This window comes from Vibrio sp. Y176, assembly GCF_033438945.1.
In genome coordinates this window covers 1-57,671 of record NZ_JAWOQS010000009.1, presented here as the reverse complement: position 1 = coordinate 57,671, position 57,671 = coordinate 1, and the positions used below count along the sequence as shown (strand labels likewise).

Sequence of the window (57,671 nt, the reverse complement as noted above, 5' to 3'; positions counted from 1 at the left end):
AGGTTTACGATATCCATCGTACCCATTGCTAGGCCTGCACCGTTAACCATACAGCCAACGTTACCGTCTAGTGCTACGTAGTTCAGCTCCCACTGAGCTGCGTGTGCTTCACGCTCATCTTCTTGTGAAGGATCATGCATTTCACGAAGCTTAGGCTGACGATACAGTGCGTTTGAGTCGATGTTGATCTTACCGTCAAGACATAGCAAGTTGCCTTCGCCAGTAATCACAAGTGGGTTGATCTCTAGCAGAGCAAGATCGTACTGAGAGAACATAGTGCCAAGACCCATAAAGATCTTAACGAATTGTTTGATTTGGTCGCCTTCAAGACCAAGTTTGAACGCTAGCTCACGACCTTGGTAAGCTTGTGGACCTACTAGTGGGTCAATTGCTGCTTTGTGGATGAGTTCCGGCGTTTCTTCCGCAACTTTTTCAATTTCCACACCACCTTCGGTAGAAGCCATGAAAACGATCTTACGGCTAGCACGGTCAACTACCGCACCTAGGTATAGTTCGTTCGCAATATTTGAAGCTTCTTCAACAAGGATTTTTGTTACTGGCTGACCATTTGCGTCTGTTTGGTAAGTTACTAGGTTTTTACCTAACCACTTCTGTGCAAACTCTTTAACGCCTTCTTTTGTATCGTGTAGCTCTACGCCACCCGCTTTACCACGGCCACCAGCGTGAACCTGACATTTAACTACTTTCTTGGCTGTACTGATACGGCCTGCGGCTTCAAAAGCTTCTTGTGGTGTATCACACGCGTAGCCTTCTGGCACAGGCAAACCGAATTCTGCAAACAGCTGTTTGGCTTGGTATTCATGCAAATTCATTTCGATATTCCGTTTGTTTTTCCCTTAAGGGATTTATTATTTCCATAACGCTGCAGTCTTGGCTGCTTGTACGTCTGTAGGGTCTTCTCAAATCAATCCTTCATAACGAGTACTCTTACTGAAGGATTAAAATGAAGGCCAAACGTTGAGCTAGTCTAGCCATTGAAATTTTTAACGTCTAGCTACCTACGATAACTAGACGTTTTAGCGATATTAAACGTCTAATAGGAGACGTGCTGGGTCCTCTAGTAACTCTTTAATCGTTACTAGGAAGCCAACTGATTCACGACCATCAATTAGGCGGTGATCGTAAGATAACGCTAGGTACATCATCGGCAAGATTTCAACTTTGCCATCCACTGCCATCGGACGCTCTTGGATCTTATGCATACCAAGAATCGCTGATTGAGGTGGGTTGATGATTGGTGTAGACATTAGTGAACCGAACACACCACCGTTTGTGATAGTGAAGTTACCGCCCATTAGCTCGTCTACCGTTAGCTTGCCATCACGACCTTTAATAGCCAGCTCTTTGATGCCTTTTTCAACATCAGCGAAACCAAGCTTGTCACAGTCTTTTAGGACAGGTGTAACTAGACCACGTGGCGTTGATACCGCCATGCTAATGTCGAAGTAGTTGTGGTAAACAATGTCATCGCCATCAATCGAAGCATTTACTTCTGGGTAACGCTTAAGCGCTTCTGTTACTGCTTTCACGTAGAAAGACATGAAGCCCAAACGAATACCGTGACGCTCTTCGAACTGATCTTTGTACTGCTTACGAAGGTCCATGATTGGTTTCATGTTCACTTCGTTAAACGTCGTTAGCATTGCCGTGTTGTTCTTCGCTTCTAGCAGACGGTTAGCGACTGTCTTACGAAGGCGAGTCATTGGAACACGCTTCTGACTGCGAGCCGCTGCCGGCACGTCAACCACTGCTGGCGAGTCTTCTTTTGACGCAGATTTAGCGTTCGCAAGATGCGCTTCAATATCTTCACGCGTAATACGACCACCAACACCAGTGCCTTTCACTTGGCTTGCTTCTAAGCCATGTTCAGCCAACAAACGGCGCACTGCTGGGCTTAATGCGTCATTACTTTCTTCGCTAAGCGCAGCTTTGTGACGCTTATCAGGAGATGCTTCAGTACCTTCTGTTTTGTCTGCAGTTGGTTCACCTGCAACTGCGCCTGGCTTCAATTTAGCAATGATTTGTTTAGAAAGTACTGTCGCACCTTCTGCTTCAACAATAGCTTCTAAAACGCCAGCTTCCGGAGCTGGAACTTCTAGCACAACTTTGTCTGTTTCGATGTCAACCAAAACCTCGTCACGCTCTACTGCGTCGCCTGGTTGTTTGTGCCATGTCGCTACGGTTGCATCAGCAACTGATTCAGGTAAATCTGGAACCAGAATTTCAATTGTCATATCTGTTTCTTCCTTTAACTTCTAATTCTTAATTCGAAGTTTTTGAGTTCACGTTCAGAGCGTCTTCAACCAACGCTTTTTGTTGTTTCAAGTGCACCGACATGTAGCCAACTGCTGGCGAAGCAGAAGCTGGGCGACCTGCGTATTTAAGATTTGCACCTGCAGGAATAGCGGCACGGAAGTTATGTTGGCTACAGTACCAAGCACCTTGGTTCTGAGGTTCTTCCTGACACCACACGAAGTCTTCAACGTTAGTGTATTGAGCAATTGCTGCTTGTACTTCTTCCATTGGGAATGGGTAAAGCTGTTCAATACGCACGATAGCAACATCGTCTTGCTCGTTGTTACGGCGCTGCTCTAGTAGGTCAAAGTAAACCTTACCAGCACAGAACACGACACGTTTCACTTTGCTTGGTTCTAAATCATCTACTTCTGGAATTGCAGATTGGAATGTACCATCCGCCAAGTCTTCAATCGTTGAAGTACATAGAGGGTGGCGCAGCAAAGATTTCGGCGACATAACAATGAGAGGTCGACGCATTGGGCGTACAACCTGACGACGAATCATGTGGTACACCTGAGCCGGTGTTGAAGGAACCACAACCTGCATATTTTGCTCAGCACAAAGCTGAAGGTAACGCTCTAAACGTGCAGATGAGTGCTCAGGACCTTGACCTTCATAACCATGAGGTAGAAGCATAGTAAGACCGCACAAACGCGCCCACTTTTGCTCGCCTGACGAGATAAACTGGTCGATAACAACTTGTGCACCGTTGGCAAAATCACCAAACTGTGCTTCCCAGATAGTTAAACCACCTGGTTCGGCTGTTGCGTAACCGTATTCAAACGCCAACACTGCTTCTTCTGACAATACTGAGTCAAAGACTTGGAATGGCCCTTGGTTGTCATGAATATTCGCTAATGGAATGTAAGTGCTTGCATCGGTTTGGTTATGAAGAACCGAGTGACGGTGGAAGAAAGTACCACGACCCGAGTCCTGACCAGAAAGACGAATACGCTTGCCATCGTCAACCAATGTAGCATACGCCAATGTTTCAGCCATACCCCAGTCAATGGCTTTTTCACCGGTCATCATTGCTAGACGATCGTTGTATAGCTTATTAACACGGCTTTGCAGTTTATGGCTTTCTGGGTACTGACACAGACGATTGCCTAGCTCAATAAGGCGTGTCTTGTCGTATTTTGAATCCCACTCCATATCCCATTCGTGCCCTAAGTAAGGGGACCAGTCTACAGAGTGCAACGCCATTGGACGCCATTCTTTAACAACCACTTCACCGCGATCTAATGCATCGCGATACTCATTGACTAACTGAGTCGCTGTCTCGATATCTGATTCATTTTTATCGATCAGAACATCTGCATACAATTTGCGTGGTGTAGGATGCTTTTTGATTTTCTGGTACATCAAAGGCTGAGTCGCATTTGGCTCATCCGCCTCATTGTGGCCGTGGCGACGGTAACATACAAGATCAATCACGACATCGCGCTTGAACTCGTTACGGTAATCCAATGCAATGCGAGTAACAAAAGCAACTGCTTCTGGGTCATCTGCATTTACATGGAAAATTGGCGCCTGCACCATCTTCGCGATATCGGTACAGTACATCGTAGAACGCGTGTCACGAGGATTAGACGTCGTAAAGCCTACTTGGTTGTTGATGACGATACGTACCGTACCACCAACTTGGAACCCACGAGCAAGAGACATGTTGAACGTTTCGGCAACCACACCCTGACCAGCGATTGCAGAATCACCGTGGATGGTGATAGGAAGCACTTTGCTACCTTGATTATCACCCAAGCGATCTTGACGTGCTCGAACTGAGCCCATGACTACTGGGTTTACGATTTCTAGGTGCGACGGGTTAAATGCAAGTGCTAAGTGAACATCACCGCCAGGAGTCGCAAAATCAGCAGAGAAACCTTGGTGATATTTCACATCACCCGTACCCCAAGTTTCGTCGTGTTTACCGGCGAACTCATCAAACAGGTCTTGAGGTTTCTTACCAAGTACGTTCACCAGCATGTTCAAACGACCGCGGTGAGCCATACCGATAACCACTTCACGCATTCCACTTGTACCCGCATGACGGATCAACTCTTTCGTCATCGGAATCAGCGCATCACCACCTTCTAAAGAGAAACGTTTTGCACCTGGGAATTTCGCCCCGAGGTAACGCTCCAAACCTTCAGCGGCTGTTAGCTCTTCTAGGAATGTGCGCTTCTCATCTTTGTTGAATGATGGCTGGCCTACGACAGACTCAAGGCGTTGCTGAATCCAACGCTTTTGCTCTGTGTCAGTCATGTGCATGTATTCAGCACCGATGGAACCGCAATAAGTTTTGTTGAGGGCTTCATAGATATCTTTCAACTTCATGGTTTCTTGCCCAACAGCAAAAGAACCTACGTTGAAAGTTTCTTCGAAGTCATCTTCGGTAAGATTATGAAAAGCAGGGTCTAACTCCGCCACTGTTGGGCGTTGCCATAGACCTAGTGGGTCTAATTCTGCAGCTTCATGCCCGCGGAAACGGTATGCGTTGATTAGCTGTAGAACTTTTACTTGTTTTGCATCGACATCTGGGTCACTAACTTGGACATTGTAATGCTTTGTTTCTCTAGCGAGTCGTCGGAAGTAGTCACGGACACGTGAATGTGGTTGTTCTGCCACTTCTTCTGATGGCTTAGGCAAGCCTTCAAAAACACGTTTCCACTCCTCACTTACCAGATCGGGATCACTTAGATACAGTTCGTAGAGGTCCTCTACATACGTTGCATTGGCGCCAGCCAAGTGTGAAGACTCGAGCCATGCCTTCATCACGCCGTTGTGCATATTTTCCCTTAACCAGTAGTTTTCACGTTTGCTTCGGTCTTTGCCGAGCTATAAGAGCCGACTAAAAATACGGTCGGCAATTTTTGTATTCTTTACTCGAATATTACTGAAGCAGTGAAGCGGTCATATCGGGTGATCCGCAACACTGCGACATTCCTAAGAGCGAGTAAATTAAACCGAACGATTAACCAACATCGACTTAATGTGACCGATGGCTTTCGTCGGATTTAATCCCTTAGGACAAACACTTACACAATTCATGATGCCATGGCAACGAAAAACGCTAAATGCATCATCAAGATCAGACAAACGTTCATCTGTTGCCGTATCGCGGCTATCAATTAGCCAACGGTACGCTGCGAGAAGACCAGCTGGGCCGATGAATTTATCAGGGTTCCACCAGAATGATGGGCAAGACGTTGTACAACATGCACACATGATACATTCGTACAATCCATCTAAATGCGCACGATCATCAGGCGATTGTAGGTTCTCACGTGATGGTGGTAATGCACCATCATCAATCAAGAATGGTTTAACTTTCGCATAGTTATCATAGAACTGCGTCATGTCAACGATAAGATCGCGCACGACAGGTAACCCTGGTAGTGGACGAATAACTATTTTATCGCCTTGTAGAGCAGATAACGGTGTGATACACGCTAGGCCGTTTTTACCATTCATATTCAAACCATCAGAACCACATACCCCTTCACGGCATGAGCGACGGAACGCGATGCTTGGATCTTGCTCTTTTAGCAGAATCAATGCATCAAGCACCATCATGTCTGAGCCTTCGTCTACCTCAAGGGTATACTCTTTCATGTAAGGCTTGGTATCCACATCCGGATTGTAACGGTATAAAGAGAAGTTTAATTTCATAGTCGTATCCTCCCTTTAGTATGTACGTACTTTCGGCGGGAAAGCTTCACGATGCGTTGGCGTCATGTTCACATCACGCTTAGTCATCGCTTCTGTTTCCGGATTGTAGATAGAGTGGCATAGCCAGTTCTCATCATCACGCTCAGGGAAATCGAAACGAGCATGTGCGCCACGACTCTCTGTACGGTAGTTTGCTGCAACGGCAGTTGAAAACGCGGTTTCCATCAGGTTATCAAGTTCTAGACACTCAATACGCTGCGTGTTGAACTCTGAAGACTTGTCCGCTAGATGCGCATCTTTCAAACGTTCGCGAATCACTTTCAACTCTTCTAGACCGGTTGCCATCGCATCGCCTTCACGGAATACCGAGAAGCTGTTTTGCATGCATGCTTGTAGGTCTTTACGAATCTGAACTGGATCTTCACCACCAGTGCTGTTTTCCCAACGCATAGTACGCGCTAGAGACGCTTCAATATCAGATTCTGTTGCAGGACGAGCTTCTGCTTGCGCTGCTAGCGTTTCGCCAAGGTGCAAGCCAGTAGCACGACCAAATACGACCAAGTCTAGTAATGAGTTGCCGCCCAGACGGTTAGCACCGTGTACCGATACAGAAGCAATCTCACCACATGCGTAAAGGCCTTGTACTTCCATCTCGCTACCGTCGGCCTTCTGCTTAATTGCTTGGCCAGAGACTTGAGTAGGTACACCACCCATCATGTAGTGACAAGTTGGAATTACTGGAATTGGCTCTTTCACTGGGTCAACGTGTGCAAATGTACGAGACAGTTCACAGATACCTGGTAGACGTGATTCAAGTACTTCTTTACCAAGGTGATCAAGTTTCAACTTGATATGTGGACCCCAAGGACCATCACAGCCGCGGCCTTCACGAATTTCAATCATCATTGAACGAGCAACCACGTCACGACCAGCAAGGTCTTTCGCGTTTGGTGCGTAGCGCTCCATGAAGCGTTCACCATCTTTATTTAGAAGGTAACCACCTTCACCACGACAACCTTCCGTCACTAGAACACCCGCGCCAGCAATACCTGTTGGGTGGAACTGCCACATTTCCATGTCTTGCATTGGAACGCCTGCGCGAAGTGCCATACCAACGCCATCACCCGTGTTGATGTGCGCGTTAGTGGTCGATGCGTAAATACGACCTGCACCACCTGTAGCTAGAATGGTTGCTTTCGATTTGAAGTAACAGATTTCACCCGTTTCCATACAAATCGCAGTACAACCCATGATTGCGCCGTCTTGGTTTTTCACAAGATCCAAAGCGTACCACTCCGAGAAGATGGTTGTTTTGTGTTTTACGTTTTGCTGGTAAAGCGTGTGAAGAAGTGCGTGACCAGTACGGTCTGCAGCAGCGGCTGTACGAGCAGCCTGCTCACCACCAAACTCTTTAGATTGGCCACCGAATGGACGTTGGTATATGGTACCGTTATCAAAACGAGAGAATGGAAGACCCATTTTTTCAAGCTCGATAACTGACTCAGGACCATTTTTACACATGTATTCAATCGCGTTCTGGTCACCGATGTAGTCGGAACCTTTAACGGTATCGTACATGTGCCATTGCCAATCGTCTTTGTGCGAGTTACCCAGAGCAACGGTAATGCCGCCCTGTGCAGACACAGTATGAGAACGTGTTGGAAATACTTTTGACAACAAAGCACATGATAGGCCTTGCTCTGAAATTTGTAGTGCAGCGCGCATACCTGCACCACCAGCGCCGATTACTACGGCATCAAACTCACGAACTGGAATAGACACTTACGCACCCCACAGAATAAATAGACCAGAGAAGACATAGCCGAATAGCACGGCAATAACACCAAGTTGTAGTGCGCCACGTAGTTTCGCGCACTTAATGTAATCAGTTAATACTTGCCACAAACCAACCCAAGCGTGAATCAGGATCGAGACAAGTGCCAACATGGTGAATACTTTAGTGAAGGTACCACCAAAGAATTGGGTCCAAGATGCGTAAGAGATATCTGAAAATGCACAGAAGCTAATCAGATAAATCGTGTATAGCGTCATAATGATTGCAGTTGCACGAATTAGTAGGAAATCGTGTACACCATTACGACCAAATGAAGATACGTGTTTTACCATACCAAGATCCCCGCCAATAATGATAATACTGCTGTTGCACCAAACGCGACTTTAGCGCTCATCGTGCCTGAATCTAGTTCTTCAAAGTGACCTAGATCCATCAATAAGTGACGGATACCACCTGCGATGTGGTAGGCAAGTGCAGTAAGAATTCCCCACAGGATGAATTTTACGAAGAAGCTATCGACGATGTCAGCGGCTTCCATAAAACCCATTGGGGATGACAGAGAAATGGATAGTAACCACAGTAATATACCCACCGCAACAAACGTAATTACCCCAGACACACGGTGTAGGATGGATGCGATTGCTGTGATAGGAAAGTGGATGGTCTGTAAATCTAAATTAACAGGTCTTGACTTTCTTTCTTTCACGGGCTTGCTCACTCAGCTCCATTGAGCATTTATTGTTATAACCAATTTCAGCTTCCAAACGTACAAAAGTTAACATCTATTTAACAAATATCGCGAGTAACCACTCAGATAATTGTAAACAAGTTGTTAACAAACGGAATCCAGCAACAAACCTCACTCTTTGTTTCTAGCCCCGAATTTATAAGGATTTAACTAAAATTTTCTTTGCCAATATACGGCGAGCAACATTCTAATACAATTGGTGTAACAAATTATGCTACATAGAACAGATTTTTAACGATTTTCATGAGAAAAATCATAACAAGTGCACACAAAGATGGAGAAAAATTGACTTTAAGCTTTAACAACAGTACAAAAATGGCACATAAACATCCTGGACGGATTAAATAATAAACAAAGGAGATTGTTATGGCGGATAAGAAAGCGACCCTTCATGTTGAAGGTCAAGCGCCAATCGAACTGCCAATTATGGACGGTACGCTAGGTACACCTGTAATTGACGTTCGTAAGCTGGGAGCCAATGGTTACTTTACTTTTGACCCAGGTTTTCTTGCCACTGCATCTTGTGAATCATCAATCACGTACATCGATGGCGGCAAAGGTATTCTTTTGCACCGCGGTTTCCCGATTGATCAATTAGCCAATAACGCAGATTACTTAGAAGTATGTTACATCCTTCTTTATGGTGAAGCCCCTACCCGAGAACAATACGAGCAATTCAAAACGACCGTTACTCGTCACACAATGGTACACGAGCAAATCGCAAGCTTTTTCCATGGCTTCAGACGCGATGCTCACCCAATGGCGGTAATGTGTGGTGTAGTTGGAGCACTTGCAGCCTTCTATCACGACTCTCTTGACATTAACAACGACGAACACCGCGAAATTGCAGCGTACCGTCTGCTGTCAAAAATGCCAACACTGGCGGCGATGTGTTACAAATACTCTATCGGTCAGCCATTTATTTACCCTCGTAACGACCTTAGCTACGCTGAGAACTTCTTGCATATGATGTTCGCAAACCCTTGCGAAGAGTATGAAGTAAATCCTGTGGTTGCCCGTGCGATGGATAAGATTTTCACTCTACACGCGGATCACGAACAGAATGCGTCGACATCAACTGTACGCCTAGCTGGCTCTTCTGGTGCGAACCCATTTGCATGTATTGCCGCTGGTATTGCATCCCTTTGGGGACCTGCTCACGGTGGTGCAAACGAAGCCTGCTTGAGAATGCTAGAAGAGATTGGCAGCGTCGATAACATCCCTGAATATGTAGACCGCGCGAAAGACAAAGATGACCCATTCCGCTTAATGGGCTTTGGTCACCGCGTTTACAAGAACTACGACCCACGTGCGACAGTAATGCGCGAAACGTGTCATGAAGTTCTCAAAGAGCTAAACATTCAAGACCCTCTGCTAGACGTTGCAATGGAACTTGAGCGCATTGCGCTTTCTGATGAGTACTTCGTGTCTAAGAAGCTGTACCCGAACGTAGACTTCTACTCAGGTATCATTCTTAAAGCGATTGGTATTCCAGTTTCTATGTTTACGGTTATCTTCGCGATTTCTCGTACCATCGGCTGGATTGCTCACTGGAACGAAATGCACAGCGATCCACTGAACCGCATCGGTCGTCCTCGTCAGCTATACACTGGCGAAACACAACGTGAGTTTTCTCCACTTCACGAACGTGAATGATCTTTTAGTACGAAGATAGACAAACAAAAGGGTTGAGATTTTCGTCTCAACCCTTTTTTCTTTTTTGCGTTTAACGTTATTAATGGAGAACGCTAAACCGGATTATCAATATCGATAAACTCCACATGTAGGCCATATTCATCCGCTAGCCATTTGCCTAAGGCCTGAACACCATAACGCTCAGTAGCATGATGACCTGCAGCAAAGTAATGAATGTCCATTTCACGAGCGGTATAAGTGGTGCGCTCTGAAATTTCTCCAGAGATAAATGCATCCAGCCCGTGCTGTACAGCAAGTTCAATGAAATCCTGCCCTCCACCAGTGCACCAGCCGACTGTCTCAATCATCTTATCGGTATTCTCTGGAGCGATATGCAGAGGCTCTCTATCAAGAACTTGGTTGATCTTACTCGCAAATTCAACACCAGACATCGGCTTTTTCAAGCGCCCAAACATAACAACTGACTGAGGGTGCCCTTCAAGCCCACCTTCTACTTCGATTTCAAGTAAGCGAGCTAATTCAGCGTTGTTGCCTAGCTCTGGATGAATATCTAGAGGAAGGTGATAACCATATAAGTTGATATCGTTTTTGATCAGACTACGAATTCGTTTACCTTTCATGCCACGAATTGGCTCAGGCTCACCTTTCCAAAAATAGCCATGATGAACAAGCAATGCGTCTGCATTAAGCTCAATCGCTTTATCGATTAAGGCTTGAGAGGCGGTTACGCCAGTGATAACACGCTTTACCGCTGATTTCCCTTCTACCTGTAACCCATTTGGTGCGTAATCTTTAATTAACTGCGGTGACAGTTTGTCATTAAGAATCTGTTCTAGCTTTAAGTTATTCATTATTACTTCCAATTTCTAGCGCATGTAAACCTAAATAACCTCTTGATGGAATCAGACGAAAGAATGCAACCTAGTTGATACAACAACGTTTTGACATCTGGCACCTTGATATCATTTAGGTCTTTAAAGTGTATCTCGAACCCTAATATCGATGCTAGCCACCCTACCCTCAAAAGCAAATTTAGTTACAATAACAAAGCTTGTCGCCTCACCATAAATTTAGGGATACGGATGAACCAACTGCAACGCTTTTACCAATGGATCGCCACTTCACCTCCGCTTTTCAAGTTAACCCCTCCGTTTGCAACCTTAGAAGATATCTCGGTCAAACCTTTGAATAGCTCAGAACAATACAATGGTAATCCGAGACTGGGTTTTTTATATCAGCACCTATGCACTGCGGCTCTTTCTAATTCAGAACGATATCAGATTATTGCCGAAGAAATTCAGTTAAACGACGCGGAAGGTAAGACCATTGGTGCTGTCGATTTAGTGTTGAGGAATACAGAATCAAATCAGATAGAACATTGGGAAGTGGCGATTAAGTTTTATCTTCTTTACAACGGCATTTGGTATGGCCCGAATGCTCACGACCAGTTACATGTAAAATTGGATAGAATGCTCACGCATCAGCTGAAAATGAGCGATCGCCCGGAATTTCAAAAAATAATTCCTTTAAACGACTCTCCAGAAGAGCGCCTAATGATGCAAGGACGACTCTATATTAATCCGTTTACTCCAGAGCCAACTCCTAAGGAGTGCTTGGGTTATGAATTAAATCCAAGTCAGATTAGTGGTTACTGGTGCTATCAACGTCAATGGGATTTAATTGGTAAACCCCTTTATCATTTACATAAACCATGCTGGGCGACCGGTACAGACGATTTCTCTCAACCTATTGAAAAGCCTTTAGATCGATTCATACACGCACAAACGGAAGACGGTCAATTCTGGTTTGTGGTACCAGATTCATGGCCCGGAGATAAAGCGGTTCGGGGCACTTAAACATGAAAGGGTTGATGTTTTCACATCAACCCTTTGCTAGATACATTGACCATTGGATGTTTTACAAACCAGCGGCTGCAAACACTTGATTAACGATCTCTTGTGCTTCAGCTTCGATTTGTTTCAGATGTTCTTCACCTTTGAAGCTTTCACAGTAAATCTTGTAGATGTCCTCTGTGCCTGATGGACGAGCAGCGAACCAACCGTTAGCCGTCGTTACTTTAAGGCCACCAATCGCAGCACCATTGCCTGGTGCATGCGTTAGACGAGCAGTGATCGCATCACCTGCTAGAGTTTCAGCCGCAACCATTTCTGGTGACAACTTCTTCAATACGTCTTTTTGTGGGCCATTTGCTACAGCTTGAATACGGTTGTACTTCGACTCACCGTGCTTCGCCGCTAGCTCTTCATAGTAATCTTGAGGGTTCTTACCCGTTACCGCAGTGATCTCTGCTGCTAGAAGGCATAGCAAGATGCCATCTTTGTCTGTTGACCAAGGTGTGCCATCTTTACGAAGGAAAGACGCACCAGCACTTTCTTCGCCGCCGAAACCAAACTTACCAGTGTACAGACCGTCTACAAACCATTTGAAACCAACAGGCACTTCACATAGCTCACGACCTAGATCCGCAACAACACGGTCAATCAGCGCACTTGAAACTAGTGTTTTACCAACAGCGACGTCTTTACCCCACGCGTCACGATGACGGTACAAGTAGTCAATACAAACGGCTAAGAAGTGGTTCGGGTTCATCAAACCTTTTGGCGTAACGATACCGTGACGGTCGTAGTCAGGATCGTTACCAAATGCTAAATCGTATTCGTCTTTCAGTGCCAATAGACCCGCCATTGCGTAAGGAGAAGAACAGTCCATACGCACAACGCCGTCTTTATCTAGCGACATGAATTGGAAAGAAGGATCGATCGATTCACTTACTAGCGTTAGGTCTAGGTTGTATGCCTGACCAATTTGACGCCAGTAATCGATACCGCTGCCACCCAATGGATCTACACCAATCTTCAGGTTCGCCTTTTGGATTGCTTCCATATCGATAACGTTCACCAGGTCATCGATGTATGGCTTCACCAAGTCCATCTCTACAAACAGATCCGATGCTTTTGCTTCTGCTAGTGGTAGGCGTTTCACACCTTGTAAACCTTCAGCAATCAGTTCGTTCGCACGATCTTCGATAGCTTGAGTCAACTCAGCTTCTGCAGGACCACCATGTGTCGGATTGTATTTGATACCGCCGTCTTGTGGTGGGTTATGTGATGGAGTAATAACGATACCGTCTGCTTTTTCATCGTGTTTGATGTTGTAAGTCAGAATCGCGTGTGAAATACCCGGTGTTGGCGTGTAACCGTTGTCTTGTTGGACAATCACTTTCACACCATTTGCAATCAGTACTTCAATCACACTTGAGAAAGCAGGCTCAGATAGCGCATGCGTGTCTTTACCCACAAACAACGGGCCAATTGTGCCTTGCTCAGAACGAACTTCTGCTACCGCTTGAGCGATCGCTAAAATGTGGTTTTCGTTAAAAGTGTGCTTGTCTGCAGTACCGCGGTGGCCAGAAGTACCAAATTGAACTTTGTGTTCTGCGTTTGCCGCGTCTGGTTGAAGTAAGAAGTAGTTAGCAACGAGTGCTGGGATATTGTGAAGATCTTCCTGCTGCGCTTTTTGCCCAGCACGAGGGTGCATAGCCATGTTTGACATCCTTTCTTTCAATACAAATAAAATTAAAAAAGCCTCATAATATCCGCTCACTGCGACGCATTATGAGGCTTCTATCAGGTTTCTTAGATTGAACCTGTTACTTTTTCTATTAAGTCAGGTTGGAACCCCATGTGTGCCATCACTTGTTCAACCATCTGTCTTTTACGACTTGTATTGTTATTCGTGATAACCCAAAACGGTGTGCCAGGAATGGCTTTTGGCTTGGTCGTATTACCGTTTGCTAGCAAGGTTTCTTCATTATCTGCAAAGTACACGCGTTTGCGTCCTTTTACATTCGTAGCCTGGGCGAAACCTTCTGGATTCAATTTATGTAAGGTCGATAATACCAACATAAAGCGATCAATCGCTTTTTTTAGACCGGCAAACTCATCAGAAATAAGCAGCGAACGCATTTCTTTCACTACATCAACAGATTCCGTTTTACCCGCATCTTTACTTACTACAATCCCTTGTGGCTTCTCTACTACAGGCGCGGCTTTAGCTTCCTGCAACTGACCATCAAGGTTTAAAAGGCGTCGCAAAATATCCGAGGCGCTTTCACCGATATGCTTAGTTTGACTAGCTATATAACGGTATAGATCCTCATCAACCTCAATTGTTTTCATTCGCTTTTCACATTCTCAATGTTTAAACTCTGGGGGATTATAACGAGATCCACGCGGATACTCCACGTTAAACCCATCACGAATAAGATAAAATGTCAGCATTACTCAACTATAAGCAGGAAGGCCAAGGCCAAACAGTTGTTTTGATTCACGGATTGTTTGGTAGTTTAAGTAATCTGGGTCTACTCGCCCGCGATCTTATTAAAGATCACACGGTGATCAGTATTGATCTGAGAAATCACGGCCTCTCTTTCCACTCCGAAGTCCATAACTATACCGATATGGCAAAAGATGTGGCTCAGCTCCTTCAGCACTTAAACGTTGAGCCATCTATTGTTATTGGTCACTCCATGGGCGGAAAAGTCGCGATGGCTCTTGTGGACATTGCGCCAAATGTAGTCAAGCAGTTAGTCGTTCTCGACATGGCGCCTGTTGCCTACACTACGAACCGTCACGATAATGTTTTTAACGGCTTACATGCTGTTATTAATGAAAAACCAGCAAATCGACAGCAAGCCATGGATATCCTAGCTCAACATATTGAACTCGATGGTGTAAGACAATTTCTCTCTAAATCACTGTACAAAAATGGCGATAAGATGGATTGGCGGTTTAACGTACCGAGCCTTTTTGAGAATTATGACCAAATTATTGGCTGGCAAGAAATCACACCAACAGATATCCCAACTTTGTTTATCAAAGGCGGCGACTCTGACTACTTAATGCCAGAACATCAGCCGGCAGTGAAGCGACAATTTAACCATGCTAAAGCACACATTATCGCTGGCACTGGTCACTGGTTACACGCCGAGAAACCGACAGAAGTAATGAGAGTCATTCGAAAATACATTTCGAGTTAACAAATTCGAAAAGCAACACTAGATTATTGAAATAACCCTTCTTGTAGTGCATTAACTTTACCGTTTAACAGTGGTATAGTGCGCCCAAGATTTTTCGGCATGAAGGGCTAAAATGCTTTACGACTATATGGATATGCTCGAGTCTATTGGACTCGATCTTCTTTTTGCTGCTATCTTTTTTTTCATCGGGATGGCGATAAAAGATGTGCTAAAGCAAGGCAATGTACCTGTTTTTGGTCGTCGTATTGTGTGGTTAGTCCTTTTCCTAGGCTGTGCTGGCTTTATTGCAAAAGGTGTAATTCAGCTAACTTGGGAAGGCTCAGGGTTAGGTTAAACCCTTAGTAGCATCGCCAATAACAAACAATGTAAAGGTATAGACTCTATGGCAAGTGTAGGTATCTTCTTCGGTAGCGACACAGGTAATACTGAAGCCGTTGCAAAGATGATTCAAAAGCAACTAGGTAAACATCTAGTTCACGTTCAAGACATCGCGAAAAGCAGCAAAGAAGACATTGATAACTTCGATCTTCTTCTTCTAGGTATCCCAACTTGGTACTACGGCGAAGCACAATGTGATTGGGATGACTTCTTCCCTGAGCTTGAGCAAATCGACTTCTCTACTAAGCTAGTGGCTATCTTTGGCTGTGGCGACCAAGAAGACTACGCAGAATACTTCTGTGACGCGATGGGCACAGTCCGTGATATCGTTGAATCTAAAGGCGGCACAATTCTTGGCCATACCTCGACAGAAGGCTACGAATTTGAAGCGTCTAAAGCACTTGTTGAAGGTGACGAAAGCCAATTCGTAGGTCTATGTATTGATGAAGACCGCCAACCAGAATTGACTGACGAGCGTGTTGAAAGCTGGGTTAAACAGATCTATGAAGAGATGTGTTTAGCTGAGCTAGAAGGCTAATCAAATTGAATGATGCAAAGACCTCCACTTGGAGGTCTTTTTGTATGTATTGTCACACAGCGTCGGTAAGTACTTCCTCTTCGCGATACTGAGGTTTCTTTCTTACATAAAGCTTGCGTTGAACCTCTGAAACCACATTCCCCTGTTTATCTTTTACATGAGTAATAAACTCAGGAAAACACTTTTCTCCATTCCGTGTCATTTGATAAATGTTTTCCAGCATCCCTTCAGTGACCTCAAATTCTGCAAACAAATCACTTTGCCCCGGCTTAATAAAGTTAATGCTTGCCTCTTTATCCCACACATAATATTCCTCTCGTAGAATCCCCATCAGCATCAACGAGTAAATAGGATCAGTTAAAGAGAAAATACTGCCGCCATATTGGGTGCGATTGGCATTTTTATTCCACCAGCGAAGCTTTAAACGTACCTTTACAGTACGGAAGTCTTGAGAAATATGTAAGATTTTAATACCCGCCCCCCAAAAAGGAGGCCAAATATTGAGTGCGAACTTTACAATTCCTGGTTTGTATATCTTCGCTAGTCGCCTATTCATCGCTATCCCTGCCCTCTCCAAGCTTAATGTTACACAATTGTAACTGGTCAGAGCTGTAATATAATGGACCTGTTTCTAATTTACAAAAAGATTCTATTAACCCTTTGAAGTTCGTGGTTTAATGTTCCGAACGCTTATCCTATAATGGTAGGAAGATTGAATTCTGTTAAATCGCTGCAGATGATCCAACGGGAAAGTATATGTCAGATAATAATCAGGCGCTGAAGGATGCGGGTTTAAAAGTAACCCTTCCGAGGCTAAAAATTCTAGAAGTACTTCAGCAGCCAGACTGCCAGCACATCAGTGCTGAAGATTTGTACAAAAAGTTGATTGATCTAGGTGAAGAAATTGGCCTAGCAACTGTTTACCGAGTTCTAAACCAGTTCGACGATGCTGGTATTGTAACTCGTCACCACTTTGAAGGTGGAAAGTCAGTCTTCGAATTATCGACTCAACATCACCACGACCACCTAGTGTGCCTAGACTGTGGTGAGGTAATTGAATTTTCTGACGATCTTATTGAAGAACGTCAAAAAGAGATTGCAGCTAAGTACAATGTCACACTAACAAACCACAGCTTATACTTGTACGGCAAGTGTAGCGATGGTGGTTGTAAAGACAATCCAGATGCACACAAACCGAAAAAATAAGGGTTTGTTAATTTAAAAAGTAAACGCCAGCACATGCTGGCGTTTTTTGTTTCTAGAAGTAAGTACCTTAGACGTCAGCACTTTGGTTACAGAACAAAAGCTACTAAACGCCCATCTTTTTCTCCACAGTCTTGCACATCTATATAGCGCTCTGTGGGAGTAGGTATAAAAAATGCCAGCGTTTGCTGGCATTTTTTCATCATTCTCAGCATTAATCGAGATTATTGATTCTCAATTTTTGCCCAGGTATCACGTAGACCGACCGTGCGGTTGAATACTAGATTATCTGCTGAAGAGTCTTTCGAGTCTGCACAGAAGTAACCCATACGTTCAAACTGGTAACCTTTTTCTGCTTCTGCAGAAGCTAGGCTAGGCTCGACAAAGCCATTGATCACAACTAATGATTCAGGGTTGATAGTAGAAGCAAAATCTTCCGCTGCGCCTGGGTTTGGCACCGTAAATAAACGATCGTACAGACGAATTTCCGCTGGAAGAGCTTTATCAGCTGACACCCAATGAATAACGCCTTTCACTTTACGACCATCTGCTGGGTTTTTACCTAGCGTATCTGCATCGTAAGAACAGAAGATCGTTGTGATGTTGCCTTCGGCATCTTTTTCAACGCGCTCAGCTTTGATCACGTAAGCACCACGTAAACGAACTTCTTTACCTAGCACTAAACGCTTGTACTTTTTGTTCGCTTCTTCACGGAAGTCTTCACGCTCAATCCACAATTCACGCGTGAATGGCACTTCACGCACGCCCATTTCAGGTTTATTTGGGTGGTTGGCAACTGTCAAGTTTTCTACTGCGCCTGCTTCAAAGTTTTCGATAACAACTTTAACAGGATCCAGTACAGCCATTGCACGCGGAGCGTTCTCGTTTAGGTCATCACGAATACAAGATTCTAATGAACTAAACTCGATCATATTTTCTTGCTTCGTTACACCAATACGCTTACAAAACTCACGAATAGATGCAGGTGTGAAGCCACGACGACGCAGACCTGAGACAGTCGGCATACGTGGATCATCCCAACCATTAACCAGTTTTTCAGTAACTAGCTGGTTAAGCTTACGCTTAGACATCACTGTGTATTCAAGGTTTAAACGACTGAACTCGTATTGATGTGGACGGCTTTCGATCGTGATGTTGTCTAGAACCCAATCGTACAGACGACGGTTATCCATGAATTCAAGCGTACAAATAGAGTGCGTAATGCCTTCTAATGCATCAGAAATACAGTGCGTAAAGTCGTACATTGGGTAAATGCACCACTTATCACCAGTTTGGTGGTGCGTAGCAAAACGCACACGGTATAAAACTGGATCGCGCATGACCATGAATGAAGAACCCATGTCGATTTTAGCACGAAGACACGCTTTACCTTCTTCAAATTCACCAGCGCGCATTTTTTCAAACAACGCCAAGTTCTCTTCAACAGAACGGTCACGGTATGGACTTGGTTTACCTGGCGCCTTTAGTGTGCCGCGGTATTCACGAATTTGCTCTGGACTTAGCTCATCTACATACGCTAAGCCTTTGTTAATCAATTCAATTGCATATTCGTAAAGCTTATCGAAGTAGTTTGATGAGTAACATACTTCACCACTCCACTCAAAGCCCAACCAGTTTACATCTTTCTTGATAGACTCAACGTATTCGATGTCTTCTTTTTCAGGGTTTGTATCGTCGAAACGCAGATTACATTGACCCTGGTAGTCCTGAGCAATACCGAAGTTCAAACAGATAGACTTAGCATGACCGATATGCAGGTAGCCATTTGGCTCCGGCGGGAATCGAGTATGCACGCTAGTGTGTTTACCATCCGCTAGATCTTTATCAATGATCTGGCGAATAAAGTTTGATGGACGAGCATCAGCTTCACTCATCTATAGCACCTCAAAAATATTAGTATTGTCAGAGAAAACGGAACCCTGTATCCAAGTGTGGTTTCACAGAGTACATTGTTCCTAATGATCCACAATTCTAAGCAATTAGACAACAAGAACTCGCTCTAAAACGACAATATTTATCGAGTTGGCGTGAAAGCAAAGCAGATTCAAAGGGCCTAAACGAAAAAAGGCCTCCTGCGGAGGCCTTTTGCGATGTTGTAGTATCAATTGTTTGCAATACCAATAACAAACAATCGCACCACTATTAAACAGTTAAGCTGGTAACTGAACACCACTTAAGTCTTCATCTTTAGATACATTCTTCATCTCACCAGCAACAATCTCTGCTAGTGGACCAAGGATAACTTGTAGGTTGTTTGTACCTAGCTTCACAACTCCCATAGCTCCAAGATCTTTCAGAGTTTTCTCATTGATAACGCTCATATCTTTCACAGAAAGGCGCAAACGAGTAATACAGGCATCGATAGAACTTAGGTTGTCATGACCGCCAAGTGCTTTCAAGTACTGACGAGCAAGCTCTGAAGAATTGCTTGATCCAGCCACGTTAGATGAAGCTTCTTCATCATCTTCACGTCCCGGTGTTTTAAGGCCAAACTTAACAATCACGGTACGGAACACGAAGTAGTAAACCGCAAAGAAACCAAGACCTTGTACAATGAGCATGTACCAGTTTACCGCTAGCGGGTTACGAGTCGACAATACTAAGTCGACTAAACCAGCAGAGAAACCGAAACCTGCAATCCACTGCATTGATGCCGCGATATAAACTGATAGACCAGTCAGCGCTGCGTGAAGAACGTACAGTCCTGGAGCAAGGAACATGAATGCAAATTCAAGTGGTTCTGTTACACCTGTAAAGAATGAAGCAAACGCAGCTGCAATCATGATAGATGCCACTTTCTCTTTATTCTTTGATTTCGCAGTATGGTACATCGCTAGAGCAGCGCCTGGTAAACCAAACATCATGATTGGGAAGAAGCCCGCTTGGTACATCCCCGTAACACCTACCGTTGCCGTGCCTTCAGCTAATGATTTCGCACCGCCAAGGAAGTTTGGAATGTCATTAATACCAGCAACATCAAACCAGAACACTGAGTTTAGTGCATGGTGCAGACCAACAGGAATTAGAAGACGGTTGAAGAATGCGTAAACACCTGCACCTGCTTCACCCATACCTTGAATGCTTTCACCAAAACTGACCAGACCGCCGTAAACTGATGGCCAAACGTACATCAGGATGAACGCAATAACGATACCAGCAAAAGACGTTAGGATCGGTACAAGACGCTTGCCAGAGAAAAACGCCAGTGCTTTGTGCAGCTCTACGTGAGAAAAACGGTTGTACAACTCAGCAGAAACAATACCAACCAAGATACCGACGAACTGGTTATTGATTTTACCAAATGCAGCAGGTACTTCACTTGGGTCAATGCCTTGAATTTGTGATACTGCACCAGGGGCCAAAAGCGTTGTGACAACTAAGAAGCCCACGAAGCCTGAAAGTGCAGCGGCGCCATCTTTGTCTTTAGACATTCCGTAAGCAACACCAACAGCGAACAATACTGACATGTTGTCAATGATCGCTGCACCAGCTTTAATAAGAAATGCAGCAAGTGCACTGTTTGCGCCCCAGCCATTTGGGTCGATCCAGTAGCCAATACCCATGAGTATTGCTGCTGCAGGAAGTGTGGCAACCGGCACCATAAGCGCCTTACCCACCTTCTGGAAGTATCCGAGAATGTTCACCTTAAGTTCCCCCTATAGGATTAGATGTTATGTTGAATGACTTATTTCAGCCGTCCAATTTAGTCATCCTAAGTTTATGATATTAATTTTGCTCCGCAAATTAAAAGCTCACCGTTTGTGATCATAATCACCACAATTTGCCCTTTCGGAAGGTTTTTGCTAGCGAGATCATAAAACTTATTTTATTATACGAAAAAATGGCGTTTTAAAGATAATATTCTCGCACTTTATGCAAGGCAGAATCAGTGTTATTTTGGTATCTAGGCGGGTAAATCACTGTAACTTTGCTCTGAAAAAGAATCATAAAAAACCATACAATTATTACTTTTCAGTTAGTTACTATGACAATAACATCGATAAAACGCGACTTGCTGTATGTGACTCGTTATCTAATTCAGTGATACAAACTAAGTACCCATATGACTGAAGCAGTCTCTACTTAGATAACGATATAGAAATTGAATTCTCATCTATAAGGACTAGCTGACTATGTACGCGCTAAGTAACTGTAAAATTTATACCGGTAGTGATGTTCTTACCGATCATGCGGTCATCATCGAAAACGATCTTATTCAATCTATTGTGCCGGTTTCTGAGCTACCTCAAAGCATCGAAGTAAAAGACCTTGCAGGCGCTAATCTAAGTCCAGGCTTTATCGATCTGCAGTTGAACGGTTGTGGCGGTGTAATGCTAAACGATGCAATTACCCCTAAAACCATGCAAATCATGCACCAGGCAAACCTCAAATCTGGCTGTACTAGCTTCCTGCCAACACTCATTACGTCATCTGATGAAGATATGCGAACTGCAATTGCCGCAGCTCGTGAGTACCACAACAAGTATCAAAATCAATCGCTTGGTTTACACCTCGAAGGTCCTTACCTTAACGTCGCGAAAAAAGGCATCCATAACGTCGATTTTATTCGCCCATCAGACGAAAGCATGATCGACCTTATCTGCGCAAACGCCGATATCGTAGCGAAAGTAACACTAGCACCTGAGCATAACGACCCAGAGCATATTGCGCGATTAAAGGCTGCTGGCATCGTGGTTTCAATTGGCCATACAAATGCAACCTACGCCGAAGCACGTAAAAGCTTTGAAGCAGGCATTACTTTTGCTACACACCTCTTTAATGCAATGACACCAATGGTTGGTCGTGAACCAGGAGTTGTTGGTGCAATTTACGATACTCCTGACGTATACGCTGGCATTATTGCTGATGGTTTTCACGTCGACTACGCAAACATCCGAATTGCTCATAAAATCAAAGGTGACAAGCTTGTTTTGGTGACGGATGCCACAGCTCCAGCAGGTGCTAACATTGATCACTTTATTTTTGTCGGTAAGAAAGTATATTACCGAGATGGTAAGTGTGTTGATGAAAATGGCACGCTAGGCGGCTCAGCTTTGACAATGATTGAAGCAGTTCAGAATTCAGTTGAGCACGCGGGGATCGCTTTAGACGAAGCTCTACGAATGGCCACGTTATACCCAGCAACAGCAATTGGTGTTGAGGATCGCCTTGGCCGAGTTCGAAAAGGGATGGTTGCAAACCTGACTATTTTCGATCGTGACTTTAAAGTAAAAGCGACGGTTGTTAACGGACAATACGAGCAAAATTAAGCATGAATGGCGGACAGATTGGTAATGTAGATTTAGTAAAACAGCTTAACAGCGCTGCGGTATATAGGCTGATTGATCAGCAAGGTCCTATCTCCCGTATTCAAGTCGCGGACGTGAGTCAGCTCGCGCCTGCTAGTGTTACCAAAATAACCCGCCAACTTTTAGAGCGCGGCCTTATTAAGGAGGTCGCCCAACAAGCTTCAACTGGTGGTCGTCGTGCGATCTCTTTGACTACTGAAGTCAAACCTTTTCATTCGATTGCCGTTCGCTTAGGTCGAGATTATGTACAGTTCAGTTTATACGATTTAGGTGGCACCGCGCTGGCAGAAGATCAGCATGAACTGCACTACACTAACCAAGCAGACTTAATCGCAGGACTTATCGATTTATTAAAAGATTTCGTAAGCCGTTGCGAAGACAAAATTGATCAACTCATCGCTATCGGCATCACTTTACCGGGCCTTGTTAACCCAACAACTGGCGTGGTCGAATACATGCCTAATACCGATATCGATAATCTTGCTCTCGGTGAAATTGTTGGAGAGAAGTTTAATACAGCATGCTTTGTTGGCAACGACGTACGTGGCATGGCGTTGGCTGAGCACTACTTTGGAGCAAGCCAAGACTGCCAGGATTCTATTTTGGTTAGCGTCCACCGCGGTACTGGCGCAGGTATTATCGTTAACGGCCAGGTTTTTCTTGGTTTTAACCGCAACGTCGGTGAAATTGGTCATATCCAAATTGACCCGCTTGGTGAGCAATGCCAATGTGGAAACTTTGGCTGTTTAGAAACCGTAGCTGCAAACCCAGCGATTATTCAACGAGTGAAGCAACTGATTACTCAAGGATACGAATCAAGCTTAACCGACCTTGAAAACATCACAATTGAAGCGGTATGTCAGCACGCAATGAATGGTGATGAACTTGCGAAACAGAGTTTAGTGCGAGTGGGCAACCAGCTAGGTAAAGCGATTGCGATTACGGTTAACTTATTTAATCCACAGAAAATTGTAATTGCTGGCGATATTACTGCAGCACAAGATATTGTTTTCCCTGCAATTCAACGCAATGTAGAGAATCAATCTCTTAAAACTTTCCATAACGACCTCCCTATCGTGGCTTCTCACATTGATAAGCAGCCAACGATGGGCGCATTTGCGATGATTAAACGCGCTATGCTGAACGGAGTTTTGTTACAAAAGTTACTGGAAGACTAAGTTTATACAACCAATTGAGTTACAATCTCGGGCTGTGTTTTCACAGCCCGTTTTTGTATATCAGGAATACAGCTTAACAGTATGGAAATTATTCTAATTACAGCCGCTTTTTTAGCTGGTTTTATTGCGCTTAAATGCAGCCTCCCTCCCCTCGTTGGTTTTCTACTAGCTGGATTTGGCTTGCATGCATTTGGTTACCAAAGCAATGACGTTATCGTCACTCTCGCAGATCTTGGTGTTACTCTTCTTCTGTTTACTATTGGACTCAAACTCGATGTAAAAACCCTGCTGTCCAAAGAAATATGGGGAGGGGCAACCGCCCACAACATACTCTCTACCGCTTTTTTTGCCCTAGCGTTATCCGGCTTAAAACTACTGGGCTTGACTTCGCTAGCCAGTATGGACGGCAGCCAAATCCTGCTTTTAGCTTTTGCACTATCGTTCTCTAGTACCGTTTTTGCCGTAAAAGCATTGCAAGAAAAAGGCGAAATGAACGCGACCTACGGCACACTCGCGATCGGTATCTTGGTTATGCAAGATATTTTTGCCGTAGTATTCCTGACTGCTTCAACCGGAAAAGTCCCAGAATGGTATGCCATCGGTTTGTTCGCACTGCCTTTCCTTCGTCCTCTATTCTATAAGCTGCTCGATAAAGTTGGCCACGGCGAAATGCTAGTGCTATTCGGTATTTTCTTCGCGCTTGTTATCGGTGCTGGGCTATTCGAGTTGGTCGGGATGAAACCAGACTTGGGCGCGCTAATTTTAGGCATGCTACTCGCAGGTCACCCAAAAGCCTCAGAACTATCCAAGTCATTATTCAATATGAAGGAGCTCTTTTTAGTCTGCTTCTTTTTAAACATTGGTTTATCCGCCTCATTGAGCGTGAATGGCGTCGTTCTCGCCCTGCTATTTATCTTACTGCTACCAATCAAAGGACTCTTGTACTTCGTTACTATTAATCATTTTAAGTTTCGAGTACGTACCTCTTTGCTCGCCTCTTTATCACTATTTAACTACAGTGAGTTTGGTCTTATTGTTGCAGGGTTGGCCTATAAAATGGGCTGGATGCCAAGTGATATGCTTGCTGCGATTGCGGTTGCGGTGTCGGTATCCTTTGTAATTTCCGCGCCACTTAACCGCCTTAGCCATAAAATTTATCAACATTCAGGTAAGTGGCTGCAAGAGACAGCGGTAGAAAAGCTCAATCAACGCGACCAACTCATCAACCCAGGTCATGCCCAAGTATTGATCTTAGGTATGGGGCGTATTGGGACGGGCGCTTATGATGAGCTACGCTCACGCTATGGCAAAATTTCATTGGGTATAGAAATTCGTGAAGACGCTGCACATCATCATCGTTCAGAAGGAAGAAATGTTATTTCTGGTGATGCCACCGACCCGGATTTCTGGGAGCGAATTTTAGATACAGGTCATGTAAAACTGGTTCTGCTTGCAATGCCACATCATCAAGGTAACCAAACAGCACTTGAGCAGCTTAAACGCAGAAAATATAAGGGGCAAATTGCCGCTATCGCCGAATACCCAGATCAATTGGAAGGCTTACTTGAAAATGGAGTTGACGCAGCATTCAATATTTATAGTGAAGCTGGTAGCGGTTTTGCTCGACACGTCTGTAAACAACTTCAACCTAAATTCACACCAATTAAATAAGCAACAGCACTGATATTTTTCGGAAGGCTTTCTATTGATAGAAAGCCTTTTTTGTATAGTTTTTATACCAAACCTTGATCTCATTCACCAAAACAACGGTTGAGTTAAATGTTTTCCATACAACAAGGCCTTTTATCATTTTTTTAATCACAAAACGTTGCTTTTTTTATTAGTAATGGCAAATTTAAACCATACCGATTAGAAATTGTTTAGTTTAGTAAGGATGTAGTATGTGTTCAGTATTTGGCATTTTAGACATTAAAAGCGATGCAGCCGCATTGCGCCCTATCGCATTAGAGATGTCGAAAAAACTTCGTCACCGTGGCCCAGACTGGTCTGGGATTTACTCTTCAGAGCGTGCTATTTTAGCGCACGAGCGCTTGGCGATTGTTGGTCTAAATAGTGGTGCACAGCCGCTATACAGCCCTGATAAGAAGCTCATCCTTGCCGTCAATGGTGAAATCTACAACCATAAAGAAATTCGTGCTCGTTACGAAGGAAAGTACGAATTTCAAACCGATTCAGACTGTGAAGTCATTCTTGCACTTTACCAAGATATGGGTGCAGATCTCCTTGAAGAACTAAACGGTATTTTCGCTTTTGTGCTCTACGACGAAGAAAAAGATGAGTATTTAGTCGGCCGTGACCATATTGGTATTATCCCTCTTTATCAAGGTCACGATGAGCATGGTAACTACTATGTGGCATCAGAGATGAAGGCTCTTGTTCCAGTATGTAAAACAGTAAGTGAATTCCCTCCTGGTAGCTACTACAGCTCTAAAGATACTGAGCCAACACGTTACTATGTTCGTGACTGGAACGAGTACGCAGCAGTACAAGGTAACAGCACTAGCAAAGAAGAATTGACTGAAGCGCTAGAAGCGGCTGTTAAACGCCAACTAATGACTGACGTGCCTTACGGTGTACTTCTTTCAGGCGGTCTAGATTCTTCTATTACATCTGCGGTAGCAAAACGCTTTGCAGCGATGCGTATTGAAGATGATGAAAAGTCTGAAGCTTGGTGGCCTCAACTGCACTCTTTTGCTGTTGGCCTAGAAGGCGCGCCTGACCTGAAAGCAGCTCGCGAAGTTGCCGACCAAATTGGTACCGTTCACCACGAAATGACGTACACGATTCAAGAAGGTTTGGACGCGATTCGTGACGTGATTTACCACATTGAAACGTATGACGTGACGACTATCCGCGCATCAACACCTATGTTCTTAATGGGTCGTAAGATCAAAGCGATGGGTATCAAGATGGTATTGTCTGGTGAGGGCGCTGACGAAATCTTTGGTGGCTACCTTTACTTCCACAAAGCGCCAAACGCGAAAGAGTTCCACGAGGAGACTGTGCGTAAACTGCTTGCTCTGAACATGTTCGACTGTGCTCGTGCTAACAAGTCGCTGGCAGCATGGGGAGTTGAAGGACGCGTACCTTTCCTAGATAAAGAGTTCATTGATGTAGCAATGCGCTTGAACCCAGCAGACAAGATGTGTGGCAACGGTAAAATGGAGAAACACATCCTTCGTGAGTGCTTCGAGCACTACCTGCCAGAATCGATCGCATGGCGTCAAAAAGAGCAATTCTCTGATGGCGTTGGCTACAGCTGGATCGATACGCTGAAAGAAGTCGCGGAACAGAAAGTGACAGACCAGCAGATGGAAACAGCTCAATATCGATTCCCATACAACACGCCAACGACAAAAGAAGGCTACGTGTACCGTGAAATCTTTGAAGAGTTATTCCCACTTCCATCAGCAGCAGAGTGTGTACCAGGAGGCCCTTCAGTAGCGTGTTCTTCAGCGAAGGCGATTGAATGGGATGAATCGTTCCAAAACTGTGTTGACCCATCAGGTCGTGCAGTACAGACCGTTCACAACGACTCATACTAATTCTCTACGATAAAGATAAGGGTCGGTTCGTCCAACCCTTTTAAAACAGACAGAAAATTAGATACGATCAAAAAGAGGTGCTTTTGCACCTCTTTTTATGTTTGATGGAATTAGGCTATTTTAAATCTAAATCACTATTGTCTATGCTGACAGGCACACGCTTGGTGATCATCTGAACTAGCATAATTGAGCGTTTCTCACCATCTTGTTCTTGGAAGATGGCATCTATGCCCGCAAATTGACCGCTTTTAACTCTAATTTGATCGCCTGGTTTTGGCATACATTCAGAAACGGTATTGTCATTACAACACTTTTCTAGCTGCATCAATTCGAAGACCAAGTCACCTTGAACTTCTTTCGGTTGAGCACCAAAACGCACAAAGTCAACAACACCTCGAGTAGAGCGGACTGAGGTGAAGTTTGGCCCTTGCTCATAATCAAAGTAAGCGAATACGTAACAAGGAAACAGCGGCTCCTCGACTTTTTGTCTTTTACCGCGCAAAATCTTCTCAACTTCTACAGTTGGATAAAAGCATTCTACACCTTGGTTTTCAAGGTGTTGTTTCGCCCTAACCTGCTCCCCACGTTTACAATAAAGTAGATACCAACGTTTCATCTTTTTACTAGCCAATTCTATTTTGTTTTTATCCTAGCATTAAGCCAAAGTTGAGTCATTGATATTCAGTTTATCTATAAAAGTATGATTATACATCGCTCGCATTAACGACATTTTTCAGCAACTTACGATAAAGAAGTCCATAGGCAAAAATGGAAATTTAGTTTGTAATACAACCAATACACCATCATATAATCTGCAAATCTAATCAAAAACAGCCACTTAACAAACAAAAATAGTTGAATGGCAAAATTTTATTATTTGTCACTCGTTGAATTGCATTGTATACGTAGAAGTCGTTAAAAAATGTAATAACTATTATTAGAAGAGCTTATGTCAAACCAACATCAATATTTTGGTCATCCACGTGGCCTGTTCTTATTGTTCGGTACAGAACTGTGGGAACGCTTTTCTTACTACGCAATGCGTGCCATTCTCGTGCTTTACCTTACTGATACAACAATGAATGGCGGCCTTGGCTGGTCAACCAAAGACGCATTAGACCTATACGGCATATACACAGGGCTTGTGTATATCACACCTCTTATCGGTGGTTACCTAGCAGATAACTATTTAGGTCAACGTCGCTCAATTTTGCTTGGTGGCGCGTTAATGGCCATCGGCCAGTTTACTCTTGCACTTCCTGCTGATGCTTTAGGTATTGGTTCGCTACACAGTTTCTATTTAGGCCTTGGCCTACTTATCACTGGTAACGGTCTCTTTAAGCCAAATATATCAACCATGGTTGGCGACCTTTATCAAGAAGGTGACAACCGTCGTGACGGCGCATTCACTATCTTTTATATGGGTATCAACTTAGGTGCATTACTTGCCGGCGTCGTTTCTGGATCTGTGACAACCTCTTACGGTTGGAAAGCAGGCTTTGTTGCCGCTGGTGTGGGTATGCTGGTTAGCCTAGTGATGCAAATGGTACTGGCTCAATCATGGCTTGGTGATATTGGTCGCGAACCAGCGGCGAAACGAGATCTAAACAACAAAAACGCCACCACGAAGCAGCCACTCACCAAAGAAGAAGTGAATCGACTAAAAGTAATTCTGGTCATGAGCTTATTCACTATTGTCTTCTGGGCAGGCTTTGAACAAGCTGGTGGTCTGATGAACATCTATACTCAACAATATACTGATCGCATGATTGGTGGTTTTGAAGTTCCTGCTGCGTGGTTCCAATCACTAAACCCATTTTTCATTATTACTCTAGCGCCAGTTCTGGCTGTCCTTTGGGTAAAATTGGGTAAACGTGAACCTACTTCGCCAGTGAAATTTGCGATGGCACTATTTTTCTTGGCGATTGGTTTCCTTTGTATGGTTGGCGCAGTGCTAGAACAAGGTGGAGATACAACAGTAAAAACATCGATGTTATGGTTGGTCGGCGCTTTCTTCTTCCACACATTAGGCGAGCTGTGTTTATCACCAATTGGTCTTTCATTGGTGACTAAATTAGCACCGCTTCGCTTAGCTTCACTTATGATGGGTGCATGGTTTGGCTGTAATGCGATTGCTAACTATGTTGCGGGCTATGTGGGCTCTCACGTAGGCGAGTTAGGCGCTATGGCTATCTTTAGTGGTATTGCGGTCAGCGCAACCGTAAGTGGCGTAATTTTGCTCCTATTCTCTAATACACTCGTTCGCTGGATGCATGGCGCTGAAAATACGCACAGCACGGCAGAGCAAGTAGAAGAGCAGCAAGTACAAGTTGCTTGATCGCTCAACTAAACGTAGAAAGGGTCGCTATTGCGACCCTTTTTTGTATCTAAAGTTTAGATTGAACTAACTCAACCATCATCTCGATATGAAGTTCACTATCGTTCAAACAAGGGATGTAGGTAAAGTTTTCACCACCTGCTTCAAGGAAAATCTCTTTACACTCTTCCGAGATCTCTTCCAACGTCTCTAAACAATCTGACGAAAATGCGGGGGTCACAACATTAATATTTTTCACACCCTTTGCAGGAAGTGCCTCTAGGGTCTTATCGGTATAAGGTTGAAGCCACTCTTCTCTCCCAAATCGGGACTGATACGTCATGCCAATTTGTTGTTCGCTTAAACCTAACGCTTCCCCAAGCAAGCGAGTCGTCTCTTCACAATGCTGTGGGTAAACATCACCATTGTCAGCATAGCGTTTTGGAATACCATGATAAGAACACAGCAGGTAATCTCCCTGACCATTCTTTTGCCAATGTTCACGAACTGAATGCGCTAACGCTTCAATATATTTCGGGTGATTGTAATAATCACGAATAAAGCTAAAGCTTGGCATCACAGGCAGGTTTTTAAATGCTTTAGTGATTCCGTCAGAAACCGCTGCAGTTGTTGTGCCCGAGTATTGCGGATACAAAGGTAAAACAATGACTTCATCAACGCCTTGCGCCAATAGGGCTTCAAAGCCTGATTGTAAACTTGGGTTACCATACGTCATACCAAGCTCTACAGGTATATCAAGCTTTTGTGCCAACTTTTCCGTTTGGCGTTTAGAGTACACCATCAACGGCGAGCCCTCTTCCATCCATACTGATTGATAGAGTTTGGCAACTTTAGGAGCTCGGATAGGAAGGATAACGCCGTGCAATAGTGGACACCAAAGCCATCGAGTCATGTCTACCACTCGGTGATCATGAAGAAACTGACTTAAAAAGCGCTTTACGGCAGGAGCGGTTGGTGCGTCAGGAGTTCCCAGGTTAACTAGGAGTACACCCTGTTTATTATTCTCTTTCATAACATCCTATTCATGGTAAACGGCTTGGTTCATATATTTAAGTAACCTCGAAGTAACGAATAGCCGAGCTGAAGTTAATTAGATATATGTTTACGAGTAAACTAAAAAAAGCGACCACTTGGGCCGCTTTCAATATATCAAAATATTAAATTTTTGACTTCAGCAAATTAAGATAGTGCTTTCTCGATATCCGCACTAACTTCAGCTACTTGCTTAGTACCATCAAACTTAAGGTACTTAGTCTTGCCTGCTTCAGCTTCTTTGCCGTAGTAGTTGATTAGCGGTGCAGTTTGCTCGTGGTAAACACCTAGACGAGCACGTACTGTTTCTTCTTTGTCGTCATCACGAACAACAAGATCTTCACCAGTTACATCATCTTTACCTTCCACTTTAGGCGGGTTGTAAACCACGTGGTAAGTACGACCAGAAGGAAGGTGAGCACGACGACCAGCCATACGCTCAACAATTACATCGTCTGCAACGTCAAATTCGATAACGTAGTCTACGTCTACGCCCATTTCTTTTAGGCCGTCAGCTTGAGGGATAGTACGTGGGAAACCATCTAGTAGGAAACCGTTTGCACAGTCTTCTTGAGCGATGCGCTCTTTGATAAGACCAAGGATGATTTCATCAGAAACTAGCTGACCAGCGTCAATAACAGCTTTGGCTTGTTTACCAAGCTCTGTACCTGCTTTGATAGCAGCACGAAGCATATCACCAGTAGAGATTTGTGGAATACCGTATTTTTCCATGATGAAGTTTGCTTGTGTGCCTTTACCTGCACCTGGAGCACCTAGAAGAATGATGCGCATGATTTATCCTCTTTAATATTTAAGATTTATACCGAAGCTCACAATAGCTGACCTCTTAGACATCAAACCTGAGAAGCACCTGCAACGATAAGTTTCGGTATAACGTATATAGGCGAGCAAAAATACACGCCTTATTACTCACATTCAAGTCGCAGATTCTATCACAGGTTCTCTGAGCAAAGAGTGTATTAAGACTAAAGAATGTTAACAGTACCCTCTTTCACGCCCTATTGATTATTAACTCAGCACTTGAGATGCAAAATTTTGCGACAACAAACAAAAAGCTCGCGAAATGCGAGCTTTTTGATTTGCAGAGGTTATTACACCTTAGTCAAAAGTTGATTAACGGCTCCTAAGAACTCTGTTGGATCCTCAATAGAGCCTCGCTCCGCTAGCATTGCCTGACCAAGCAGAACTTCAACCCAGCGACCAAACGCTTCTTCATCGGCTTCGTCAGCCATACGCTTAACCAATTCGTGCTCAGGGTTTAGCTCAAAGATGTATTTCACTTCCGGCACAGCTTGACCAGCTGCCGCAAGAAGCTTCGCCATTTGAGTGCCCATTTCGTAATCGTCCGTTACCACAACAGCAGGCGTAGATGCGAGTTTGAAGGTCGTACGAACTTCTTTCACACGATCGCCTAGGTAAGACTTCGTGCGCTCTACAACCGACTTGAACTCTTCTTCGGTTTCTTTTTGCTTCTCTTTTTCTGCTTCATCTTCAAACTGACTTAGATCAAGCCCAGCTTTAGTGATTGACTGGAACTGTTTACCATCAAACTCAGTTAAGTAGTTCATCAGCCACTCATCAATGCGGTCGTACATCAAGATAACTTCAATGCCTTTCGCTTTGAACTGTTCTAAGTGAGGGCTGTTTTTCGCAGCTGCATAGCTGTCTGCCGTCAAGTAGTAGATCTTATCTTGACCTTCTTTCATGCGCTCAACGTAAGACGCCAAGCCCACAGTTTGCTCAGAAGAGTCCACTTCAGTTGAAGCAAAGCGCAATAAACCTGCAACTTTCTCTTTGTTTGCAAAGTCCTCCGCAGGGCCCTCTTTCATCACAAGACCAAACTCTTTCCAGAATGATTGGTATTTCTCTTCGTCATTCTTGGCCATACGTTCAAGCATCGTTAGCACACGCTTAGTACAAGCATTACGTAGAGACTGAGTCACTTTATTGTCTTGTAAGATCTCACGCGATACGTTTAGCGGTAAATCATTTGAGTCTATTAAACCACGTACGAAGCGTAAGTATGACGGCATAAATTGCTCTGCATCGTCCATAATGAATACGCGCTGTACGTACAGTTTCAAGCCTGATTTGTGGTCGCGGTTCATCATATCCCAAGGTGCTTTCGATGGGATGTATAGTAAGCTCGTGTAGTCGTTTTTACCTTCTACACGGTTATGACTCCAGACCAATGGATCGGCAAAGTCATGTGATACGTGCTTATAGAACTCTTGATACTCTTCTTCTGAAATATCAGATTTGTTACGCGTCCACAGTGCTTGGGCTTTGTTGATTTGCTCCCACTTCTTCTCATCTGTTTCCTTGCCTTCGTCATCACGAACGACAGTTTGGATTGAAACAGGAATGCCGATGTGATCAGAGTACTTACTGATAACGTCACGTAGACGCCACTCATTCAAAAACTCTTTACCCTCTTCACGCATATGAAGAATGATGTCGGTACCACGTGACTCTTTGGTAATGTTTTCGATGGTGTACTCACCTTCACCCGCTGAGTGCCATTGTACCGCTTCATCAGCGGCTAGACCCGCAGCGCGAGTGCGCACGGTAACGGCGTCAGCAACGATAAATGCCGAGTAGAAACCAACACCAAACTGACCAATAAGCTGAGAGTCTTTGCTCTGCTCTTCAGATAGCTTTGAGAAAAACTCGGCTGTTCCAGATTTTGCGATTGTTCCTAAGTGCTCAATCACATCATCACGGCTCATACCGATACCGTTATCAGAAATGGTTAAGGTATTTGCGCTTTCATCAAACGACAGTTTCACGCAAAGGTCTGCATTACCTTCGTATAGATCTGGGTTAGATAACGCCTGAAAGCGCAGTTTGTCTGATGCATCTGATGCGTTAGAGATCAGCTCGCGCAAAAAGATCTCTTTATTTGAATAAAGAGAATGGATCATTAAATGCAGTAGTTGTTTTACTTCTGATTGAAAACCACGAGTTTCTTTATTTTGAGATACGGTTTCGCTCATGTGTGCTCCATAACATCTAAACTAATTGGCTTTTTCATAGGGACAAGTTTGTGACTTTCCCCTTGAAATCACCTTACCGAGATGTCATTTAACATGTGGCTGACAAATGTAAATTCAAGGTCAATATTGCTAAAAACGGTGTTTTTTTAGAAAATTTTAATTATCCTACCCGTCTAAAAGCATCTAAAATGTCGTGCGCACTCCAAGCGCCCCGGTAATTTTGTGACATAAATCACCATAATTACAACATCATCCATCTAAGAAGAACTAAATGACTAACATTGGCACCAAATTTCTACTTGCTCAAAGGTTCACCTTTGATCCAAATAGTAATTCGCTCGCTGACCAACAAAACGGCAACGACGTTGTACGATTAGGAAGCAACGAAAGCCGTATACTTCTGATGTTGGCAGAGAGACCAAACGAAGTTTTAACCCGTAACGAGCTTCACGAGTTTGTTTGGCGTGAGCAAGGTTTTGAGGTGGATGACTCAAGCCTGACTCAAGCGATTTCTACTCTGCGTAAGATGTTGAAGGATTCAACAAAATCTCCAGAGTTTGTTAAAACGGTACCTAAACGTGGCTACCAACTCATTTGTTCAGTGGAACGCTTGAGCCCATTTTCTACTGACTCTAACACTGACGTTGAAGAAACCGCTTCTGAACAAGAAGCGCCAGCAGTGGAGTTAGAAGCGAGCGATATGCCACCAACAGAGGTAGTGACCGATACTACTGCTGATCTTGAGCCTCAAGTAGAGCCGACTAAAACTCAGCCGAAGCCAGCATCTAACACGATTAACTGGCTACCGCGTGTCATTATCTTTTTGTCTCTGCTGCTTCCTGTTTGCGTATTGTTATTCACGAACCCTGCGGAATCCCAATTCCGTCAGATTGGTGAGTATCAAAATGTACCAGTGATGACACCTGTAAATCACCCTCAAATCAACAACTGGTTGCCCTCAATAGAGCAATGCATTGAGCGCTACGTGAAGCACCATGCAGAAGACTCGTTGCCAGTTGAAGTGATTGCCACTGGTGGACAAAATAACCAGCTGATTCTGAACTATATTCATGACAGTAACCACTCTTACGAGAACGTAACACTGCGTATTTTCGCAGGTCAAAACGATCCAACAGACATCTGCAAATAAAGGAGGCCAATATGAAGATTAAATTAGCATCTGCGGTTTTGGCCGTATCCGTTCTTTTCAGTAGTTGGTTGTATTGGGGAAGTGACCTAAAAGTGGAGCAGCTCCTCACAGCAAACGAATGGCAGTCGACCATGGTGACAGTCATTACAGACAGCTTGCCTGACAATACTGTCGGCCCACTACGCCGAGTTAATGTTGAATCAAACGTGAAATATCTCCCTAATGGTGACTATATTCGCGTAGCAAATATAAAACTATTCGCTCAAGGTTCAACCGCAGAATCAACGATAAATATCTCGGAAAAAGGCCGCTGGGAAGTAAGTGACAACTATTTGTTGGTCTCGCCTTCGGAGTTTAAAGATATTTCATCTTCTCAATCAAAAGACTTTTCCGAAGCACAGCTACGTTTGATTACTCAAATTTTTAAGCTAGATGCGGAGCAAAGTCGTCGTATTGACGTCGTGAACGAAAAAACACTATTGCTCACTAGCTTGAACCACGGTTCTTCGGTACTGTTTAAAAACTAATTTTGATTGGATGATAAGGGGGCAAGACGCCCCCTTTGTTTTACTTATGGATTGGCTAGATACCACTACTCTCTTTTTCGGTTCACTAATCGCCAACACGCTGGCTTCACTTTCCGGTGGCGGAGCAGGCTTGCTTCAATTCCCTTTACTCATCTTTCTCGGCTTACCGTTCTCCGTTGCGCTAGGCACACATAAGGTGGCTTCGGTTGCTTTAGGCTTAGGCGCAGCAAGCACGCATTTAAGATCAGGCACTATTAAATGGAAAATCGCGCTCTACCTTATCTTGTCCGGTAGTATTGGCGTGATTTTAGGGGCTAACTTAATTGTACAGATCCCTGATGGTATCGCGGAAAAGATGCTCGGCACGATGATCCTAGCGCTAGGTATCTACTCGCGATTTAAGACATCGCTAGGCCAAGCTGAAGTAATACGTAACCGTCATCCTATCGGTTGGGTTATTGGTGGAATTGGCTTACTGTTTATCGGCATCATTAACGGATCTCTTACCGCAGGTTCTGGTTTGCTCGTGACACTATTTTTGGTGCGCTGGTTTGGTTACGACTACAAACAAGCCGTTGCTTACACCATGATTTGTGTCGGCCTGTTTTGGAATGGCATTGGAGGCATTGCCGTCGTACAGGCAGGGGCGCCTATTCACTGGGCTTGGTTACCTGTTTTATTGTTAAGCTCTTTTCTAGGCGGCAGTTTAGGCGCATGGGCCGCGACTCGATACAGCAACAGAGTGATTAAAGTTGCATTCGAAATTCTCACGTTTGCGGTGGGCATCAAGTTGCTGGTTTAAAAAGATTAAAAGGAAAGTTTCATGGATAAAGCAATCATTGATATTTATTACTGCCGCCAGTGCAACTGGATGTTGCGTTCAACTTGGCTATCGCAAGAATTACTGCATACTTTTAGTGAAGAAATAGAAACAATCAGCTTACACCCAGACACAGGTGGTCGCTTCGAAATTTTCTGTAATGGCCAGCAAATTTGGGAACGGAAAAAAGACAGCGGCTTTCCTGAAGCCAAGGTGCTAAAACAGCGCGTTAGAGACATTATCGACCCAGAACGCGATTTAGGACATTCAGACACAAAATAGGGAGCAATTCGCTCCCTATTTTTTTTACTTAGTAAAACCGTTAAATCATGGTTTGTGCTAATACTTCGCCTTCTGGCGTTTTTACCGTTAGCTTATTGTCTTCTAGAGTACCAAAGCTTCTCGGTAAGCCATTACGTGGGAATGTCATCGAGCCTGGGTTGAATATAATGGCTCCATCTTGCATCTCTGCGACGGGAACATGTGTATGCCCGTGGGCGATGATATCACCTTCGCGCAGTGGCGGCCGTTTTTCAGAGTTGTACAAGTGACCATGAGTCAAAAAGATTCTCTTGCCAGATTCAAGTAGCACCCATGAGTAATCCATCATCATTGGAAACTTTAATAGCATTTGGTCCACTTCACTATCACAGTTGCCACGTACAGAAATAATTTGATCACTGTATTGGTTCAATAAGTCTGCTACCTGTGGAGGGTTGTAGCCTTCTGGAATAGGGTTTCGCGGCCCATGGTTTAGCGTATCTCCTAGCAAAATCAGGTGGTGCGCACCAGAGGCCAAAAATAGATCAATGGTTTCTTTAGTTGCTGGCAAAGAGCCATGTAGGTCTGAGGCAAAAAATAGTTTCACGACATCGTCTCCTCAAAAAGTATGAGGTCATTCTACGGCATTTTTTTAGCAGCTCAACCTACGACGGTTTGAATACTACTGATAGCGCAATGATTCAATGACCATAGGCAAAACATAGAACCATGCTGCATACGCTGTTCCAACCAACACCAGTATCCAAAACACCATCGACATAAATTTTGATTTGGCTAGATGGTGCAGCGGATCGGGCTCTCCGCATCCTGGACATGCATGAGCGCGTTTTGAGATTTGTTTCTCACACACGGGGCAAGAGACTAAAGGCATGATACAGATTCCTCGACATTAGGCTTAGGGCGCAAAGAATAATGGTGAATCAACACATATGCAACCTAACATATATTAAATATTTTAGTTCTTTGTAACAGTCGCTGACTTGAGAAAAAATTCGTTGATTTTTCATTTATATCAACCTATTACACTTCTTCTCGCACCATACCATTGATGACAATATTGTTATAACTCACCATCCCAATGACCTCGCCACTTTCAATGACCGGCGCTCTGCTTATGCCAAATCGCTCAAACAAACGTGCACAATATTTTACGTTCATATCTGGTTCGACACACAAAGCGGGCTTGGTCATGATTTCATAAATATTTGTGCGCTGAGGAGAACGATTATTCGCCAGCACCTTTTTGGCGATATCATTCATCAACACGATGCCATATTCATCATTATCATCTCGCTTTTTCACCACCAGCGCTTTGACTTGGTATTTTTTCGCTAGCGTTATGCCTTCGTATACGGTCATCAGTCCATCAACCATCACATACGTTGCCGCCATAACATCTCGAACTCTAATTATCGTTTGACTGCTCATAACTCATCCTCAACCACTTTGGTCAACGTTTCTACTTGATGCGCGACACCGACTGCATCTTCAATATCGATCTGAATAGCAATGCCCTGCCCCGACTCTCTGTCGAATTCACCAACCTCATTAATGGTTTCTAATATGTGTCGAGAGAGATGTTCCTCGACCACAAACAGCAGCACATCTTTTTGCACTTCTAGCGTTAAACCAAAAAACGTTCGCTTTTGATTTAAACCTTGCCCGCGAGCATTGTTAATCACTGTTGCACCGGTCGCACCAGCATCGCGTGCAGCGTCCAACACCTTGTCTGTTTTGCTGTCTTCAACAAACGCAAGTATCAATTTAAAGCGCATTTTCTTCTTCCTCCGAGACGTTTTTATTCAGCCACTGGGTTATTTGCGCATAGCCCATCACAGAGATCATAGGAAATAGACTGGCAAACGCGATCAAGCCAAAGCCATCAATCATTGGGTTTCTTCCAGGGACGGTCGAAGCAAGCCCTAACCCTAATGCAGTTACAAGTGGGACAGTGACGGTAGAAGTTGTTACGCCTCCAGAATCGTAGGCGAGTGGAACAACAAGCTTAGGAGCGTAAAACGTTTGAATCACAACGACGATGTAACCCGCGATGATGTAATAATGAATGGGATCGCCCACGACAATCCGGTAACTCCCTAATGCAATACCAATTGCCACCCCAAACGCAACGGCTACGCGCAAGCCGTTAATACTGATACTGCCTCCAGAGACTTGGTTTGCTTTTATCGCTACAGCGATTAAAGAAGGCTCTGCAATCGTGGTACTAAAGCCTATAAAAAAGGCGAAGGTGTAAACCCAATAATAGTCGACCCACATTAAGGCTTTCCCTACAGATACTTTGAACTCTTGTAAAAACTCCGGCGCCGTTAATTGCACAGCCATCGTCTCCCCAAGTGGAAACAACGCCATTTCTAATCCAAGTAAAAAAAGAGCTAGCCCGAAAATCACATAAACGAACCCAAGCAAAACTTTCTTAAGGTTGCTAACAGGACGCCTTAACACGGCTAACTGAAAACCAAAAATAATGCTGGCGATGGGAACGACGTCTCTAACGGTCGATAATAAAGTGTCTAGGAAATGATCAATTGAAATCATGTTACGACCATTCCGTAAACCATCACAAACATCATCGGTAACAGCGAGGCAAAAGCGATTAAACCAAAGCCATCCACCATAGGGTTGCGACCTTTAATAGAAGACGCTAAACCGACGCCCAGTGCAGTGACCAAAGGTACTGTTATGGTGGACGTGGTTACACCTCCGGAATCGTAAGCGACGCCAATAATGGCTTCCGGTGCAAACCACGTCAGTATTACAACGCCGACGTAGCCGCCGATGATCATGTAATGAATTGGCCACCCTTTTAAGATACGCAAAACGCCGATAACGATGGCTATCCCCACAGAGAGAGCTACTGTTACTCGAAGTCCTTCTCCGTAATCCTGCATGGACTGCTCTGAGTTAGCGATCATTCCGCCCTCTGCCGCAACTTCTGAGGCTTCTTCCGCTACCGCGGTTAATGCAGGTTCAGCTATCGTGGTGCCAAACCCCAAACAAAACGCAAAGACTAATAACCAAAACACGCTGCCTTTTTTTGCAAAGGCTTGAGCCATACTCTCTCCGATAGGAAAAAGACCAAGTTCTAGGCCAAAGATAAAAAAGGTTAATCCTAAAATGACAAGCAACAATCCAAAAAGAATGGAGACCAGGTTGGGCAGCGGCTCTTGCAAAACGACTAATTGAAAAAAAGTGATAACAATGATGATGGGTAATAAGTCACGAGCACTATTGAGGAGCGCTCGAAAAAGCGCAACAAATGCTTCCATGCCTATCCTCCTTGATTATGCAAACTGATTACGCTCGTTCCAATGAGCGATAACTTTTAGTCTGGCATAGATTTCACTCTTCTACCGTGAATGCACTAGCGCCATTTATAACATTTAGTTACATATTTTCTAATATGTGAAGTTAATAGCCTCTCTGTCAGCTTGTCACTATCCTAGAAATAATGGTGTTGAGATGATCAAGCTAAGCACAAAACGACTATAATGTTCTAATACGTGTACATTCAAAGAGATAACATGAAGATATTACTCACAGGTGGCACTGGGTTTATTGGCTCGGAGTTGCTCAAGCTGCTATCAACTCACCAAGTTATGCTACTTACACGCTCTCCAGAGCGAGCAAAACAACGCCTACAGCATGCTGATCTGGGTAATATCGAATACCTTGACTCGCTCGAGTCGTTCGCCGATCTCAATCACGTTGATGCCGTCATTAATCTTGCAGGTGAGCCTATTGCGGATAAAAGGTGGACCAGCGAGCAAAAAGAAAAAATCTGCAAAAGTCGTTGGAAAATTACCGAGCAAATTGTTGAGCTGATCCACGCAAGTACCGAACCTCCCTCTGTTTTTATTAGTGGCTCGGCAGTTGGCTACTATGGTGATCAACAAGACCATCCGTTTGATGAGTGCTTACATGTTAATAGCGACGACTTTCCTCACGAGGTTTGTGCAAAGTGGGAGCAAATAGCCAAGCGCGCAGAGTCGGAGCAAACTCGGGTTTGTCTAATGAGAACTGGCGTGGTACTCGGCCTTAATGGTGGTGCGTTGGCAAAGATGCTATTACCTTACAAGCTTGGCGTAGGCGGCCCACTTGGGAACGGTAATCAGTACATGCCTTGGATTCACATCCTAGATATGGTCCGCGCCATCATGTACTTGCTTGAAACACCACATGCCCACGGTGCATTCAATATGTGCGCCCCCCATCCTGTGACTAATCGTATATTCAGCGGTACACTAGCCAAAACGCTAAAACGTCCGCATATCTTGTTCACGCCTAAATGGGTGATGGAACTCCTAATGGGAGAATCTTCCTGCTTATTGTTCGATAGCATGAGAGCCAAACCCAAAAAACTCACCGAACTGGGCTTTAAATTTAGCTACTCCAGAATAGAGCCAGCACTCAAGCACTTGCTTCATGACCGGAGCTGATGAATGATGGCTCTAATCAAGGTTTCTGAGTCTTAAATTATGAAAAAGTCGATTCTTATTACGGGTTGTTCAACTGGCATCGGTTACGTGTGCGCTCACGCCCTACAAAACAAGGGATTTAATGTCATTGCATCTTGTAGGAAAGAACAAGATGTCCAGCGCCTAATTAATGAAGGGCTAACCTGCATCAATCTAGACCTAAATAGCCCAGAAAGCATTTCTTCGGGCGTGAAGCAAGCGCTAGAGTTAGCAGAAGGTAAGCTTTACGCAGTGTTCAATAATGGTGCCTATGGTCAGCCCGGAGCACTGGAAGACTTACCCACCGGGGCTCTTCAAGATCAATTTCAGACCAACTTTTTTGGTTGGCACCAGTTGGTCAGAGAAGTGCTTCCTCATATGCGCCAGCAAGGCGAAGGACGCATCATACAAAACAGCTCTGTTCTTGGTTTTGCCGCAATGAAATACCGTGGCGCCTATAATGCATCAAAATTTGCCTTAGAAGGCTGGACAGATACGCTCAGGCTAGAGCTTGCGGATACGAATATCAAAGTAGCATTGATAGAACCAGGACCGATCGAAACTCAATTTAGAAACAATGCATTACGAGCCTTTGAGAAGTGGGTTGATATTGAATCTAGCCCCCATCGTCATGCTTATGAAGGACAAAGAGAGCGACTCAACAACGACAAGTCTAATAATCGATTTGTTTTGCCTGCAGAGTCTTGCATCGCACCAGTTCTTCATGCATTAACTAGCGTTTCACCGAAAATTCGTTATCGAATTACTACACCGACTAAATTATTCGCAGTCTTGAAAAGACTATTACCAACCCGTGTACTTGATAAAATTTTGCGACAGGCTGCATAAAAAAGTTTTGTCGAAATGTAATTTCACCGTAACAATGTGATGTCATTATGAACATGTAGGTTAAAAAAACCTCAACTAAACGAATCAATTTCTACGCAATTCAGCGGGGATTCTTTCGCCCAAAGTGATTGAGTTGCTTAGATTTGGTATCGCCACCCATTACGTTTTGTAGCAATGTTTATACTACTGCGAGGCAACAATGACATTAAATCAGCTTAACTGGCTTAGTGTGGGTGTAGTGTTGACCATGTTCATCCTATTTTGATACCGCACTAACTAACAAATAGCATTAGAATTGCGCTGCTTCGGCAGCGTTTTCTTTTTATCTAACACCTGAGCAGCAATAACCTCACTCTATTACCTCACGTTTTCTCAAAATAGAATGATTCATTATTGATGGTGAATGTCGCTTGAATTTCACCTAAATCAACTCCATATCTAATATCAACGACAGACACAAGGCAAGGATACTCTGATGCAATCCCCATTTATCGTTGAGATAACAGAACAGAACTTTCGCGAAACGCTTGAAGGATCAATGAACACGCCCGTTTTGATCCACTTTTGGGCCAACGCTCAGCCAGAAAGCGCACAGATACTCCCTGAGTTGCAATCTCTTGCTCAACAGTACAACGGTGCATTTACGCTTGCTCTACTAAATTGTGAAGATCAGCCCGCTTTAGCGTCTCAATTTGGCGTGCAAGTATTGCCAACTATCGCGCTGTTTATAAATGGTCAAGCCGTCGATGGTCTGGGAGGGCCCCAGCCAATTGATGCCATTGCTACCATGCTACAAAAGCATTTGCCAAGCCCAGATGAACAACTATTAAAGCAAATCAGTGAACTTCTTCAGCAAGGCGAGCATGCTCAGGCTTTGAGCATCATCCACACTTTGCCGCCAGAGCTGCAAGAGCGTGGTGATGTGAAACTCGCGATGGCTGATTGTTTGCTAGAAACCAAACAATTTGATATTGCCCAAGAACTACTGAACGCTATCCCTCTCGAGTATCAAGATAACTACTACAAGAGCCTAATAGCCAAGCTCGAGCTGCATTTGCAGGCTGCAGATAGCCCTGAGTTACAGCGACTAGAACAAGCATACGCAGCAGACATGGCAAACTTCGAACTCGCTTGTGAATTGGCGGTACAATACAACCAAGTTGGTCGGGATGAAGAAGCGTTGGAACTGCTGTGGAATATTCTTAAAAAAGACTTGGGCGCCCAAGACGGTGACGTGAAGAAGACTTTTATGGATATTCTCAGTGCGCTAGGTCAAGGTAACGCATTAGCAAGCAGATATCGTCGCCAGCTTTACTCAATTTTGTACTAAGCGCCGCATTCTTCTAGGAATAAGACAACAAAGGCCGGGATTTCCGGCCTTTGTCATATAAAAAACCAATAACCTCTCAAAGGTCTCGGAACTTCAATTGTCTATTGTCTATAAATAGGTAAAAATGGATCGAATATTATGCACTTAAGGGAATAACTCATGCCAATTGATTCACTGATCACCATCGGTATTTTCGTCGTTCTTGCTGTCGTTATCTTATCTTCAGCCATTAAAACGGTTCCGCAAGGAAACAACTGGACAGTTGAACGCTTCGGACGCTACACCCACACATTAAAGCCGGGTTTAAACTTGATCATTCCATTCGTTGATAAAGTTGGTCAAAAAGTAAATATGATGGAGCGCGTTCTCGATATTCCTGCGCAAGAGGTCATTTCAAAAGATAACGCTAACGTGGTTATTGACGCTGTCGGATTTGTTCAAGTGATCGATGCTGCCAAAGCGGCTTATGAAGTCAACGATTTGGAACATGCCATCAGAAATTTAACTCTCACCAATATCCGTACCGTTTTAGGCTCAATGGAGTTGGACGAAATGCTGAGTCAGCGTGACATGATCAACTCCAAGCTGCTGGCAATTGTTGACCAAGCAACAAACCCTTGGGGCGTAAAAGTCACACGAATTGAGATTAAAGATGTCCAGCCACCAGCCGATCTGACCGCTGCAATGAATGCGCAAATGAAAGCCGAGCGTAATAAGCGTGCGGAAATTCTTGAAGCAGAAGGGGTTCGCCAAGCTGAGATATTAAAGGCCGAAGGTCATAAACAATCAGAGATATTAAAAGCTGAAGGCGAAAAGCAGTCTGCTATTCTCCATGCAGAAGCACGTGAGCGTGCCGCGCAAGCAGAAGCAAAAGCGACTTACATGGTTTCCGAAGCCATTGCAAAAGGTGACATGCAAGCCGTCAATTACTTCATTGCACAGGGTTATACCGAAGCGATCAAGAGCATTGGTCAAGCCGAAAATGGTAAAATCATTATGCTTCCATTAGAAGCAACCGGACTAATGGGCTCGGTTGCAGGGATAGCAGAAATGTTTAAACAGCAAGGTAAAGAATAATTTATGGACTTTTTTAGTTTGCTGGAAGGTATCTCTTTCTGGCATTGGCTAGCGTTTGGCTTTGCTCTTTTAGCAGTTGAGCTACTTGGTACCGCAGGGTATTTTCTCTGGCTCGGGGTGTCTGCACTTATCGTTGGAGCAATCATGACCGTTTTGCCAATGAGCTGGCAATTACAATGGCTTTGCTTTGCAAGCTTCAGCTTAATCACCACCTGGCTTTGGTGGCGACGACAATGGTCTAAAGACAAGCAAGAAGACCAAGAAAGAGATCTGAACCAAAAGTACAAGCAGTTAATTGGGCGTACTCTTATCCTTGAAGAAGACTTTTCCGTCGGGCTCAATCGCATCAAGGTAGCCGATACCACATGGTCCGCACAATCGGATCAAGCACTTCCAGCCGGTACCCGCGTAAGAATCACCGATGTTGAAGGTATTATTTTAATCATTGAGCCTGATTCTAATTAATTTATGCCAAAGTAATGGGGCAAATCATGCTCCATTACTTTAATCTAAACAACTGCTTTCATTTCATTACCTTAATTAAAATCGAGAAAAAAATAAGTATTAGTAATATTATTAATACCCTACCTACCATTTCCTATTATTTAATTATTCAACACACGACAATCAATAAGATAGAAATATATCTAGGTAAATTATCGATCTAATTTTATTTTAAAAAATAAAACTTTATTGAATTATTTTTTGATCTTTTTATCCTCGGATACATACTTAACGCATAAGCATTTAAGTTGAGTGCTTTTTATTTGGTAAGTAAGAGGATGTACTATGAATAAGCTTCTCTTTTTAATGTTGTGCGGTATTTTTTCTTTTTCTTCCTTTGCCTACAACAACGGAAACGGCGGTACAACTAATTTGGGACCTATAGTCGAATGTAAGATGCCAAGTGGCGACGTTACGAATATTCCAAGTGAAATGTGTCGATTTAGAGGTGGGGAATGGGAATAGTAAAGAAGTAAGAGCTTAGTTTGATATAAGAGCCCTATTCAACCTTGCCTTTCTGCGTAGTCACGGTTTATACAAGCACGTAGATATTTAAAGTTTATATTAAGGTGATTATTATGAGATTTTTATCTGGTCTATTAGTAATATCTTTTGCCATAATTCCGTTAACCACTAATGCTAATGGTGCATCCGGTGGTCGTACGTTAGGCCCAGAGATAAAGTGTGAGTTGCCAAACGGTAATGTACATATGTTGCCACCGTTATATTGCAAAATATATGACGGCCGAGAAGTGAAATAGAAAAGGAGCCTAGCGGCTCCTTTTATTATCCCATTAAGTATTAGTGGAAGCTGTAAGGGATAAGAACTTGTAGACGTAAGTCTGTTTCATCCGCATCGCCAGCACCTGCGTACTCATCACGTTCTAGGATTGTACCGTGTAAACGAATGGTAGAACCTTTAAGCGCGCCACTTTGTAGTGAGTAAGATACTGTTGCGTTAACTGCGTATTCGCTTTCGTAATCCCAGTCACCTGATGCTCCGCTTGCTGCAGAGTCAGCGCCAGTACCGTAACCAAAGCCTAGGTAGTAGTTCCAGCCGTTACCTTGGTTGTAAGATAGACGGTTGTACCATGCTAGCTCACCCGCTTTGTTCCAGTCAGATAGCGCGTCCCACCACTGAGACCAAGTACCATTGTTCATACCATATGTATGAATAGTACGAGGAACGAAGTCCGCACGGTTATCTGTGTCTGTGTAGCGCAACTCAGACATCCAAGCTAGCTTGCCGAAAGATTGATTCAAAGATAGACCAGTGTGGAAACCTAGACCATCGTATTTCACATCATCGTCAACACCGTAGAAATCAAATGCTAGAGTTGTACGGTCACTAACAGTGTACTTCAAGTAAGCCTTGTAAGAAGTGTTGTCAGTTTCGTTGTGGTAGCTAGTTACTTGACCTGCACCCCAGTCAACACCATTTGCATATTGAACGCCAGTAGCTTGACCCAAACCAAGTTGCATAAACAAGCTGTCAGTTAGGTTACCGTTTAGGCCTAGAGAGTGTAGGTAGCTCCATGAGGTGTCAGACCAAAGCGCTGGTGCGTAATCATCTTCGTGAAGCAGCCAAGGTGCTGTAAATTGGTCTGCGCCAAAGTAGCTTAGGTTGAAATCACCAAGTTTAGCGTTCAGTTCGAAACCACGGTAAGTACCAGGTACAAAGCTCCAAACGTTACCGATTGTACCGTTACCACCAGCCTGTAACATACCAAAACGAGCATTAAAGTTTTCGTTTGCTTTGAATTTCAGCGCTGCTTTGTAAACTTTAAGCTGCTGACCATCACCTGCACCCCAGTCTAGGTTGTTACAAGTTGAGATTTCGTTACATAGGTAGCCTTCGTTTGAATTGTAAAGACTATCGTTGTAAAGATCGCCAGAGTAGTAAGCCGCAACATCTGCGCCCACCCAACCATCGTGGTAGCCAGAAGTGAAGTCTAAAATTGCGTTGTAAGAAGAGTAGTTTAGACGACTCCAACGGTCACCATTTTCACCGCCGGGCTTACCTGTTGTACGAGTTCGTGAACGAGTATCAACTATGAATAATGCATTCAGACTTGAGTCTTGCATAAATTCGTTCACTTTCTCTACGTACTCGCCACCTGCTGCACTTTCAGTAGACGCTGTAGCTGGAGCGACAGCAACAACACCAAACATTGCTGCGGTTAACGCTGAAACCTTAAAAAATTTGTCCATGGAAAAACTCCTAAAAATGGATATAGCTGTATTTTTCTATCTCACCTTTAGTTGGCCGCCGAAGGAGAGAAGTAAATTCCTGATCAAACCTCATTATTTCTAATTTGGCTTTTTTTAGTTCCTGCATACACACCGTGTATCCACGTGATTAAGACTAACTTCGCAGCTAAAAACATCCAAATGGAACTTATTTTTTTTCTAAAAAAATATGAGCCACTCCAAAGTTCCATATAACTTATTGATCCAGATCTTATTTTTAACAACACCAACACAAAGCAATAAAATATCATTTAAAATCAAACATTTAAATTTAACTTGAAAGTATCAACTTGAAGTCACTCGCAGACTAAAAAAGCCAAAAAAACCAATAACCCAAGGTTCGATCTTGATCACTGAAAAGAACAAAGGCATCAATTACTCAATAAAAAAACACTTAATTATGAACAAGAAAAAGCCCCGCATGCTTACCATACGGGGCTTTTAGTTATTTTTTAGCTTTTTTGAGAAGACTTAATTCATCAGTTCGAGTAAGTCTTGTTCTGTTTTAATTTCGATACCCAGTTCTTGTGCCTTTGCGAGCTTCGAACCTGCATTTTCACCAGCAAACAAAATATCGGTTTTCTTAGAAACACTACCCGTCACTTTAGCCCCCAGTGCTTGGAGGGCTTCTTTGGCTTCTGTACGCCCCAGTTGAGAAAGTGTTCCCGTTAATACTACTGTTTTACCTTCTAATGGTAATTCCCCCACCTGCTCAGTAGTATTAATCTCTGGCCAATGAATTCCTTGTTCAAGCAAATCTTTAACCACCGCTTGGTTCTGTTCTTCACTAAAGAAAGTCGTGATATGTTGAGCAACCACAGCACCGATGTCTTGCACTTCAATCAACTGCTCTTCGGTAGCATTTTGGATCGCTCCCAACGTTTTAAAGTGCATTGCTAAGTTTGCTGCGGTTGCCTCGCCAACTTCACGGATCCCCAGTGAATACAAAAACCGAGGTAAAGTTGTTTCTTTGGATTTTTCTAACGCATTCACAATATTCTGCGCAGACTTTGGCCCCATGCGATCTAGTACGGTTAAAATCCCCGCTGATAACTTAAATAAGTCAGCAGGAGTTTTCACCATCTCACGATCAACAAGCTGCTCGATCACTTTATCGCCTAAACCGTCAACGTCTAACGCTTTACGAGAAACAAAGTGTTTTAGCGCTTGTTTGCGTTGGGCTTGGCAAACTAAGCCCCCCATACAACGTGTTACCGCTTCTCCTTCGATCCGCTCAACATGCGAACCACAAACAGGACACTGAGTTGGGAAAACAATATCTCGAGCTGTTTCTGGTCGACGCTCTTTGATGACAGATACGACTTGCGGAATAACATCGCCAGCACGGCGGATCACAACGTGATCACCAATCTTGACTTGCAGACGTTCTATCTCATCTGCGTTATGAAGCGTCGCATTACTTACCGTTACCCCGCCAACAAATACAGGCTCTAGCTTAGCAACAGGTGTAATCGCACCAGTGCGACCGACTTGGAACTCCACTTCATTCAGTGTCGTCATTTCTTCCTGAGCTGGAAATTTGTAGGCAATCGCCCAACGTGGAGCGCGAGCAACAAAACCCAGACGCTCTTGCACGGCAATATCGTCAATTTTAATAACGACACCATCGATCTCATAAGGGAGGGCATCACGACGCTGCAATATATCTTGGTAGTAAGCTTTTACATCCGCCAAGCTTTCAACTCGCTTAGTTTCCGGACACATTGGCAGTCCCCAAGATTTGATTTGCAAAAAGCGTTCGTAATGACTTGCTGCCAATTCTGCACCTTGCACCACGCCTACACTGTATGCATAGAAGCTAAGCGGACGAGAAGCCGTAATACGTGAATCCAATTGTCGTAAGCTACCTGCCGCAGCGTTACGTGGATTAACAAAGATTTTCTCGCCTTTCTTCCTTGCTAATTCATTGAGCTTTTCAAACCCAACTTTCGGCATAAAGACTTCACCACGAACTTCAAGACGATTTGGCCAGTCATTACCTCTGAGTTTTAAAGGAATGGCTTTAATCGTACGCACATTCTCTGTGATGTTTTCACCCGTAGTACCATCGCCTCGAGTGGCCGCCTGAACTAATACGCCATTCTCATATAACAAACTTACGGCGAGTCCATCCAATTTAGGCTCACAACAGTATTCTTTCACACTCTGGCTGCCCACGCGCTCTTGTGCGCGCTTGTGGAAACTATCAAGTTCACTATCATCAAACGCGTTATCAAGCGAAAGCATCGGTACTTCATGTGTCACTTGGCTAAACGCAGAGAGAGGTTGTCCACCGACACGTTGGCTTGGCGAGTCTACGGTTATTAAGTCAGGGTTCTCAGCTTCAATATCCAGTAACTCTCGCATTAAACGGTCGTACTCGGCATCAGGGATCTCTGGGTTATCTTCCACGTAGTAACGCACAGCGTGGTAATGCAACGACTCTTTTAGTTCTTCTAGTCGCTGAAGTACTGATTCAGACATAGTAAAGCCCCGTGTATTTTCAATCGGTGAGGTTGGGAAATCCAAGAAAAAGGGCTCCATCCGGAGCCCTATTATTATTTGCTGTTAAGATTATGCGTTAGCGGCATTAAACTCAACTATTTGACGTCGATAAGATGCTAAACGATCTGGCGTCATTAAGTTGCGCTGGTCATCAAGTACGTTACCACCTAAGTCATCAGCAATTTGCTGCGCAGTTCGGAGCATTAAGTTGAAGTTCTGTTCAGCCTCGCCATAACAAGGCAATGTCATGAAGAATGAAATACCCTTCGTTGTAAACTCAGCAGGATCAGCATGCTCAAACGTACCAGGGTGCATCATATTAGCGACGCTAAACAGCACTTTGCCGTTACCGGACAAGTCAACATGACGATGGAAAATATCCATCTCGCCATAAATTAGACCGTTTTGTTGCATACTTTCAAATAAAGCAGTACCAACAAATGGCTCTTCACCAGCACAGTGCACATTCAATACAATCACTTGCATTTCAGGTTCTGGCTTTGGCTCTTCCTTAGGCTCTGCAACGACAGGCTCACTAACCGTTTCGACTTGCTGTTCTTTCTCCGTAATATCAAACGCGGCGGGAATAACGTCTTCTTCCACAGCAGGCTGGAATGGCTCTTCAGCTACTGTTGCTTGAACAACAGGCTCAACGTCCTCTTCTTTATCTTTTTCTGCAACAAATGAAGGGATGTCATCCGGCTCCTGCTGCGTCTGTTTGACTTCAGATGGACCACCGAATAACGGGTCAGATTCAAACTTGTTGTCGAAAGAGCTCGCCATCCCAAAATCTGGTTCTTTGCGATCTTTGCGAATGATCTCAAAGTCATCTTCAGGAGCGGGAGCGAAGTCTCGTTCTTTCTCAACAAGATCATTTTTGTCTTCTTGGTCAACATCCAGCTTACCAAGTGGCTTGTTACCAAACTTTGCTTTGCCTTCTTTTTTACTGCTCCATAAACCATGAAACAGTAATGCCGCGATGGCTAATGCGCCAACAACAATGAGTACGAATCGCAATTCCTGCATTATTTACTCTCAATATACTTGTTTTTACTACTCGCAGTTCCTTGAGCAGCAACCCAAGTGCAATAAATCTGAATGATACGTTTACTTTACCAAAACTATATGTAGATTTAGAACAACTTAATGCAAGAAGTTCCGTTTTTTGTTGTGATTCTTGCCACGATTCCACTTAACAAGACGTCATTTGTCAGGGCATTGAAAGAAAAGTCCTCACAGGTACAATGAGTTTTCATTTACACGAAGCCAAAATAGACATGAAGCAAAACAATCAGCAGAGAACCGGGTTCGGTTATTTTCTATACGGGATACAATTGGCACTTGCCCCTAAAATCAGACGCTTTGTCATCTTACCTCTACTTGCAAATATCTTGCTTGTGGGTGGTGCCATCTTCTATCTATTTTCAAACCTTAATATATGGATCGAAGACTGGATTGGGCAGCTGCCTGAGTTTTTATCCTGGTTAACTTACATTCTTTGGCCTTTACTCGCTCTGACAATACTCGCTACCTTCTCCTATTTTTTCAGCACACTCGCGAACTTTATCGCCGCGCCATTCAATGGCCTCTTAGCTGAAAAAGTGGAAGAGTACTTAACGGGACAAAAAGTAAATGATGATGGTTTCACTGCCGTCCTGAAAGATGTTCCTCGCGTTTTAGCTCGTGAGTGGAGAAAGCTCCTTTACATCTTACCTAAAGCAATAGGCCTATTCCTGTTATTGCTCATCCCTGCCCTTGGACAAACAGTAGGCCCATTTTTATGGTTTATCTTTACCGCCTGGATGCTCGCGATTCAATATTGTGACTACCCGTTTGATAACCATAAAATCCCATTTAACGACATGCGTTACAAATTGAAACAAAAGCAAGGTAAGGCCTATGGCTTTGGGGTATTGGTGTCTGTGTTTACGACGCTCCCAATTTTGAACCTCATTGTCATGCCTGTAGCAATATGTGGTGCAACCGCTATGTGGGTCGCGGAGTTTAAGCACCAACGATAGTCGACTAGAGATTAAGGAAAGGGATCAGCGCCAGCTTTTCCCTTTTCTTTTATCAAGTTCTGGGCCAACCTAATAAGATATAACTTTTTAATCCTTTTCCCTTTTTTTCATACCGAATATTCTTCTATCCATATTCACACAACGTGTAATGAAGGAACATCACTATGAGCAAAATCTACGAAGATAACTCTCTTACTATTGGTAATACACCTCTCGTTCGTCTAAACAAAGTAAGCAACGGCAAAGTTCTTGCGAAAATTGAAGCGCGTAACCCTAGCTTCAGTGTTAAGTGCCGTATCGGTGCAAACATGATTTGGGAAGCAGAGAAAGCGGGGCTTCTTAAGCCAGGTGTAGAGCTTGTAGAACCTACCAGTGGTAACACAGGTGTTGCTCTAGCATTCGTAGCGGCCGCTCGCGGTTACAAGCTAACATTGACCATGCCTGAATCAATGAGCCTAGAACGCCGTAAGCTACTTAAAGCACTGGGCGCCAACCTTGAGCTGACTGAAGCGGCGAAAGGCATGAAAGGGGCGATTGCTAAAGCAGAAGAAATCGTAGCAAGCAACCCTGAGAAATACCTACTTCTTCAACAATTTGACAACCCTGCGAACCCAGAGATCCACGAAAAGACTACGGGCCCTGAGATTTGGGAAGCGACAGACGGTGAAATCGACGTATTCGTTGCTGGTGTCGGTACGGGCGGTACTATCACAGGTACAAGCCGTTACATCAAAGGTGAAAAAGGCAAAGCCATCACTTCTGTCGCAGTTGAGCCAGCAGAGTCTCCAGTTATTGCACAAGCACTTGCTGGCGAAGAAATCCAACCTGCTCCGCACAAAATCCAAGGTATCGGTGCTGGTTTTATCCCTGGTAACCTCGATTTAGACATTATTGACCGTGTTGAGCAAGTTACCTCAGAAGAAGCGATTGAGATGGCTCGTCGCCTAATGGAAGAGGAAGGTATCCTAGCTGGTATCTCATCAGGCGCAGCGGTTGTTGCAGCGAACCGACTTGCGGAACTACCTGAATTTGAAGGAAAAACAATTGTAACTGTCTTGCCAAGTTCCGGTGAGCGTTACCTAAGTACAGCACTCTTTGCAGGTATCTTTACCGAAAAAGAGAACCAACAATAATATGTGTTCAAATCAATTTTTAGTTTAAAAAAGCCCCGTTTAGGGGCTTTTTTGTTGATCCCTGCCCTACCTTTGGTAATATCAGGGTGTTTTATTTCTAGCTTCAAAATAAAGAAGCAGAACACAAAAAGGTTTCAAAGTGATTACGCACGCAAACAGTTGCGTAGTTACCAAACTTTTGACTAGTATCAGAACTGACGCGCTTTGAACTCTTCCCGTGCTAGCGCACAAGATGTAAAGCAGTTAAGCTAAAATCTGGTCACAAACTAACAAAAAAATACATTTATTGGGGTATATCACATGTACGAGAAGCAAGTAGAAATCACAGCAGAAAACGGCCTTCACACTCGTCCAGCTGCACAGTTTGTTAAAGAAGCGAAAGCATTCGACGCAGACATCACTGTGACTTCTAACGGTAAAAGCGCTAGCGCTAAGAGCCTGTTCAAACTACAAACACTAGGCCTAGTAAAAGGTACTCAAGTTACTATTTCTGCTGAAGGCCCACAAGCTCAGCAAGCAGTTGACCACCTAGTTGCTCTAATGGACCAACTACACTAATCCGGTCTCCTACTCCAGAAGCCATTTTGTGAAAGCAAAATGGCTTCGTTGGAAATAGGCTCAAAACTAAGCTAAAACTATTCGTTAGCGCACCCATTATTCTCCCGTTTTATAAAGTTGACCAAACTTAAGGTAAGGCTATGATTTCAGGCATCCTAGCATCTCCTGGTATTGCAATCGGTAAAGCACTACTACTTCAAGAAGATGAAATTGTCCTAAACACAAACACTATTTCTGACGATCAAGTAGAAGCTGAAGTTCAGCGTTTCTTTGACGCTCGTAACAAATCTGCAGCTCAGCTAGAAACTATCAAGCAAAAAGCGCTTGAAACGTTTGGCGAAGAAAAAGAAGCGATCTTTGAAGGTCACATCATGCTTCTTGAAGACGAAGAGCTAGAAGAGGAAATCCTAGCACTTATCAAAAACGACAAGATGACTGCTGATCACGCTATCCACTCAGTGATCGAAGAGCAAGCATGTGCTCTTGAGTCTCTAGACGACGAATACTTAAAAGAGCGTGCAACTGACATCCGCGATATCGGTTCTCGTTTTGTTAAGAACGCACTAGGCATCAACATTGTTTCGCTTAGCGATATCAACGAAGAAGTAATTCTTGTTGCTTACGACCTAACGCCATCTGAAACTGCACAAATTAACCTAGACTACGTGCTTGGTTTTGCTTGTGACATTGGTGGTCGTACATCTCACACTTCAATCATGGCTCGCTCACTTGAGCTTCCAGCTATCGTTGGTACTAACGACATCACGAAGAAAGTTAAGAATGGCGACATGCTGATTCTTGACGCAATGAACAACAAGATTGTTGTTAACCCATCAGAAGCTGAGCTAGAAGAAGCGAAAGCGGTTAAAGCAGCATTCCTAGCTGAAAAAGAAGAGCTAGCGAAACTGAAAGACCTACACGCAGAAACGACTGACGGTCATCGTGTAGAAGTTTGCGGTAACATCGGTACAGTGAAAGACTGTGACGGTATCCTTCGTAACGGCGGTGAAGGTGTTGGTCTGTACCGTACTGAATTCCTATTTATGGACCGTACTGCGCTACCAACTGAAGAAGAACAGTACCAAGCGTACAAAGAAGTTGCGGAAGCAATGAACGGTCAAGCTGTGATCATCCGTACTATGGATATCGGCGGCGATAAAGATCTCCCATACATGGATCTTCCAAAAGAGATGAACCCATTCCTAGGCTGGCGCGCTGTACGTATCAGTCTAGATCGTCGTGAAATCCTTCGTGATCAGCTACGTGGCATTCTACGTGCTTCTGCACACGGCAAACTGCGTATCATGTTCCCAATGATCATCTCTGTCGAAGAAATCCGTGAGCTTAAGAAAGCGATCGAAGAGTACAAAGAAGAGCTACGCGCTGAAGGCCACGCGTTCGACGAAAACATCGAAATCGGTGTTATGGTTGAAACTCCTGCTGCTGCTGCGATCGCACACCACTTAGCGAAGGAAGTGTCTTTCTTCTCTATCGGTACAAACGACCTAACTCAGTACACGCTAGCGGTTGACCGTGGTAACGAGATGATTTCTCACCTATACAACCCACTATCACCAGCTGTACTTACTGTGATCAAGCAAGTTATCGACGCTTCTCACGCAGAAGGTAAATGGACTGGTATGTGTGGTGAACTTGCAGGTGACGAGCGTGCAACACTTCTACTTCTAGGTATGGGTCTGGACGAGTTCTCAATGAGCGGCATTTCAATCCCTAAAGTGAAGAAAGTAGTTCGTAACTCTAACTTCGCAGAAGTGAAAGCAATGGCTGAAGAAGCCCTTTCTCTACCGACAGCAGAAGAAATCGAAGCCGTGGTAGAAAAGTTTATTGCTGAGAAAGCTCAGTAATCGGTAGTACCAAGTAATTCAATACTTAATGGCCATTAGACGGCGAAAAAAGTCGTCTAATGAGCTATATTGGTATACTATAATTCGACAGAATAAAACCAAACCTTAGGAGCATGACACAATGGGTCTGTTTGACAAACTTAAGAAGCTTGTATCTGATGACAGCGCTGACGCTGGTGCTATCGAAATCATCGCGCCACTTTCTGGTGAGATTGTAAACATCGAAGACGTGCCAGATGTTGTTTTCGCTGAGAAAATCGTTGGTGACGGTATTGCTATCAAGCCAGCAGGCAACAAAATGGTAGCTCCTGTAAACGGTACTATCGGTAAGATCTTCGAAACTAACCACGCGTTCTCTATCGAGTCTGACGACGGTGTTGAGCTTTTCGTTCACTTCGGTATCGACACAGTTGAACTAAAAGGCGAAGGCTTCACGCGTATCGCTGAAGAAGGTCAAACTGTTAAAGCTGGCGACACTGTAATTGAATTCGATCTAGCTCTTCTAGAAGAGAAAGCGAAGTCAACGCTAACTCCAGTTGTTATCTCTAACATGGACGAAATCAAAGAGCTAAACAAGCTTTCTGGTTCTGTAACTGTTGGTGAAACTCCAGTTCTACGTGTAACTAAGTAATTTTTACTTAATCGAACACGAAAAAACGCTGCCATTGGCAGCGTTTTTTATTACCTGAAATTTTGTTTCTGATCGACTTACATCAATGAAATCCGCTCAGCTAAGTAATCCAAGTGCCGAACTCGGCCTTTGCTTTGCCTGAGCCAATAATGCTGTTGTCGCATCTTGGAGCACTTGAGAACGCACCATTTCCGTAGATTCTCTTGCGAAGTCTGTATCTCTTATTCGACTCTTGGACTCTGTAACACTCCGATTCACAGTATTTAAGTTATCCATCGAGCCGTTTACACGGTTCTGAAAGCTGCCAATTTCACTTCGGTGCGAATCAACGTACTTAATTGCTGCATCAATCACCCCAATTGAAAGCTGCGCCTTACCTGCCGTCGACATATCGATGTCATCCATTGTGACTAATTGACCAGCGCTCACATCAAGCTCATCCGCTAAACTCCCTTCGAGAACCACACCCTCTGGCGCCTTCATCGTAGAAGCGAAGAATTGCAGTTCGTTGTTTTCCGTTACTGAAGCATTCACTATCGATTGTTGAGCATTGATGTAAGTGGCGACCTGTTCTATACGGTCACCCAATTTGAGTCCAATGGATTCCGTTTGGGTTTGCCCTTTACTGTCTTGGTATTCGACTTTTAGGGTTTGGTTATCTTTAGTGACTCGCCAATCTTTATCGACCGCATCACCAACATAATGCTGCCCTCCCATCTCTGGGATATGGCTACGCATGTTACGTAACGTCAAAGAGATTGAATTAGCGTTCGCGCCAATATGGAAACTTTGTGAACCGTAAGATCCATCAAACAGGTTTTTATCCGCAAATGTTGTCGTGATCGCGACACGATCAAGCTCATCTTGCAGCGCTACGACCTCATATTGAATACTTTGCCGATCACTTGAGTCATAACTGCCGTTTGCTGCTTGAAGCCCCAGAGAGCGTAAGCGTTGCAATATGTCACTGCTTTCGTGCAATGCTCCCTCCGCTGTTTGAGCAACAGAAAAAGCGTCGTGCGCATTTCTTAAGGCGACATCAAGCCCTCTCGTTTGTACATGGAGAGTATTCGATATCTGTAAACCTGCCGCATCATCGCTCGCCGAGTTGATTCGAAACCCCGAAGTTAGGTTGCGTTGTGACTCAACATTTTGCGCAGCTGCTTGACTCAGGTGTCTCTGCGCCACCATCGCAGAAACATTGGAATTTAAAGAGATCATCTAATCGATATGAATGCCTTATCGAACATACTGTCAGGACACATCTGAATCGTTATAGCCAATAAGCAAAAAGCCAGGGATGAGCCTGGCTTTGGTTTCTTGCTTTGTTAAATTGATTAACCTAGCAGACTTAGCGCTGAGTTAGGCGCTTGTTTCGCTTGCGCAAGGATTGAGCTTGACGCTTGCGATAGAATTTGTGATTTGGTCATTGCCGTCGTTTCTTTCGCGAAATCTGTATCTTTGATACGGCTCTTCGACGCATTCACGTTCTCGTTAATGTTGTCCAAGTTGCTGATTGCGTGGTTGAAACGGTTCTGGAAAGCACCTAGCTCTGCGCGGTGGCTGTCTACATATTTCAGTGCCGCATCGATGATGGCAACAGATTCTTGTGCGCCACCAACTGAGGTTACGTCGATAGTATCTACCGTTACCTTTTTGCCTTCGCCCAAACCTAGTTCACCAGATAGACCACCTGAAAACTCGACCTCGCCCTCAACTTTGTTGTTGCCAGCGAAGATTTGCAGTTTACCATCTTGGTCTACTGATGCTTTCACTAGGTCAGTTTGGCCGTTAATGTAAGTCGCAAGCTCTTCGATATCGTCACCCGCTTTTGCGCTGATGTTGATTTCTTGCTCTTGGCCGTA

Annotated in this window: 53 protein-coding genes (1 of these 53 running past the window's edge); 25 read left to right on the top strand and 28 right to left on the bottom strand. The window is 44.0% G+C overall.

Translation table 11 applies throughout. From position 1 onward, the window contains the following. The 7 genes from sucC to sdhC form a co-directional block, all read right to left on the bottom strand. A protein-coding gene (gene sucC / locus R7O13_RS19330; RefSeq protein ID WP_005382179.1) for an ADP-forming succinate--CoA ligase subunit beta crosses the window boundary here: on the bottom strand, positions 1 to 833 show its 5' portion. 334 nt of this gene lie to the left of the window's left edge; the window shows 833 of its 1,167 coding nt (coding positions 1–833); its start codon is at positions 831 to 833; its stop codon lies off the left edge, out of view. Between the two features lie 213 nt (positions 834 to 1,046). After that, positions 1,047 to 2,255, bottom strand: a complete 1,209-nt coding sequence (gene odhB / locus R7O13_RS19325; protein WP_005382177.1) for a 2-oxoglutarate dehydrogenase complex dihydrolipoyllysine-residue succinyltransferase — start codon at positions 2,253 to 2,255, stop codon at positions 1,047 to 1,049. A 28-nt stretch (positions 2,256 to 2,283) separates the two neighbouring features. Continuing rightward, entirely contained in the window at positions 2,284 to 5,109 is a 2,826-nt protein-coding gene (gene sucA, locus R7O13_RS19320; RefSeq protein WP_005382176.1) for a 2-oxoglutarate dehydrogenase E1 component, read from the bottom strand. 171 nt (positions 5,110 to 5,280) lie between these two features. Beyond that, on the bottom strand, positions 5,281 to 5,991 hold the full coding sequence (locus tag R7O13_RS19315; protein ID WP_005382174.1) for a succinate dehydrogenase iron-sulfur subunit: 711 nt from the start codon (positions 5,989 to 5,991) through the stop codon (positions 5,281 to 5,283). A 15-nt stretch (positions 5,992 to 6,006) separates the two neighbouring features. Next, positions 6,007 to 7,773 carry a succinate dehydrogenase flavoprotein subunit gene (sdhA, locus tag R7O13_RS19310; protein ID WP_005382172.1) on the bottom strand — a complete coding sequence of 589 codons (1,767 nt, stop codon included), beginning with the start codon at positions 7,771 to 7,773 and terminating at the stop codon, positions 6,007 to 6,009. Then, positions 7,774 to 8,118 (bottom strand): succinate dehydrogenase, hydrophobic membrane anchor protein, encoded by a 345-nt coding sequence (gene sdhD / locus R7O13_RS19305; RefSeq protein ID WP_005382169.1) that lies wholly within the window; start codon positions 8,116 to 8,118, stop codon positions 7,774 to 7,776. It lies immediately after the preceding gene. Continuing rightward, positions 8,112 to 8,504 carry a succinate dehydrogenase cytochrome b556 subunit gene (gene sdhC, locus R7O13_RS19300; protein ID WP_017634811.1) on the bottom strand — a complete coding sequence of 131 codons (393 nt, stop codon included), beginning with the start codon at positions 8,502 to 8,504 and terminating at the stop codon, positions 8,112 to 8,114. Before sdhC ends, sdhD begins: the two co-directional genes overlap by 7 nt. Before the next feature lie 396 nt (positions 8,505 to 8,900). Here sdhC and R7O13_RS19295 point away from each other — a divergent pair, with 396 nt between their 5' ends. Continuing rightward, positions 8,901 to 10,190, top strand: a complete 1,290-nt coding sequence (locus R7O13_RS19295) for a citrate synthase (RefSeq protein WP_005382163.1) — start codon at positions 8,901 to 8,903, stop codon at positions 10,188 to 10,190. Positions 10,191 to 10,282: 92 nt separating this feature from the next. On the opposite strand, the gene R7O13_RS19290 is transcribed toward R7O13_RS19295, so the two are convergent. Continuing rightward, on the bottom strand, positions 10,283 to 11,041 hold the full coding sequence (locus R7O13_RS19290) for a Nif3-like dinuclear metal center hexameric protein (protein WP_033906914.1): 759 nt from the start codon (positions 11,039 to 11,041) through the stop codon (positions 10,283 to 10,285). Positions 11,042 to 11,272: 231 nt separating this feature from the next. Between R7O13_RS19290 and R7O13_RS19285 the strand changes: the two genes are divergently transcribed. Then, positions 11,273 to 12,046, top strand: coding sequence for a DUF1853 family protein (locus R7O13_RS19285; protein WP_033906915.1), 774 nt, complete (start codon positions 11,273 to 11,275; stop codon positions 12,044 to 12,046). Between the two features lie 61 nt (positions 12,047 to 12,107). Here the strand turns inward: R7O13_RS19285 and pgm are convergent, their stop codons facing one another. Both pgm and seqA read right to left on the bottom strand, forming a co-directional pair. Then, entirely contained in the window at positions 12,108 to 13,754 is a 1,647-nt protein-coding gene (pgm, locus tag R7O13_RS19280) for a phosphoglucomutase (alpha-D-glucose-1,6-bisphosphate-dependent) (RefSeq protein ID WP_033906916.1), read from the bottom strand. A 92-nt stretch (positions 13,755 to 13,846) separates the two neighbouring features. After that, the gene (seqA, locus tag R7O13_RS19275) at positions 13,847 to 14,389 is read right to left on the bottom strand and encodes a replication initiation negative regulator SeqA (protein ID WP_005382149.1); all 543 of its coding nucleotides are present in this window, start codon (positions 14,387 to 14,389) and stop codon (positions 13,847 to 13,849) included. A 92-nt stretch (positions 14,390 to 14,481) separates the two neighbouring features. Here seqA and R7O13_RS19270 point away from each other — a divergent pair, with 92 nt between their 5' ends. From R7O13_RS19270 to fldA, 3 genes are all read left to right on the top strand, one after another. After that, a complete protein-coding gene (locus R7O13_RS19270) occupies positions 14,482 to 15,249 on the top strand; it encodes an alpha/beta fold hydrolase (protein ID WP_017819953.1) in 768 nt (255 codons plus the stop codon). Between the two features lie 112 nt (positions 15,250 to 15,361). Continuing rightward, entirely contained in the window at positions 15,362 to 15,583 is a 222-nt protein-coding gene (locus R7O13_RS19265; RefSeq protein WP_005393038.1) for a DUF2788 domain-containing protein, read from the top strand. A 48-nt stretch (positions 15,584 to 15,631) separates the two neighbouring features. Further along, positions 15,632 to 16,165, top strand: coding sequence for a flavodoxin FldA (fldA, locus tag R7O13_RS19260; protein WP_005382146.1), 534 nt, complete (start codon positions 15,632 to 15,634; stop codon positions 16,163 to 16,165). A gap of 52 nt (positions 16,166 to 16,217) precedes the next feature. Here the strand turns inward: fldA and R7O13_RS19255 are convergent, their stop codons facing one another. Beyond that, complete coding sequence (locus tag R7O13_RS19255) at positions 16,218 to 16,721, bottom strand: DUF4442 domain-containing protein (RefSeq protein ID WP_005382144.1); 504 nt, start codon at positions 16,719 to 16,721, stop codon at positions 16,218 to 16,220. A 200-nt stretch (positions 16,722 to 16,921) separates the two neighbouring features. Here R7O13_RS19255 and fcrX point away from each other — a divergent pair, with 200 nt between their 5' ends. Then, entirely contained in the window at positions 16,922 to 17,371 is a 450-nt protein-coding gene (gene fcrX / locus R7O13_RS19250) for a ferric iron uptake transcriptional regulator FcrX (RefSeq protein WP_005382141.1), read from the top strand. Positions 17,372 to 17,592: 221 nt separating this feature from the next. On the opposite strand, the gene glnS is transcribed toward fcrX, so the two are convergent. Together glnS and nagE are read right to left on the bottom strand one after the other, a co-directional pair. After that, positions 17,593 to 19,263: a glutamine--tRNA ligase gene (glnS, locus tag R7O13_RS19245; protein ID WP_005382124.1), complete on the bottom strand. Its 1,671-nt coding sequence runs from the start codon at positions 19,261 to 19,263 to the stop codon at positions 17,593 to 17,595. Between the two features lie 276 nt (positions 19,264 to 19,539). After that, positions 19,540 to 21,033 (bottom strand): N-acetylglucosamine-specific PTS transporter subunit IIBC, encoded by a 1,494-nt coding sequence (gene nagE / locus R7O13_RS19240; protein WP_005384985.1) that lies wholly within the window; start codon positions 21,031 to 21,033, stop codon positions 19,540 to 19,542. 489 nt (positions 21,034 to 21,522) lie between these two features. On the opposite strand from nagE, the gene nagA reads away from it, so the two are divergent. The 4 genes from nagA (at position 21,523) to asnB (ending at position 27,442) form a co-directional block, all read left to right on the top strand. Then, a complete protein-coding gene (gene nagA / locus R7O13_RS19235; protein WP_151514582.1) occupies positions 21,523 to 22,659 on the top strand; it encodes an N-acetylglucosamine-6-phosphate deacetylase in 1,137 nt (378 codons plus the stop codon). Positions 22,660 to 22,661: 2 nt separating this feature from the next. Then, on the top strand, positions 22,662 to 23,876 hold the full coding sequence (gene nagC / locus R7O13_RS19230) for a DNA-binding transcriptional regulator NagC (protein ID WP_005382105.1): 1,215 nt from the start codon (positions 22,662 to 22,664) through the stop codon (positions 23,874 to 23,876). Positions 23,877 to 23,957: 81 nt separating this feature from the next. Continuing rightward, positions 23,958 to 25,547, top strand: coding sequence for a cation:proton antiporter family protein (locus tag R7O13_RS19225; RefSeq protein ID WP_047102890.1), 1,590 nt, complete (start codon positions 23,958 to 23,960; stop codon positions 25,545 to 25,547). Positions 25,548 to 25,777: 230 nt separating this feature from the next. After that, positions 25,778 to 27,442 (top strand): asparagine synthase B, encoded by a 1,665-nt coding sequence (gene asnB / locus R7O13_RS19220; protein ID WP_005384979.1) that lies wholly within the window; start codon positions 25,778 to 25,780, stop codon positions 27,440 to 27,442. Positions 27,443 to 27,557: 115 nt separating this feature from the next. Here the strand turns inward: asnB and rfaH are convergent, their stop codons facing one another. Further along, complete coding sequence (gene rfaH / locus R7O13_RS19215) at positions 27,558 to 28,058, bottom strand: transcription/translation regulatory transformer protein RfaH (RefSeq protein WP_005382098.1); 501 nt, start codon at positions 28,056 to 28,058, stop codon at positions 27,558 to 27,560. 333 nt (positions 28,059 to 28,391) lie between these two features. Here rfaH and R7O13_RS19210 point away from each other — a divergent pair, with 333 nt between their 5' ends. Further along, entirely contained in the window at positions 28,392 to 29,780 is a 1,389-nt protein-coding gene (locus R7O13_RS19210) for a peptide MFS transporter (RefSeq protein ID WP_005382097.1), read from the top strand. Between the two features lie 49 nt (positions 29,781 to 29,829). Here R7O13_RS19210 and hemH read toward each other — a convergent pair whose 3' ends face one another. The 3 genes from hemH to htpG all read right to left on the bottom strand — a co-directional run bounded on the left by hemH (position 29,830) and on the right by htpG (position 33,829). Further along, complete coding sequence (gene hemH, locus R7O13_RS19205) at positions 29,830 to 30,792, bottom strand: ferrochelatase (protein WP_171344862.1); 963 nt, start codon at positions 30,790 to 30,792, stop codon at positions 29,830 to 29,832. Positions 30,793 to 30,959: 167 nt separating this feature from the next. Then, the gene (gene adk, locus R7O13_RS19200) at positions 30,960 to 31,604 is read right to left on the bottom strand and encodes an adenylate kinase (protein WP_005382094.1); all 645 of its coding nucleotides are present in this window, start codon (positions 31,602 to 31,604) and stop codon (positions 30,960 to 30,962) included. Positions 31,605 to 31,924: 320 nt separating this feature from the next. Further along, positions 31,925 to 33,829: a molecular chaperone HtpG gene (htpG, locus tag R7O13_RS19195; protein WP_017819957.1), complete on the bottom strand. Its 1,905-nt coding sequence runs from the start codon at positions 33,827 to 33,829 to the stop codon at positions 31,925 to 31,927. Positions 33,830 to 34,100: 271 nt separating this feature from the next. Between htpG and R7O13_RS19190 the strand changes: the two genes are divergently transcribed. The 4 genes from R7O13_RS19190 to R7O13_RS19175 are packed head-to-tail and all read left to right on the top strand — an operon-like array spanning position 34,101 to position 36,608. Continuing rightward, the gene (locus tag R7O13_RS19190; protein ID WP_130546537.1) at positions 34,101 to 34,979 is read left to right on the top strand and encodes a transcriptional regulator; all 879 of its coding nucleotides are present in this window, start codon (positions 34,101 to 34,103) and stop codon (positions 34,977 to 34,979) included. An 11-nt stretch (positions 34,980 to 34,990) separates the two neighbouring features. Then, on the top strand, positions 34,991 to 35,506 hold the full coding sequence (toxS, locus tag R7O13_RS19185; RefSeq protein WP_318304488.1) for a transmembrane regulator ToxS: 516 nt from the start codon (positions 34,991 to 34,993) through the stop codon (positions 35,504 to 35,506). A gap of 46 nt (positions 35,507 to 35,552) precedes the next feature. Further along, entirely contained in the window at positions 35,553 to 36,308 is a 756-nt protein-coding gene (locus R7O13_RS19180) for a sulfite exporter TauE/SafE family protein (protein ID WP_047102891.1), read from the top strand. Between the two features lie 21 nt (positions 36,309 to 36,329). Then, positions 36,330 to 36,608 (top strand): SelT/SelW/SelH family protein, encoded by a 279-nt coding sequence (locus R7O13_RS19175; protein WP_005382088.1) that lies wholly within the window; start codon positions 36,330 to 36,332, stop codon positions 36,606 to 36,608. Positions 36,609 to 36,648: 40 nt separating this feature from the next. Here R7O13_RS19175 and yfcE read toward each other — a convergent pair whose 3' ends face one another. The 6 genes from yfcE to R7O13_RS19145 all read right to left on the bottom strand — a co-directional run bounded on the left by yfcE (position 36,649) and on the right by R7O13_RS19145 (position 39,895). After that, positions 36,649 to 37,194: a phosphodiesterase gene (gene yfcE, locus R7O13_RS19170; protein ID WP_005389637.1), complete on the bottom strand. Its 546-nt coding sequence runs from the start codon at positions 37,192 to 37,194 to the stop codon at positions 36,649 to 36,651. 75 nt (positions 37,195 to 37,269) lie between these two features. After that, positions 37,270 to 37,479, bottom strand: a complete 210-nt coding sequence (locus R7O13_RS19165) for a hypothetical protein (RefSeq protein ID WP_005382086.1) — start codon at positions 37,477 to 37,479, stop codon at positions 37,270 to 37,272. Between the two features lie 149 nt (positions 37,480 to 37,628). Further along, entirely contained in the window at positions 37,629 to 38,036 is a 408-nt protein-coding gene (locus R7O13_RS19160; protein WP_031781352.1) for a CBS domain-containing protein, read from the bottom strand. Then, positions 38,033 to 38,383, bottom strand: a complete 351-nt coding sequence (locus R7O13_RS19155) for a P-II family nitrogen regulator (RefSeq protein ID WP_005382084.1) — start codon at positions 38,381 to 38,383, stop codon at positions 38,033 to 38,035. The genes R7O13_RS19160 and R7O13_RS19155 overlap by 4 nt, the downstream gene beginning before the upstream one ends. Further along, positions 38,373 to 39,164, bottom strand: a complete 792-nt coding sequence (locus tag R7O13_RS19150; RefSeq protein WP_186584426.1) for a DUF1538 domain-containing protein — start codon at positions 39,162 to 39,164, stop codon at positions 38,373 to 38,375. The genes R7O13_RS19155 and R7O13_RS19150 overlap by 11 nt, the downstream gene beginning before the upstream one ends. Next, the gene (locus tag R7O13_RS19145) at positions 39,161 to 39,895 is read right to left on the bottom strand and encodes a DUF1538 domain-containing protein (protein WP_064376309.1); all 735 of its coding nucleotides are present in this window, start codon (positions 39,893 to 39,895) and stop codon (positions 39,161 to 39,163) included. Before R7O13_RS19145 ends, R7O13_RS19150 begins: the two co-directional genes overlap by 4 nt. 255 nt (positions 39,896 to 40,150) lie before the next feature. Between R7O13_RS19145 and R7O13_RS19140 the strand changes: the two genes are divergently transcribed. From R7O13_RS19140 to R7O13_RS19120, 5 genes are all read left to right on the top strand, one after another. After that, a complete protein-coding gene (locus R7O13_RS19140; RefSeq protein ID WP_213899496.1) occupies positions 40,151 to 41,065 on the top strand; it encodes a TIGR01777 family oxidoreductase in 915 nt (304 codons plus the stop codon). A gap of 39 nt (positions 41,066 to 41,104) precedes the next feature. Further along, positions 41,105 to 41,932: an SDR family oxidoreductase gene (locus R7O13_RS19135; RefSeq protein WP_213967005.1), complete on the top strand. Its 828-nt coding sequence runs from the start codon at positions 41,105 to 41,107 to the stop codon at positions 41,930 to 41,932. Positions 41,933 to 42,407: 475 nt separating this feature from the next. Continuing rightward, complete coding sequence (locus R7O13_RS19130; protein ID WP_318304484.1) at positions 42,408 to 43,262, top strand: co-chaperone YbbN; 855 nt, start codon at positions 42,408 to 42,410, stop codon at positions 43,260 to 43,262. A gap of 159 nt (positions 43,263 to 43,421) precedes the next feature. Further along, on the top strand, positions 43,422 to 44,339 hold the full coding sequence (locus tag R7O13_RS19125) for an SPFH domain-containing protein (protein ID WP_047102903.1): 918 nt from the start codon (positions 43,422 to 43,424) through the stop codon (positions 44,337 to 44,339). A gap of 3 nt (positions 44,340 to 44,342) precedes the next feature. Further along, entirely contained in the window at positions 44,343 to 44,804 is a 462-nt protein-coding gene (locus R7O13_RS19120; protein WP_047102904.1) for an NfeD family protein, read from the top strand. Positions 44,805 to 45,644: 840 nt separating this feature from the next. Here the strand turns inward: R7O13_RS19120 and R7O13_RS19115 are convergent. The 3 genes from R7O13_RS19115 to zipA form a co-directional block, all read right to left on the bottom strand. After that, positions 45,645 to 47,054, bottom strand: a complete 1,410-nt coding sequence (locus R7O13_RS19115; protein ID WP_005382055.1) for a hypothetical protein — start codon at positions 47,052 to 47,054, stop codon at positions 45,645 to 45,647. Positions 47,055 to 47,564: 510 nt separating this feature from the next. Then, complete coding sequence (gene ligA / locus R7O13_RS19110; protein ID WP_017634827.1) at positions 47,565 to 49,577, bottom strand: NAD-dependent DNA ligase LigA; 2,013 nt, start codon at positions 49,575 to 49,577, stop codon at positions 47,565 to 47,567. A 90-nt stretch (positions 49,578 to 49,667) separates the two neighbouring features. Beyond that, complete coding sequence (gene zipA / locus R7O13_RS19105; protein WP_042523140.1) at positions 49,668 to 50,624, bottom strand: cell division protein ZipA; 957 nt, start codon at positions 50,622 to 50,624, stop codon at positions 49,668 to 49,670. A 251-nt stretch (positions 50,625 to 50,875) separates the two neighbouring features. Here zipA and cysZ point away from each other — a divergent pair, with 251 nt between their 5' ends. From cysZ to crr, 5 genes are all read left to right on the top strand, one after another. Further along, a complete protein-coding gene (cysZ, locus tag R7O13_RS19100; RefSeq protein WP_318304533.1) occupies positions 50,876 to 51,619 on the top strand; it encodes a sulfate transporter CysZ in 744 nt (247 codons plus the stop codon). A 164-nt stretch (positions 51,620 to 51,783) separates the two neighbouring features. Continuing rightward, complete coding sequence (cysK, locus tag R7O13_RS19095; protein WP_047009545.1) at positions 51,784 to 52,752, top strand: cysteine synthase A; 969 nt, start codon at positions 51,784 to 51,786, stop codon at positions 52,750 to 52,752. 300 nt (positions 52,753 to 53,052) lie between these two features. Then, positions 53,053 to 53,310, top strand: a complete 258-nt coding sequence (locus R7O13_RS19090; protein WP_005382043.1) for an HPr family phosphocarrier protein — start codon at positions 53,053 to 53,055, stop codon at positions 53,308 to 53,310. A 140-nt stretch (positions 53,311 to 53,450) separates the two neighbouring features. Then, positions 53,451 to 55,175: a phosphoenolpyruvate-protein phosphotransferase PtsI gene (ptsI, locus tag R7O13_RS19085; protein WP_005389298.1), complete on the top strand. Its 1,725-nt coding sequence runs from the start codon at positions 53,451 to 53,453 to the stop codon at positions 55,173 to 55,175. Between the two features lie 121 nt (positions 55,176 to 55,296). After that, positions 55,297 to 55,806 carry a PTS glucose transporter subunit IIA gene (gene crr / locus R7O13_RS19080; RefSeq protein WP_005382041.1) on the top strand — a complete coding sequence of 170 codons (510 nt, stop codon included), beginning with the start codon at positions 55,297 to 55,299 and terminating at the stop codon, positions 55,804 to 55,806. A gap of 96 nt (positions 55,807 to 55,902) precedes the next feature. On the opposite strand, the gene R7O13_RS19075 is transcribed toward crr, so the two are convergent. Next, positions 55,903 to 57,027 carry a flagellin gene (locus R7O13_RS19075; protein ID WP_171344854.1) on the bottom strand — a complete coding sequence of 375 codons (1,125 nt, stop codon included), beginning with the start codon at positions 57,025 to 57,027 and terminating at the stop codon, positions 55,903 to 55,905. A 116-nt stretch (positions 57,028 to 57,143) separates the two neighbouring features. Beyond that, positions 57,144 to 57,671: flagellin (locus R7O13_RS19070; protein WP_206946719.1), on the bottom strand; the 528-nt coding region annotated here is incomplete at its 5' end.

Coding starts and splice junctions, on each gene's coding strand:
- odhB (WP_005382177.1), bottom strand. CDS start 2,255: ATGACAATTGAAATTCTGGTTCCAGATTTACCTGAATCAGTTGCTGAT.
- sucA (WP_005382176.1), bottom strand. CDS start 5,109: ATGCACAACGGCGTGATGAAGGCATGGCTCGAGTCTTCACACTTGGCT.
- R7O13_RS19315 (WP_005382174.1), bottom strand. CDS start 5,991: ATGAAATTAAACTTCTCTTTATACCGTTACAATCCGGATGTGGATACC.
- sdhD (WP_005382169.1), bottom strand. CDS start 8,118: ATGGTAAAACACGTATCTTCATTTGGTCGTAATGGTGTACACGATTTC.
- R7O13_RS19295 (WP_005382163.1), top strand. CDS start 8,901: ATGGCGGATAAGAAAGCGACCCTTCATGTTGAAGGTCAAGCGCCAATC.
- R7O13_RS19290 (WP_033906914.1), bottom strand. CDS start 11,041: ATGAATAACTTAAAGCTAGAACAGATTCTTAATGACAAACTGTCACCG.
- R7O13_RS19285 (WP_033906915.1), top strand. CDS start 11,273: ATGAACCAACTGCAACGCTTTTACCAATGGATCGCCACTTCACCTCCG.
- pgm (WP_033906916.1), bottom strand. CDS start 13,754: ATGGCTATGCACCCTCGTGCTGGGCAAAAAGCGCAGCAGGAAGATCTT.
- seqA (WP_005382149.1), bottom strand. CDS start 14,389: ATGAAAACAATTGAGGTTGATGAGGATCTATACCGTTATATAGCTAGT.
- R7O13_RS19270 (WP_017819953.1), top strand. CDS start 14,482: ATGTCAGCATTACTCAACTATAAGCAGGAAGGCCAAGGCCAAACAGTT.
- R7O13_RS19265 (WP_005393038.1), top strand. CDS start 15,362: ATGCTTTACGACTATATGGATATGCTCGAGTCTATTGGACTCGATCTT.
- fldA (WP_005382146.1), top strand. CDS start 15,632: ATGGCAAGTGTAGGTATCTTCTTCGGTAGCGACACAGGTAATACTGAA.
- R7O13_RS19255 (WP_005382144.1), bottom strand. CDS start 16,721: ATGAATAGGCGACTAGCGAAGATATACAAACCAGGAATTGTAAAGTTC.
- fcrX (WP_005382141.1), top strand. CDS start 16,922: ATGTCAGATAATAATCAGGCGCTGAAGGATGCGGGTTTAAAAGTAACC.
- glnS (WP_005382124.1), bottom strand. CDS start 19,263: ATGAGTGAAGCTGATGCTCGTCCATCAAACTTTATTCGCCAGATCATT.
- nagA (WP_151514582.1), top strand. CDS start 21,523: ATGTACGCGCTAAGTAACTGTAAAATTTATACCGGTAGTGATGTTCTT.
- nagC (WP_005382105.1), top strand. CDS start 22,662: ATGAATGGCGGACAGATTGGTAATGTAGATTTAGTAAAACAGCTTAAC.
- R7O13_RS19225 (WP_047102890.1), top strand. CDS start 23,958: ATGGAAATTATTCTAATTACAGCCGCTTTTTTAGCTGGTTTTATTGCG.
- asnB (WP_005384979.1), top strand. CDS start 25,778: ATGTGTTCAGTATTTGGCATTTTAGACATTAAAAGCGATGCAGCCGCA.
- rfaH (WP_005382098.1), bottom strand. CDS start 28,058: ATGAAACGTTGGTATCTACTTTATTGTAAACGTGGGGAGCAGGTTAGG.
- R7O13_RS19210 (WP_005382097.1), top strand. CDS start 28,392: ATGTCAAACCAACATCAATATTTTGGTCATCCACGTGGCCTGTTCTTA.
- hemH (WP_171344862.1), bottom strand. CDS start 30,792: ATGAAAGAGAATAATAAACAGGGTGTACTCCTAGTTAACCTGGGAACT.
- adk (WP_005382094.1), bottom strand. CDS start 31,604: ATGCGCATCATTCTTCTAGGTGCTCCAGGTGCAGGTAAAGGCACACAA.
- htpG (WP_017819957.1), bottom strand. CDS start 33,829: ATGAGCGAAACCGTATCTCAAAATAAAGAAACTCGTGGTTTTCAATCA.
- R7O13_RS19190 (WP_130546537.1), top strand. CDS start 34,101: ATGACTAACATTGGCACCAAATTTCTACTTGCTCAAAGGTTCACCTTT.
- toxS (WP_318304488.1), top strand. CDS start 34,991: ATGAAGATTAAATTAGCATCTGCGGTTTTGGCCGTATCCGTTCTTTTC.
- R7O13_RS19180 (WP_047102891.1), top strand. CDS start 35,553: ATGGATTGGCTAGATACCACTACTCTCTTTTTCGGTTCACTAATCGCC.
- R7O13_RS19175 (WP_005382088.1), top strand. CDS start 36,330: ATGGATAAAGCAATCATTGATATTTATTACTGCCGCCAGTGCAACTGG.
- R7O13_RS19165 (WP_005382086.1), bottom strand. CDS start 37,479: ATGCCTTTAGTCTCTTGCCCCGTGTGTGAGAAACAAATCTCAAAACGC.
- R7O13_RS19160 (WP_031781352.1), bottom strand. CDS start 38,036: ATGAGCAGTCAAACGATAATTAGAGTTCGAGATGTTATGGCGGCAACG.
- R7O13_RS19155 (WP_005382084.1), bottom strand. CDS start 38,383: ATGCGCTTTAAATTGATACTTGCGTTTGTTGAAGACAGCAAAACAGAC.
- R7O13_RS19150 (WP_186584426.1), bottom strand. CDS start 39,164: ATGATTTCAATTGATCATTTCCTAGACACTTTATTATCGACCGTTAGA.
- R7O13_RS19145 (WP_064376309.1), bottom strand. CDS start 39,895: ATGGAAGCATTTGTTGCGCTTTTTCGAGCGCTCCTCAATAGTGCTCGT.
- R7O13_RS19140 (WP_213899496.1), top strand. CDS start 40,151: ATGAAGATATTACTCACAGGTGGCACTGGGTTTATTGGCTCGGAGTTG.
- R7O13_RS19135 (WP_213967005.1), top strand. CDS start 41,105: ATGAAAAAGTCGATTCTTATTACGGGTTGTTCAACTGGCATCGGTTAC.
- R7O13_RS19130 (WP_318304484.1), top strand. CDS start 42,408: ATGCAATCCCCATTTATCGTTGAGATAACAGAACAGAACTTTCGCGAA.
- R7O13_RS19125 (WP_047102903.1), top strand. CDS start 43,422: ATGCCAATTGATTCACTGATCACCATCGGTATTTTCGTCGTTCTTGCT.
- R7O13_RS19120 (WP_047102904.1), top strand. CDS start 44,343: ATGGACTTTTTTAGTTTGCTGGAAGGTATCTCTTTCTGGCATTGGCTA.
- R7O13_RS19115 (WP_005382055.1), bottom strand. CDS start 47,054: ATGGACAAATTTTTTAAGGTTTCAGCGTTAACCGCAGCAATGTTTGGT.
- ligA (WP_017634827.1), bottom strand. CDS start 49,577: ATGTCTGAATCAGTACTTCAGCGACTAGAAGAACTAAAAGAGTCGTTG.
- zipA (WP_042523140.1), bottom strand. CDS start 50,624: ATGCAGGAATTGCGATTCGTACTCATTGTTGTTGGCGCATTAGCCATC.
- cysZ (WP_318304533.1), top strand. CDS start 50,876: ATGAAGCAAAACAATCAGCAGAGAACCGGGTTCGGTTATTTTCTATAC.
- cysK (WP_047009545.1), top strand. CDS start 51,784: ATGAGCAAAATCTACGAAGATAACTCTCTTACTATTGGTAATACACCT.
- R7O13_RS19090 (WP_005382043.1), top strand. CDS start 53,053: ATGTACGAGAAGCAAGTAGAAATCACAGCAGAAAACGGCCTTCACACT.
- ptsI (WP_005389298.1), top strand. CDS start 53,451: ATGATTTCAGGCATCCTAGCATCTCCTGGTATTGCAATCGGTAAAGCA.
- crr (WP_005382041.1), top strand. CDS start 55,297: ATGGGTCTGTTTGACAAACTTAAGAAGCTTGTATCTGATGACAGCGCT.
- R7O13_RS19075 (WP_171344854.1), bottom strand. CDS start 57,027: ATGATCTCTTTAAATTCCAATGTTTCTGCGATGGTGGCGCAGAGACAC.